Annotated in this window: 50 protein-coding genes (1 of these 50 cut by a window edge); 26 read left to right on the plus strand and 24 right to left on the minus strand. The window is 35.1% G+C overall.

Features of this window, described 5'->3' with window-relative positions; genetic code table 11:
* Positions 1-954, minus strand: the 5' portion of a protein-coding gene (gene pstS, locus M0051_RS10700; protein ID WP_306741528.1) for a phosphate ABC transporter substrate-binding protein PstS. The gene continues 117 nt to the left of window position 1, outside the view; the window shows 954 of its 1,071 coding nt (coding positions 1-954); the start codon lies at positions 952-954; its stop codon lies beyond the left edge, outside the window.
* A 293-nt stretch (positions 955-1,247) separates the two neighbouring features.
* Here pstS and M0051_RS10705 point away from each other — a divergent pair, with 293 nt between their 5' ends.
* The 6 genes from M0051_RS10705 to M0051_RS10730 all read left to right on the plus strand — a co-directional run bounded on the left by M0051_RS10705 (position 1,248) and on the right by M0051_RS10730 (position 7,824).
* A complete protein-coding gene (locus tag M0051_RS10705) occupies positions 1,248-1,985 on the plus strand; it encodes an NAD-dependent deacylase (RefSeq protein ID WP_306741529.1) in 738 nt (245 codons plus the stop codon).
* A gap of 221 nt (positions 1,986-2,206) precedes the next feature.
* Positions 2,207-2,953, plus strand: a complete 747-nt coding sequence (gene fabG, locus M0051_RS10710) for a 3-oxoacyl-[acyl-carrier-protein] reductase (RefSeq protein ID WP_306741530.1) — start codon at positions 2,207-2,209, stop codon at positions 2,951-2,953.
* Between the two features lie 396 nt (positions 2,954-3,349).
* Positions 3,350-4,792, plus strand: a complete 1,443-nt coding sequence (locus M0051_RS10715) for a hypothetical protein (protein ID WP_306741531.1) — start codon at positions 3,350-3,352, stop codon at positions 4,790-4,792.
* A gap of 145 nt (positions 4,793-4,937) precedes the next feature.
* The gene (locus M0051_RS10720) at positions 4,938-5,972 is read left to right on the plus strand and encodes a sensor histidine kinase (protein ID WP_306741532.1); all 1,035 of its coding nucleotides are present in this window, start codon (positions 4,938-4,940) and stop codon (positions 5,970-5,972) included.
* 16 nt (positions 5,973-5,988) lie between these two features.
* A complete protein-coding gene (locus M0051_RS10725; protein WP_306741533.1) occupies positions 5,989-7,026 on the plus strand; it encodes a histidine kinase in 1,038 nt (345 codons plus the stop codon).
* A gap of 27 nt (positions 7,027-7,053) precedes the next feature.
* A complete protein-coding gene (locus M0051_RS10730) occupies positions 7,054-7,824 on the plus strand; it encodes a LytTR family DNA-binding domain-containing protein (RefSeq protein WP_306741534.1) in 771 nt (256 codons plus the stop codon).
* Here the strand turns inward: M0051_RS10730 and M0051_RS10735 are convergent.
* Positions 7,821-8,219, minus strand: coding sequence for a hypothetical protein (locus M0051_RS10735; RefSeq protein WP_306741535.1), 399 nt, complete (start codon positions 8,217-8,219; stop codon positions 7,821-7,823). The two genes, M0051_RS10730 and M0051_RS10735, sit on opposite strands and share 4 nt — an antisense overlap.
* Positions 8,220-8,419: 200 nt before the next feature.
* On the opposite strand from M0051_RS10735, the gene M0051_RS10740 reads away from it, so the two are divergent.
* From M0051_RS10740 to M0051_RS10750, 3 genes are all read left to right on the plus strand, one after another.
* Positions 8,420-8,911 (plus strand): superoxide dismutase [Ni], encoded by a 492-nt coding sequence (locus M0051_RS10740; protein WP_306741536.1) that lies wholly within the window; start codon positions 8,420-8,422, stop codon positions 8,909-8,911.
* 71 nt (positions 8,912-8,982) lie between these two features.
* Positions 8,983-9,651, plus strand: coding sequence for a Crp/Fnr family transcriptional regulator (locus M0051_RS10745; protein WP_306741537.1), 669 nt, complete (start codon positions 8,983-8,985; stop codon positions 9,649-9,651).
* 106 nt (positions 9,652-9,757) lie between these two features.
* Complete coding sequence (locus tag M0051_RS10750; protein ID WP_306741538.1) at positions 9,758-11,038, plus strand: spondin domain-containing protein; 1,281 nt, start codon at positions 9,758-9,760, stop codon at positions 11,036-11,038.
* A 128-nt stretch (positions 11,039-11,166) separates the two neighbouring features.
* On the opposite strand, the gene M0051_RS10755 is transcribed toward M0051_RS10750, so the two are convergent.
* A complete protein-coding gene (locus M0051_RS10755; protein WP_306741539.1) occupies positions 11,167-12,402 on the minus strand; it encodes a hypothetical protein in 1,236 nt (411 codons plus the stop codon).
* Positions 12,403-12,723: 321 nt separating this feature from the next.
* On the opposite strand from M0051_RS10755, the gene sfsA reads away from it, so the two are divergent.
* Positions 12,724-13,434: a DNA/RNA nuclease SfsA gene (gene sfsA, locus M0051_RS10760; protein WP_306741540.1), complete on the plus strand. Its 711-nt coding sequence runs from the start codon at positions 12,724-12,726 to the stop codon at positions 13,432-13,434.
* 97 nt (positions 13,435-13,531) lie between these two features.
* Positions 13,532-14,065: a YkgJ family cysteine cluster protein gene (locus M0051_RS10765; RefSeq protein ID WP_306741541.1), complete on the plus strand. Its 534-nt coding sequence runs from the start codon at positions 13,532-13,534 to the stop codon at positions 14,063-14,065.
* Positions 14,066-14,583: 518 nt separating this feature from the next.
* Here the strand turns inward: M0051_RS10765 and M0051_RS10770 are convergent.
* Together M0051_RS10770 and M0051_RS10775 are read right to left on the minus strand one after the other, a co-directional pair.
* A complete protein-coding gene (locus tag M0051_RS10770; RefSeq protein ID WP_306741542.1) occupies positions 14,584-15,312 on the minus strand; it encodes a hypothetical protein in 729 nt (242 codons plus the stop codon).
* A 77-nt stretch (positions 15,313-15,389) separates the two neighbouring features.
* Positions 15,390-16,700: an MFS transporter gene (locus tag M0051_RS10775; RefSeq protein ID WP_306741543.1), complete on the minus strand. Its 1,311-nt coding sequence runs from the start codon at positions 16,698-16,700 to the stop codon at positions 15,390-15,392.
* A gap of 140 nt (positions 16,701-16,840) precedes the next feature.
* On the opposite strand from M0051_RS10775, the gene M0051_RS10780 reads away from it, so the two are divergent.
* The 5 genes from M0051_RS10780 to M0051_RS10800 all read left to right on the plus strand — a co-directional run bounded on the left by M0051_RS10780 (position 16,841) and on the right by M0051_RS10800 (position 26,161).
* Positions 16,841-17,239, plus strand: a complete 399-nt coding sequence (locus M0051_RS10780; protein WP_306741544.1) for a DoxX family protein — start codon at positions 16,841-16,843, stop codon at positions 17,237-17,239.
* A gap of 121 nt (positions 17,240-17,360) precedes the next feature.
* Complete coding sequence (locus M0051_RS10785) at positions 17,361-18,713, plus strand: MATE family efflux transporter (protein WP_306741545.1); 1,353 nt, start codon at positions 17,361-17,363, stop codon at positions 18,711-18,713.
* Positions 18,714-18,717: 4 nt separating this feature from the next.
* Positions 18,718-21,030 carry a bifunctional glutamate--cysteine ligase GshA/glutathione synthetase GshB gene (gshAB, locus tag M0051_RS10790; protein WP_306741546.1) on the plus strand — a complete coding sequence of 771 codons (2,313 nt, stop codon included), beginning with the start codon at positions 18,718-18,720 and terminating at the stop codon, positions 21,028-21,030.
* Positions 21,031-21,071: 41 nt separating this feature from the next.
* Positions 21,072-24,338, plus strand: coding sequence for an ABC transporter permease (locus tag M0051_RS10795; RefSeq protein ID WP_306741547.1), 3,267 nt, complete (start codon positions 21,072-21,074; stop codon positions 24,336-24,338).
* Between the two features lie 218 nt (positions 24,339-24,556).
* Positions 24,557-26,161, plus strand: coding sequence for a fumarate hydratase (locus tag M0051_RS10800; RefSeq protein ID WP_306741548.1), 1,605 nt, complete (start codon positions 24,557-24,559; stop codon positions 26,159-26,161).
* Between the two features lie 109 nt (positions 26,162-26,270).
* Here the strand turns inward: M0051_RS10800 and arfB are convergent, their stop codons facing one another.
* The gene (gene arfB, locus M0051_RS10805) at positions 26,271-26,690 is read right to left on the minus strand and encodes an alternative ribosome rescue aminoacyl-tRNA hydrolase ArfB (protein ID WP_306741549.1); all 420 of its coding nucleotides are present in this window, start codon (positions 26,688-26,690) and stop codon (positions 26,271-26,273) included.
* 81 nt (positions 26,691-26,771) lie between these two features.
* The gene (trpB, locus tag M0051_RS10810) at positions 26,772-27,983 is read right to left on the minus strand and encodes a tryptophan synthase subunit beta (RefSeq protein ID WP_306741550.1); all 1,212 of its coding nucleotides are present in this window, start codon (positions 27,981-27,983) and stop codon (positions 26,772-26,774) included.
* A 357-nt stretch (positions 27,984-28,340) separates the two neighbouring features.
* On the opposite strand from trpB, the gene M0051_RS10815 reads away from it, so the two are divergent.
* From M0051_RS10815 to M0051_RS10855, 9 genes are all read left to right on the plus strand, one after another.
* Entirely contained in the window at positions 28,341-29,105 is a 765-nt protein-coding gene (locus tag M0051_RS10815) for an SDR family oxidoreductase (protein ID WP_306741551.1), read from the plus strand.
* Between the two features lie 108 nt (positions 29,106-29,213).
* A complete protein-coding gene (locus M0051_RS10820; protein ID WP_282014110.1) occupies positions 29,214-29,618 on the plus strand; it encodes a DUF134 domain-containing protein in 405 nt (134 codons plus the stop codon).
* A 5-nt stretch (positions 29,619-29,623) separates the two neighbouring features.
* Positions 29,624-29,941 (plus strand): NifB/NifX family molybdenum-iron cluster-binding protein, encoded by a 318-nt coding sequence (locus M0051_RS10825; protein ID WP_306741552.1) that lies wholly within the window; start codon positions 29,624-29,626, stop codon positions 29,939-29,941.
* 11 nt (positions 29,942-29,952) lie between these two features.
* Complete coding sequence (locus M0051_RS10830) at positions 29,953-30,132, plus strand: DUF5320 domain-containing protein (RefSeq protein WP_306741553.1); 180 nt, start codon at positions 29,953-29,955, stop codon at positions 30,130-30,132.
* Between the two features lie 31 nt (positions 30,133-30,163).
* The gene (locus M0051_RS10835) at positions 30,164-30,502 is read left to right on the plus strand and encodes a NifB/NifX family molybdenum-iron cluster-binding protein (RefSeq protein ID WP_306741554.1); all 339 of its coding nucleotides are present in this window, start codon (positions 30,164-30,166) and stop codon (positions 30,500-30,502) included.
* A 15-nt stretch (positions 30,503-30,517) separates the two neighbouring features.
* On the plus strand, positions 30,518-31,363 hold the full coding sequence (locus M0051_RS10840; protein ID WP_306741555.1) for a DUF89 domain-containing protein: 846 nt from the start codon (positions 30,518-30,520) through the stop codon (positions 31,361-31,363).
* A gap of 4 nt (positions 31,364-31,367) precedes the next feature.
* The gene (locus M0051_RS10845; RefSeq protein ID WP_306741556.1) at positions 31,368-32,243 is read left to right on the plus strand and encodes an ATP-binding protein; all 876 of its coding nucleotides are present in this window, start codon (positions 31,368-31,370) and stop codon (positions 32,241-32,243) included.
* Positions 32,236-33,120, plus strand: coding sequence for a P-loop NTPase (locus M0051_RS10850; protein WP_306741557.1), 885 nt, complete (start codon positions 32,236-32,238; stop codon positions 33,118-33,120). Before M0051_RS10845 ends, M0051_RS10850 begins: the two co-directional genes overlap by 8 nt.
* Positions 33,117-33,539, plus strand: a complete 423-nt coding sequence (locus M0051_RS10855; protein WP_306741558.1) for a thioesterase family protein — start codon at positions 33,117-33,119, stop codon at positions 33,537-33,539. The genes M0051_RS10850 and M0051_RS10855 overlap by 4 nt, the downstream gene beginning before the upstream one ends.
* Before the next feature lie 282 nt (positions 33,540-33,821).
* Here the strand turns inward: M0051_RS10855 and M0051_RS10860 are convergent, their stop codons facing one another.
* A complete protein-coding gene (locus tag M0051_RS10860) occupies positions 33,822-35,450 on the minus strand; it encodes a SulP family inorganic anion transporter (protein WP_306741559.1) in 1,629 nt (542 codons plus the stop codon).
* Positions 35,451-35,755: 305 nt separating this feature from the next.
* Here M0051_RS10860 and M0051_RS10865 point away from each other — a divergent pair, with 305 nt between their 5' ends.
* Positions 35,756-36,976, plus strand: coding sequence for a threonine/serine exporter ThrE family protein (locus M0051_RS10865; protein WP_306741560.1), 1,221 nt, complete (start codon positions 35,756-35,758; stop codon positions 36,974-36,976).
* Positions 36,977-37,015: 39 nt separating this feature from the next.
* Here M0051_RS10865 and M0051_RS10870 read toward each other — a convergent pair whose 3' ends face one another.
* The 16 genes from M0051_RS10870 to M0051_RS10945 all read right to left on the minus strand — a co-directional run.
* A complete protein-coding gene (locus tag M0051_RS10870) occupies positions 37,016-37,477 on the minus strand; it encodes a nuclear transport factor 2 family protein (RefSeq protein WP_306741561.1) in 462 nt (153 codons plus the stop codon).
* Positions 37,478-37,617: 140 nt separating this feature from the next.
* Complete coding sequence (locus M0051_RS10875) at positions 37,618-38,184, minus strand: hypothetical protein (RefSeq protein WP_306741562.1); 567 nt, start codon at positions 38,182-38,184, stop codon at positions 37,618-37,620.
* A 106-nt stretch (positions 38,185-38,290) separates the two neighbouring features.
* On the minus strand, positions 38,291-39,010 hold the full coding sequence (locus M0051_RS10880) for a sulfite exporter TauE/SafE family protein (RefSeq protein WP_306741563.1): 720 nt from the start codon (positions 39,008-39,010) through the stop codon (positions 38,291-38,293).
* A gap of 3 nt (positions 39,011-39,013) precedes the next feature.
* Complete coding sequence (locus tag M0051_RS10885; RefSeq protein WP_306741564.1) at positions 39,014-39,973, minus strand: YeiH family protein; 960 nt, start codon at positions 39,971-39,973, stop codon at positions 39,014-39,016.
* 74 nt (positions 39,974-40,047) lie between these two features.
* Entirely contained in the window at positions 40,048-40,935 is an 888-nt protein-coding gene (locus M0051_RS10890; RefSeq protein ID WP_306741565.1) for a LysR substrate-binding domain-containing protein, read from the minus strand.
* A gap of 3 nt (positions 40,936-40,938) precedes the next feature.
* Positions 40,939-42,372 carry a serine hydrolase gene (locus tag M0051_RS10895; protein WP_306741566.1) on the minus strand — a complete coding sequence of 478 codons (1,434 nt, stop codon included), beginning with the start codon at positions 42,370-42,372 and terminating at the stop codon, positions 40,939-40,941.
* Complete coding sequence (locus M0051_RS10900; protein WP_306741567.1) at positions 42,369-42,809, minus strand: MarR family winged helix-turn-helix transcriptional regulator; 441 nt, start codon at positions 42,807-42,809, stop codon at positions 42,369-42,371. The genes M0051_RS10895 and M0051_RS10900 overlap by 4 nt, the downstream gene beginning before the upstream one ends.
* Positions 42,810-43,267: 458 nt before the next feature.
* Positions 43,268-44,293: an META domain-containing protein gene (locus M0051_RS10905; protein ID WP_306741568.1), complete on the minus strand. Its 1,026-nt coding sequence runs from the start codon at positions 44,291-44,293 to the stop codon at positions 43,268-43,270.
* A 293-nt stretch (positions 44,294-44,586) separates the two neighbouring features.
* Entirely contained in the window at positions 44,587-45,696 is a 1,110-nt protein-coding gene (locus M0051_RS10910) for an efflux RND transporter periplasmic adaptor subunit (protein WP_306741569.1), read from the minus strand.
* 7 nt (positions 45,697-45,703) lie between these two features.
* Complete coding sequence (locus M0051_RS10915) at positions 45,704-50,053, minus strand: CusA/CzcA family heavy metal efflux RND transporter (protein ID WP_306741570.1); 4,350 nt, start codon at positions 50,051-50,053, stop codon at positions 45,704-45,706.
* Positions 50,054-50,343: 290 nt separating this feature from the next.
* Positions 50,344-50,970 (minus strand): hypothetical protein, encoded by a 627-nt coding sequence (locus tag M0051_RS10920; protein WP_306741571.1) that lies wholly within the window; start codon positions 50,968-50,970, stop codon positions 50,344-50,346.
* A gap of 232 nt (positions 50,971-51,202) precedes the next feature.
* Positions 51,203-51,622: a DUF1801 domain-containing protein gene (locus tag M0051_RS10925; RefSeq protein WP_306741572.1), complete on the minus strand. Its 420-nt coding sequence runs from the start codon at positions 51,620-51,622 to the stop codon at positions 51,203-51,205.
* A 195-nt stretch (positions 51,623-51,817) separates the two neighbouring features.
* Positions 51,818-52,282, minus strand: a complete 465-nt coding sequence (locus M0051_RS10930) for a cupin domain-containing protein (RefSeq protein WP_306741573.1) — start codon at positions 52,280-52,282, stop codon at positions 51,818-51,820.
* Positions 52,283-52,553: 271 nt separating this feature from the next.
* Entirely contained in the window at positions 52,554-52,982 is a 429-nt protein-coding gene (locus M0051_RS10935; protein ID WP_306741574.1) for a hypothetical protein, read from the minus strand.
* Positions 52,983-53,163: 181 nt separating this feature from the next.
* The gene (locus M0051_RS10940) at positions 53,164-54,084 is read right to left on the minus strand and encodes a DUF6268 family outer membrane beta-barrel protein (protein WP_306741575.1); all 921 of its coding nucleotides are present in this window, start codon (positions 54,082-54,084) and stop codon (positions 53,164-53,166) included.
* Positions 54,085-55,250: fumarylacetoacetate hydrolase family protein (locus M0051_RS10945; protein ID WP_306741576.1), on the minus strand; the 1,166-nt coding region annotated here is incomplete at its 5' end.

Raw genomic sequence — 55,250 nt, forward strand, 5'->3', positions numbered from 1 at the left:
ACTTACAACCCATTCAATTAATTTGATGGTTTGAGCAGCTTGATCAGCACTTCTGTCGTTGTAGTTTTGCTCTTTGTACAGAATTAACCAAGTAAAGCTAGAGATAGGATATCCATCAGCAGCATCGGTATTGGTTAAGCTTACACGAGTATCAGCTGGCATTTCACCTTTAGCCGATGCACTTACAGACTCAACAGAAGGGAGGATAAAGTTACCAGCTTTGTTCTGGATGCTTGCTACAGGAATACCCATTGCGAAAGCGTACTCAGATCCTATGTAACCAATAGCACCTTCTGTTTGGCTAATTGTACCAGCAACACCAGGGTTTCCTTTTGCACCAATACCAACAGGCCATTTTAAAGCTTTACCAGCACCAATTTTTTCTTTCCATTCAGTGCTTACTTTGCTCATGTAATCGCTAAAGATAAAAGTAGTACCTGATCCGTCAGAACGGTAAACAACCGTGATTTCCATGTCAGGAAGTTTTACACCAGGGTTTACTGCTGCAATTTTAGCATCGTTCCATTTTTTGATTTTACCCATGAAAACACCTTCCATCAATTCTGGTGTGAATTTTAATTCTGGTTTTCCAGGCAGGTTGTACGCAGCAACTACAGCACCCAAACAAGTAGGAACGTGAAGTACTTCCGCTGGCATGTCGGCTAGCTTCTTATCATTTAAGAATGCATCACTTGCTCCAAAGTCAACGATTTTATCTTTTAAGCTTCGGATACCTCCACCAGAACCAATTCCACCATAGGTAACCAATAAACCTTTTTCTTTGGTATAACTCTTGAAAATTTTGTTGTAAAATGGTTGTGGGAAAGTAGCTCCAGCACCTGTTATTGTTTTAGCTTTTTTGTTGCTTGCAGTTTTATCTTTACCTGTATTCCCGCAACTTGCCATTAAGGCAACTGCAATAACAGCAGTAAAAAGCAATTGTAATTTTTTCATCTTGGTTTAAATTTTAGTTTAAAAAACGATTGTTCTTAGATTTATAATATTTTAAAATCTTGTTTGTTACATTTACATAGTGTAAAAAGAACTAACTTGTATCTTTTCACACTGCAATGTTAGAATACTAATGTTACAGGAATATTACAGCAATGTTAACAAATCGTTACTAGTTGTAAATGTCAGAAAATCAGCGATAAAATCTTTAAAAAATATTTAAATCAAGGAATGGTTATCTGTTTTTAAAGTGAAATTTTCCAAACATTGTTACAAGTAAAATATTGAATTAAACCATGAAAGAAGATTTACAAAAAGTTGCCGATATCATTTCCAATTCTAAATCAATGATTGCCTTTACTGGTGCGGGAGTATCTGTTGAAAGTGGAATACCACCCTTCAGAGGTCCAGATGGATTGTGGAGTAGATATGATCCACAATGTCTCGATTTGGATTATTTTCATTTGAATCCTGTTGAATCCTGGAAGGCTATTAAATCGATCTTTTATGATTTTTTTGGTGAAGCAAAGTACAATGGAGCTCACAAAGTGTTGGCACAGCTTGAGGAGAAAGGTTTACTAAAAGCAGTGGTAACCCAAAATATTGATAATCTGCACCAGGAAGCTGGATCGAAAGTGGTTTACGAATTCCATGGCAATTCACAAAAGTTGGTTTGTTTGCAATGTGGTAAAAGCTACATTCCATCTGAGGTAGACTTGGAGGAATTGCCTCCCAAATGTGTGAATGATAAGAAAATTCTGAAACCTGACTTTGTCTTTTTTGGAGAAGGGATTCCTGAAACAGCTTATCGAAAATCATTGCAGGCAGCCAGAGATGCTGATGTGGTATTGGTGGTAGGAACTACAGGGGAAGTTATGCCTGCTGCCATGATTCCTACCGAAGCCAAACGAAATGGAGCAGTGGTTATCGAAATCAATACAGGGGAGTCGAACTATACAGATGGAATTACTGATTTTTTTCTTCAAGGAAAAGCTAGCGAAATTCTAGAAGAAATTTACAGTTTGATTAAATAGAGTAAGGGTTGTAATGTGTTGGAATTGTGCTGTGTAGTAAAATCATTTTTGTAAAGGAATTTATCAAATGAGGATGTGCTTTCTTTTTAGGAGACATAAACAAAAGTAGATATCCCTGAAAATATTTTATATTTGTTAGCGATTTTGGTGTTTGGGCTCGTGTGTGAGTGGGAACATCATCCTTAATTAAGAATATATTTTTAATAAAAATAGAATTTCAAATGAAGTTATTAGAAGGAAAAACAGCGATTGTTACCGGTGCTTCTCGCGGTATTGGTAAAGCGGTTGCAATTGAATTTGCAAAACAAGGTTGTAATGTTGCTTTTACTGACTTGTTCTACAATGAGCAAGCTATCGAAACTGAAAAAGAAATTGCTTCTTACGGTGTAAAAGCAAAAGGATATGCTTCTGACGCAAGTAACTTTGCTGATACTGATAAAGTAGTTGCTGAAATCGTAAAAGAATTTGGTGCTATTGACATCTTGGTAAACAATGCTGGTATTACTCAGGATACTTTATTAATGCGTATGACTGAAGAGCAGTGGGATGCAGTAATCAATGTGAACTTGAAATCTGTTTTCAACTTTACCAAAGCAGCTCAAAGAACAATGTTGAAGCAGCGCAGTGGTTCTATCATCAACATGAGTTCTGTAGTTGGTGTTAGCGGTAATGCTGGGCAGGCAAACTATTCAGCTTCTAAAGCAGGTATCATTGGATTTACAAAATCTGTAGCTAAAGAACTAGGTTCTAGAGGTATTCGTTCTAATGCAATTGCTCCAGGTTTCATTATTACTGAAATGACTGGTAAATTACCAGAAGATGTAGTAAAAGAATGGGCTGGAAAAATTCCATTGAAACGTGGTGGTACTCCAGAAGAAATTGCTCAAACATGTGTTTACTTAGGATCTGATTTGTCTTCATACGTAACAGGTCAAACACTTCACGTTTGTGGTGGTATGAACATGTAAGAAATATCACATATGATAGATATGAGCCATCTCGTTTGAGATGGCTTTTTTTTGTTATTAGACGCAGATTTTTGGGGTTTCAGATGATTGGTTATGATGTGGTTCGTTGGGTGAGTGAAATTTGCTGAAAGTTACCTTATCCCAATCATAAATAATCATGACAATCTGCGTCTTATTGGATGTTTTCCTGAGTAACAAGTCAATCTTTCTTTTCAGACGGCATTTATGCCGTCTCTATTCAGATTATTCTCTCGTTTCCTCTTAATACGTACTTCTTACAATTCACTACATCGAAACTACAGTTGATGTCAATTTGTTTTTTTCTTGTATGCTTTATTCGGAATATTGTATCGTAGGATAAAATATAAACGTCACAAAAAAATAATATACAAGCATATGAAAACACATTTACAATTTTTACTAAGCCTAATGGCAGTCGTAATGTTGTCGACATTATCATGTAATGCTGCAAATGCAGGTAATGGCGATTGGGATATTGTGATAACCAAGAATAATAATTGGAGGGTTGAAAATATTAAAATCTCTACCAATGGTGATATTGAATTTAATGAAGACTATACCGATGTAAAAGCCATGTCGGATGATGCGTACATCAAAATAAGCATGGTGAGTTTCGGTATGAAACGCAAATTGTACATCAGATCCGATGAAGGGAGAATTAACTATCGTTACTTTGAAGGAAGCAGAGAGGTTGATTTTGAACCTAAGGGGCGTGCCTGGATGAAGAAAATGCTTCCGGATATTGTTAGAAATTCGGGCCTTGATCTTGAGAATAGAGTAAATAAAATCTATAAGAAATCTGGTGTTACAGGCTTTTTGAATGAATTGCAGGAAACGGATAGTGATTATTATCGTTCGCGCATGGTAAAATATTTATTAAAGAATAATAAACTAAATAAGAGCGAACTTCAAAATTTACTAAGAGAATTTCCATATCGAATTAGTTCGGATTATGAATTGTCTCAGATTTACAAGAAGTACAATCCAGTATTTATTCAAGATCCTGAAATTTCGGCTGAGTTTTTTAACAGTTTAGAAGAGATTTCATCCAATTATGAACTCTCCCAGGTTTTAAAATCAGTTTATAAATTAAATGAGCTTAATGAAGAAAACTTTACGCACTTTATTGATGCTATGGGAGATATCAGCTCATCTTACGAGAAATCGAACTTAATGAAGATGGCTCTTGCTGATGATAAGCTTACAAGTGCTCAAATGAATAAATTGTTGAGTGAAGTTGAAGAGCTTTCATCCAACTATGAAAAATCACAGATTATTAAGTCGATTATTAAAAATGAAGGGTTGTCATCAGGCAATGTAGGTAAAATAATAGAACTAACTGAGTCGGTATCCTCGGATTATGAGATGGGACAAATCATTAACTCCATGATTCGAGAAGAGATGGTTAGCAAATCCAATTTAAATGAATTTACTGAATTGTTAGGAAATATATCATCAGATTATACCTATAAGGGAATTCTGAATCAACTGATAGAATACGAACAGTTGGGAGAGGATCGATTTGACTTTTTATTGAAAGCTTCGGATGATATTTCATCAAACTATGAGTTAAGTAAATTTTATAAGTCTCTTTTGGTGAAAGGGAATTTGACTAAAAAGCAACAATTAACTCTTATTGCCAAATCAGAAAACATATCCTCTAATTACGAATTGGCAAGTTTTCTTTTATTAGCAATCCATGAAATGAATTTGGATGATGAAGAAATTAAAGATGCTTTAATCAAAGCAGCGCAGGGAATAAGCTCAGAGTACGAGTATGGCAAAGTAATGAAAGCCATTTATTCAAAAGAAAATTAAGGAAATAGATGTTACAAGATCGATTTATCGAGTGAAAAACTCGATAAATTGAATTCTTTTAGAAAGATTGCAATTCGACAAATTCATTGCCGTATCTTTAAATCGAACACAGGTTTAAATGTGAAATCAGAGAAAACCCATAACCGTGAATAAAAATCTCCGCTTTATTATCATTAGTCCTATTCTTGGAATGCTTTGTTACATTCTGGCATTTTATAGCTATGTAGGTGAATTGCCTGGTTTTGAATATCAGTTGACTGGATATTTACCCAGTGCTGTATTTGGTTTGTGGGCAGGTATATCTACCTTATTTGTTGGCAAATATCTTAATAAGTTGGTGAGTTGGAAACAGAGGCATGCCATACGTTTTTTTATCCAATGTACAGCTTTGTACCTCATAGGTTTGATTTTAATTGCCATTTATTCTGAAATGTTTTTGATTTCGTTAAGAGGTGATTTAAGTTATTCTCAATTTTGGTTGATTTACAATGATGAAATATTTAAAACACTATTGATTCTGTTTTTGGTGGTTCTTGTGTATTGTATCATCGACTTCATGATCTACTCATTCAATCAGATGCGCGAAGAGGAAATTAAATCGGTGGAGCTGATGAACAACCAGCTAAACTTGCAATTCGAGGCATTAAAATCTCAATTAAATCCACACTTCTTATTTAATTCTTTAAATACCATATCATCCCTGCTTTATAAGGATAAGAAAGTGGCGGAGAAATTTATTCGAATGTTTGCTGAAAGTTATCGTTTTATATTTAAGCAAAACAATAGGCCATTGATACCACTACAAAAGGAATTGGATTTTGTTCAATCATACAATTATCTGTTGCAGGTAAGATTTCAGGAAGCTTACGAATTAAAAATTAATATTCCTGAAAATGCCATGGAATCATATGTGCCTCCACTTTCGGTTCAAATGCTGGTTGAAAATGCCATTAAGCACAATTTAATTTCACAAACATCACCTTTGTCAGTAGATATTGAAATCGACAATAATTATTTGTGCGTAAAGAATAACATAAATCCACTAAGGGAGCAGCCAGAATCATTTCAAATTGGAATAGAGAATATTAAAAAGAGATATTCATATTTTACCAATGACAGTATTTTGCTGGATAAAAATGAGCATTTTAAGGTAAGTCTGCCATTAATACTTCAATCGTAAAATAATACTTTACCTTATGAAAGCCAACTATTTAAACAATAATATATACCGTTTGATTACACCTCCATGTGTTGCGATATTGGTATATCTTTTAATGCTATTAATTTTTGATCGTTTAGCAGAGATCAGCAATAACTTTAGCCCTGAAGAATTAATATTCCTGATTGCAGTAACTGCAATATTATTCGAATCCTACAGGTTCTGGCTATTGAAAACCGACAAGATTAGAATTCTAAACAGAAATAAGCTGCTAAAATTTTCAGTCATTTATACGGGAAGCTTTTTTATTACCATAGGTTTGGTTTATGCCCTATTCGCAGTTTACTTTAGATTTGTAATTGGGATTAGTGAGTTTTCTTCTGAACTTGTTTCATTCCTAATCATCTTTATTCTGGTTGGCATTCTGTTTCACCTTTTTTATTTAAGTATTCGTTTCCTGGACAGACAAAATTCCCTTTTGCTTGAAAAAGAGGAAATGAATAGAAAGAATATCGAATTTGAATTAGAAGTGTTTAAAAACAAACTGAATCCTGATTTCTTATATGAATCTTTGGAAAGTGTAATCAGTTTGATAAGAAAAGATAAGGTGGAAGGAGCAGAGGAGTATATTGATCATCTGGCACTATTCTACAGAAGAATACTGGGCAATCGATATTCTGAGATCATAACGCTGGAAGAAGAGAAATTAAAAATAGAAGAATATATAAAACTTAGAAATTACGATTACTCAGATAATTTAATTGTAAATTGGGCTCTGGATGACATAAATAATATACATGTTGTTCCAAATATGATTTTACAAACCATTCAATTGATTGAATATAGTCAACAGGTTGATTTGAATACGAAATTGGAAATCTTCATTGAAGGTTCAGACGATACAATTCTCTTTAAGTTTTTATCATCGGAGCGACTAAAACCATTGCCTAAGTTCAAAAACTTAAAGGAGGCGATACAAAAGACATTATCTTTTTATACAGATTCTCAGTTCGAATGGCAAAGAGTTAATGATTATATTCATGTATCGATTCCTAAAATTAACATAGAAGACTAACAGACACTAAATACACTACGCCTAAAAATGAATGTTATTATAATTGAAGATGAAGTATTAGCTGCGGATAAACTGGAGCGATTATTACACAAGTATGATCCAAAAATTAAAATAATTGACAGATTTGAATCCATTACAGAATCTTCAGTTTGGCTTGGAAATCCGGAAAATAAAGTTGATTTAATCTTTTTGGATATCCACTTGGTGGATGGATTAAGCTTTGAAATTTTCAATAGAGTTCAGGTTAAAACTCCTATAATATTTACCACTGCTTACAATGAATATGCATTGAATGCATTTAAGCTGAATAGTGTGGATTATCTTTTAAAACCTGTTACTTTCGATAGTCTGTATGATGCACTTAAGAAGTACGAAAGCATGAAAGAGTCTTTTGGGAATCAATCAATAAAAAGCATTGAAGAGTTAAGTGCTGCATTGGCAAACATTCAAAAAGATTACAAGACCAGGTTCATGGTAAAGGTTGGTGAGAAGTTAAAATCTTTTAGAGCAGAAAGCATAGAACTTTTTTATTCAGAAGGAAGAGATATTTTCATTTTATTGAATGAAGGAAAAAGGTACATTATCGATTACAAAATGGAAGAGCTGCAAGATCTTTTAGATCCGAAGCATTTTTACCGCATCAGTCGTTCTTTCATTGTAAATATCAACGCAATTAACGATGTATTGGTGCATTCAAACTCTCGCTTAAAGGTAATTTTAAATGCAGAGTGCGATAAAGAGTTAATTGTAAGTAGAGAAAAGGTTAGTAGTTTTAAAAATTGGTTTAGCGGAAGTTAAAATTGTCTTATTATTAATCGATTCTTTTTGTGGATGATTATTCCCAAAATCCAGCCCCACATTAAATAACAAAACAGGTAATACCCACTTCCAGAAAATTGTACTCCAGCAAAAAAGCTAATAAATAAGAGTATTAGACCAGTGATGCCACCAACTATAATGCCTTTGGTGGCATTAAAGCTATTGATTCGCAATCCCATAAGCAGAGCTGCAGCAAATGAGACGAAGAATAAACAGGTCCAATCTATCAGGAGGATTTGTTGACGAAAACCTGTCCATGGTATAGCAAGTTCTTCGGCAAGGTAACTGGTAAATACAAACCCATATAAAAGACTGGTTAGGATAGCACTAGTCACAGTACCTCCAATTATTATTCGTATTGTTTTCTGTTTCATTATTTAAAAGATTCAAATCGATAAGCCTATATTTGATATTGTTGCGAATGAAGTTACAATAGCAGAATACCATATATTGTCATTTAAACGACAATTTTTCATTTTACAACTGTGATATAATGCTAAATTGTATTTGTAATGTTCATTAAATAGATTAATTTTAAATAAGAATTTAATATCATTAAATAATATTAGTTGTTATGAGAAAATTAATTAGAACTACAGGTTTAGGGCTTGCATTTGCATTGTTTTTAATAATTGGTAATCAGAAAAATACTTTTGCACATTGCGAGGTGCCATGTGGTATTTATGCCGATTCGGTTCGCGTTGTATTGATGAGTGAGCATATCTCCACCATTGAGAAGAGTATGAAAAAAATTGTAGAATTATCAGCTGAAGAGAATGTGAATTACAATCAATTGGTTCGCTGGGTAAACAACAAAGAAGAGCATGCTAAAAAACTGCAGGAGATTGCTACTCAATACTTCATGTTTCAGCGTGTAAAACTTACCGATGATGCTGAGAAAATGAAGAAGAATCAGAAACTATTGGCAAAACTTCATGAAATTTGTGTGTATGCAATGAAAGCCAAACAGACAACCGATTTAAATGTAATTAAGAAATTGAACAATGCGGTTCATGACTTCTCGCATTTGTATTTCGGTCCAGGAAAACATCACCATCATCATTAGGATCAAAAAATATTGCAGCCCTTTCATAAGGAATGAGAGGGCTGAATTCAATTACAAAATCAATTGATAAAATGGGTAACTCAATTTGGTGTTTCGAGAATGTGAATCTGTTTCAAATTCTATGTCCACATAAATTAAAGCAATACCAAAAAGATCATTTTGAGGGATTTAAAAAAGGAGATGTGATATATTTTCCTGATGATTCTTCCAGATCCATTTTTATGGTGAGCAAAGGGAAAGTTAAAATTGTTTCCTATAGCGAAGATGGAGAAGAAATTGTGAAAGCAATATTGGGTAAAGGAGAGATTTTTGGAGAGAAAGCTTTATTGGGAGAAGAGAAAAGGGATGATTATGCGCTTGCTTGCACCGAACCAACCGAAATATGCCCAATGCAACTTCCCGATATGTATGAATTGATGCGCCAAAATGAGAATTTTGGTTTATCGATATACAAATTAATAGGTTTTCGGATAAAAAAGATGGAACGCAGGTTCGAAGCTCTTTTGCATAAAGATGTGAAGACTCGTTTGTGCGAATTTCTTAAAGAAATGGCGGATGAGAATGGGATTGAAAGTGGTTCAGAGGTTATTATAAATCATTTTCTGACACAAAAAGATTTTGCCGATTTAATCGGAACAAAAAGAGAGACGGTAACCAGGCTGTTTAATGAATTAAAACAGGATGGAATCATAAATTACACAAGAAAAGAAATTCGAATTCGGGGACTGGAAAAGTTATAAAAATTCCACTTTCTGACCTTTATGTGATGCAGCTTACATTTTTTGGATTGTGAGGAAAGTACTTTTGAATTAAAGTTTTAAAGTATTAATCCAAAAAATGTTTGTTATGAGAAATTTACTATTATTTGCAGCTGCAAGCTTATTCGTTTTATCTGCTTGCGACGATGACAACGATACATTTCTACCTCCTGTAGCTTCCGGAAACTTTACAGTTACCATAGAGAATATTCAAACCGGAAAGGCTTTCTTTAAATCTGGAACCACTGATGCAGCAGGTCCGGGAGGATCTTATTCCTATAAATTCAATGCTGGTAAAGGTGCATACTTATCATTTGCCACCATGTTTGTACAATCTAACGATTTATTTTATGGTTTTGGTGATACAGGTTTAGCACTTTATGATGCAAATGGAGATGCTGTCACAGGAGATGTAACCAGTGAAGTAATGCTTTGGGATGCAGGTACAGAGGTGAATGAAGAACCAGGAGTTGGAGTTAACCAAGCACCACGTCAGTCCGGACCAAATACAGGAACTACAGAAAATGGTACTGTGAAAGAAGTTGCTGATGGCTTTACTTATCCGGCAAATGATCAGGTGATCAAAGTAGAGTTAAGTCATGATGGTGGTACAGAATTTACTGTAACAGTTACCAACGTATCTGATATGTATGCATTCCAAACTCCAATAGCACCAGGTGTATGGGTTGTGCACAATTCAGGAATGCCAATTTTTGAGGAAAATATGGCTGCAGCCAATGGGTTGGAAGTCTTGGCCGAAGATGGAGGGAACTCCGATTTGGGAATGTATTTGGATGAAAACAGTGGATATGTTACTCCATTTGCACCAGGTGTTTTTGTGTTAAATCATGGAGGATACCCATTGTTTAAAGATGGTTCTCTAGATTTTGGAAATGGATTGGAAGCTCTTGCCGAAGATGGCAGTCCAGCGGATTTAAATGCTTCATTAGAAGGATTACAAGGTGTTAATGCACATGGAGTATTTTCAATTCCTGTTGGAGGAAGTGGTGGAGCACCTATATTCATAGGAGAATCATATGAATTTACTTTTGAGGCAAGTGAACTGGATTACTTTAATCTTGCTACAATGTTGGTACAGTCTAATGATTTGTTTGTTGCTTTTGAAGATAAAGGAATTTACCTATTCAAGAATGGGATTCCTGTTACAGGTGATGTTACAAATCAATTGATGTTATGGGATGCTGGTACCGAATTGAATGAGTATCCAGGAGCAGGAAATAATCAAGCGCCACGTCAGAGTGGACCAGATACAGGGGATGAAGAAGTGAAAGCAGTTATGGAAGTAAATGATGGATTTACATATCCAGCTATAACAGACTTAATAAGGGTTACAATTACTGCTAACTAGTTTGATTCCTTTCAGGAGCTCGATTTTCGGGCTCCTTTTTTATCAAAGTCTAAAAGGGTCAAACAGTCAAACAGTCAAACAGTCGAAGGGTCAAACGGTCGAAGGGTTAAATTGTTTAAAGGCACTGATTATTTTCTCTCCAGTAACAAATAGGCTCCAAATACCTTACTCTGATTAAAACTCACCAAAGGCAAATATCCTTCAAACCATTTGCCATCCTTCCATTTCAATGGATGATTCATTACCATTTCTTTATGGAACTGATCAAATGTAGATTTTGGTTGAAAATGCACTTTGAATATTCCTTTGGTATCAGGATGTAAATGCTCGTCAATTTTCAGGGCAAGAATACCCATATTGTATCTCAAATTGATTTCCAGACAGGGTTGAAGTTTCATTTCTCCATTTTGATCTCTGTATAGCATACAATCAATACCCAAATAGCCACAATAATTCTTAGCAACATCACAAGAATTCAAAGCTTCTTTTATGCCTTCCGATAATTGTTGCACCTTATCATCAGAAAGAAAATCTTTCACTTCTGCAGGCATTCCACCCAAAATATTACCATCGTATTGGCCATTGCTATTGGTTGCAAAAAAACCATTTCCGATATAATCCAGCGCACCTTTGGCATCAATATAATATTGAAGAGAAAAATCGTATTTCTTATCCAATAAAGGCTCAACCATTACATAGCCCTGAATACCCAAAGTGCCATTAATCCATTGAATGATGGAATCATTAAGCTGAGGTTGACGAAGTACCTGCAGGCCTCTACCCGAAGAACTCCAGGGAGCTTTAATTACAATCTGCTTCCACTTATTAATTAACTCTTCTACCTCAGAAACGGAAGTACATATTATAGCAATTTGCTCTTTTTCGATATAAGAGGGGTCGTCTGTGTGATCCAGAAAAAAGTTCAAAACTTCCAAGGCTTTTCTACGACTATATAAATCCTTGTGATTCGCCTGCCATTCAGCATTGGGGCGATTTTTAAATTCTTGCTGACAAGAAGCTTTCAGGTGTTTGAAGACATGATGAATTCTTGGACTCCATCCCCAGGGTTCCAAACTCTCTTTGGCACTGTTTACAAACTCTTTATCCTGTATCGATGATTCGAACAGTTTGAATTCTGGCAAAGAAATGCCAGCTTCTTGCATAAGCTTTATAAATTCCTGATCAGGCAACTGATTTACCAAAACCATATCTTTTTCATTGGCAAAATGCATGGGCAAAACATCCAAATCCTTCTCAAATCGCGAAAGTGTTTTATTGGGCATATAGCTTACTGTACCATTGGCAATGGCAATTTCGCATGTAGGGTTGTAGATAAATATTTTAGGAAGTATTTCGCTGCTCATGTTTAGATTCTTGGTTCTGATGAGGCAAAAGTAGCTCAAATCAACATATATTTGTCATTGATTTGAAAATTTAAATGTCAATCAAAAGTAATATAAAGTGTTTTAAGTATTTAAAGTTGAAAGTGACTAAAGTTGAAAAACAGATAAGTAAATGAGCACTGTTTTTAATATTTTTTATTCCTGATTACAGTTATAAAAATCTAATTAAACCTAGGGATTAAAAGTTGTTGGTGATTTAACTTTAAGTACTTAAGGCACTTTAAGTATTATAGGCACTAACTAATGCTTATCTCTTTGCTTCAAATTTCTAAATATTAATATATGATATTTCCTAAGCCTCTTGTACATGGCAAATTCATTCGCCGATACAAAAGATTTTTAACAGATATGGAACTGGATCATGGTGAAGTTGTAGTTGCACACACCTCAAATTCCGGCAGTATGAAATCTTGCCTGGAGGAAGGAGCAGAGGTATTCCTTACGCATGTTGATGATCCCAAACGCAAAACCAAGTATACTTGGGAGATGATCAAGATCAATGGCGATTGGGTAGGGATCAATACAGCGGTTCCCAATATATTGGTTTATGAAGCTGTGCTGAATCAGGAAATAGAAGCATTAAAGGGGTATACTACCGTAAAGCGGGAAGTAAAATTCGAGGATAGCCGCTTTGATGTATTTGCCAGCAATGAGGATGAAGATTGTTTTATAGAGGTGAAGAACGTGAGCTTAAAGGATGGAAAATATGCTCGTTTCCCCGATGCTGTAACCACTAGAGGCAAGAAACACCTGGAAACTTTAATGAGAGTAAAAGCGGAAGGCAAACGCGCCGTAATGGTGTATGTAATTCAACGCAGCGATGTAGAAATCTTCACCCCGGCCTTCGATATCGATCCTGATTATGCCGCAACACTGAAAAAAGCCTACGAGAGTGGAGTAGAGGTGTATCCCATTCGTGCTGCTGTAAGTCCTGAGAAAATTGAATTGGCAGATATTTTACCTTTTCAGTTATCAGTGAACAGTTATCAGTAATCAATAGCAAACTTGCAGCTACCAAAGTCTCCCTTTCAGGAGGGATTCAAGGAGTGTGTTAAATACTTTTTCTACATTTGCACAAAATCCAATAAAAATGAACGAAAAGGCAAGAGAAGAATTGGCAAAGTATCGCCAGCTAAGAGATGAGGTTAGTGAGTTGAGTGGAAAACTGGCAAATCTGCATAAAGATCAAATGGCATGTAAGAAAGGTTGTTCGGAGTGTTGTATGAATTTTCAGGTTTTACCAGTAGAGTATTTTGCTATACTTGATGAGTTGAAGCAGAATCCTCCTGCTCAATACCGAGAACTTGATGATGAGGCAGAGGAATGTAATTTCCTGATTGATGATTTGTGCCAGATCTACGCATCTCGTCCGTTTATTTGTCGAACTCATGGACTTCCGCTACTGTTTATGAACCAGGAAGGCGATGCCTGGGAGTTATCGGCTTGTCCGCTAAACTTTACCGATTTTGATGACTTTCATGCAGAGAATACCTATCCTCAGGATACCTACAACAGCAAAATCTTCATGATTAATAAAGAGTTTATCAAGCATTACGAGGCGGAACAATTTGGGGAGTTTGATTTGATTCCTGTTAATCGATTGGTAGCGGATTTGAAGAAATAAAGATTCATATAGAAGCGTTTTACGAAAAGAACGCAAAGGCTACATCTTCAACAGATATCCTTTGCGTTCTTTAGTTTTATTCTTTTTGTGCCCTTTGCGTGTAACCTTTCTGTTTTAGGAAAATAATGATGCCCTGTTTGCTGTTTTAATAGGCTAATTGCCCGTAATAGACAACCATCGCAAAAAATTGTATCCCTATCGTGAAAATCCGTATTCCTAATTTTAAGAAATGAAGTCTTGTAAATAATAACAGAATCTTGCAGGGAAAATAATAGTCTTGCAATAAAAATAAATGACTTGTAGAATAAAAGAAAGTCTTGCGGAAAATAACCAAGCCTTGCTGTGCAAGACATCGAAATACTATGCAAGGCTAAAATAAAAAACGCAAGATATTTAAATAAAGTGCAAGAAGGTAAATAATATCACAAGTCGGAAATTAATAATGCAAGAGAACATTTCTTACCTTTAGAAGTACTCAATTGGTAAATGGGAATAGCAATTTTCCCATAAGGAGAGGTTTATTCCTTTTGAGATGCTCTTTTTTGGATAAAATAGTTCACTTTATAGCCTTGAAGGCGTTCTTTGTTATTGGAGAACACATATTTGCCTGATAATCGAATTTCATCGAGCAATAATTTAAGGTAAGTGTACGATTTGTCTCTCAATACCTTTTGTTTGTGCTTCTTATCCTTACTGGATCTATAACCGTTGCGAACGTAGAAAAGAGTTTCAGATAAATGGAGTGCTTGCTCAAGCTTGTTAAAGTTGAAATGAATTTGTTCCAAAAGTTCCTTATTATTCTCGCCAATTTGAGCAAAAGTAGCTAGGTTTTGCACCAAACTGGCATAACCATGACTCAATTTAATCCGTTTTACTATTCCAGTTAGATTTTTATCATTTCTAAATGCAAAATTAAAATCGTGTAAGATTTCTTTATGTAGCGCATAGCCAGCTTCAGAGTCTTTTTGCCACTTGATTTTAGCATCTGAAGTGCAGCTTTTGATATTCATCCATTCAGTCTGTAGCAAACGACAAGCCTCAATTCGCTCTTTTAAATCTTCAATATGTGTAATGTTTATTCCAACCTTCGAGAGTTGATCCAAATCATCCATTGCCCATGCGGCAAGGTTTTCAGATTCTTGTAAATAGATGGCTATGGGAATTGTAGGTGTTATAATTTGCTTGTCTGGTATGGATTCAATCTTATCCAAAAGATCTTTTTGAATGTTGTTTGCTATTTCAGTCACTTCAAATAATATGTTTGGTTCAAGTGACAATAAATTTAACGAAAATCATCAGATAATGAATATAATATCAATAAAAATTAATTCAATTGAGGGTTCTTTGCTTTTCCTGATAAAAGGAGAAGAATCACCACAAGTGCCACACCAATGTATCCCGCAAGGAAATAATTACCAGTAAGCGTATAAATTCTGCTAAAGAACAAAGGAGCAATTGCGCTGGCAAAAACAATAAGCGACATGGATAATCCGCTAATGGCTCCCAAATGCTTGCGCCCGAAGAATCGAGGCCAGGTAAGCGATGCCAATACTGCAAATAATCCTCCCATAACACCATTACCCAATATTAAAATGTAATATCCAACAGCATAATTAAGAATTGCTACTCCAAGTGCTGATAACAAACAGCCAAGTAAATACACCAATAACAGTTTTTGCAATCGTGTATAATCGCTAAGAATGTTGCCTATAAAGGCTGTAATGATTGAAACGATAGATGTTGGTATAAATACGCTCAGTGCTTTTTGCTCTGAATAACCACATGAATCGAATATAGAGATCACATTAAATGTAAAACCTGTAACAAAGAAAGCACTAAAGCATAAGGCAAGGGCAAAAATCCAAAATACCCATGTGCTGCGTGCTTCGGGTAAAGTATAGTCTCTTTTGGGAGTAAAAGAAGTATTGTTCTTCGATTTTGCTTCAAGTACTTTTCCATCGGGAATTAAACCACATTCTTCAGGATTATCTCGGTAAACGATAAATGCAAAAACAACGAACAAAAGGGTTAATATTGCCAATATCTGGTAAGCTGTTCTCCAATCGAATTCACCAATTAACATGGCTATAAACAATGGAGCTACAGCAAATCCAAATGACTGTATGGCACTGGAAATGCTATTGGCCAATCCTCTGCGCTTGTCGAACCATTTCATGATAAGGTTGCGCGATGCAAGAGTTAATACACCTTGTCCCGAAAAGCGCAATAGAAAGAAGAAGATGGATACCATTGCGAATGAAACCACAGAATATTTAATGCTGAAGGCTTTTGATAATCCACTTGCTATACCTGTAGAAGCGGAAAACAGCATGAGCGTAATGGCAAGTGTTAATGCCGCGATAATGGCAGTAAATCTTGCTCCAAATTTGTCATATATTTTACCCGCATAGGTCAATATGGTGGAACTGGCTACGGTTCCGATTAAATAAGCAGTGCTTAGCACATCTCTGCTCAATTGTAATTCGTCAATTAAATAATCGGTAAAGACAGAAACTCCAATGGTTTGTCCGGGAATACTGCAAAGTACACCAATAGTGCCCGCAGCCATACTTACCCAGCCATAGAAAAATGGAAATTTTGCAGGGGCAAAAGGAAAATTCGGATTTCTTTTCATTCAAATGTTGATTGATAGTTATAGAATTAGCAAAGGTAATCGATTTTGTTTATCCCTTGATCGAAATTAAATTATAGCTAGTTAACAATTTATTAAGGAATTACTTTCTATTTTAGATTTGAAATTAATAAAACTGAAAAATGGAAAATTTAGGAAAATTACTACTTAGAGTAAGTGTTGCAGGTTTAATGTTACCGCATGGTATTCACAAATTGATACATGGCATTGGAGGAGTAAAATATGTGCTTGGACAAGCTGGTATGCCGCAGTTTTTATCGTATGGAGTTTATGTTGGTGAAATTGTAGCTCCTATATTGATGATTCTAGGATTGTATACCAGGGTTTCCGGACTATTGATTTCGTTTACCATATTGGTAGCCACAGCAGCGGCTCATGCTCACGAAATATTCAAATTTACCGAATATGGTGGTTTGGTTGTAGAACTAAACGCACTATATATATTTGGAGCATTGGCTGCAGCACTTATCGGACCTGGTAAGTTTAGATTTGGAAATCAAAGAGGTTTTTGGAAAGAATGATAACAGTTGCCATAGTACTCTTTCAGGGAAGACTAGAGGGTGATTTCATAAATTAACAATAGATTAAGAAATAGAACTCGAAATACATTGTACATTTGTACTTGTACTTCGAGTTTTTTTTATGATCAGATATATAACTCACTTTTTTCAGCGAGAACAACAATATTCAGCAGTAGGAAAAGATCTATTTAAATTGGCTATACCAATTATTGGATCTTACTTATTGCACACGGCTTATAATCTTACCGATATGATATGGGTAGGATCGTTAGGAAGTAATGCAGTAGCGGCAGTTGGGTCGGCAGGTTTTTTTCTTCACCTGGGATGGGCAATGGCTTCCATAGTAACGGTAGGAGCCAATATTAAAATATCACATTCGGTAGGAGCCAAGGATGAGGAAGGTGCTGGTAGATTTGCTACCTCGGCACTTTGGGGAATTGGAATTATTGCCACGGTATTTTCAGCTATATTCTGGGGATTCCCCGAACAGTTCATCAACTTCTTCCAAATGCAGGATCCGGAGGTGAACGAAATGGCCACCTCTTATTTGGTAATTAGCACATTTGGAGTGATATTAAGCTATGCCAATCTTCTATTCATTAGCATGTTTAATGCACATTCGGAAACCAAAATTTCTTTTAAAGCCAGTTTAATTGGAACTGCTGCCAATATTGTACTCGATCCAATCCTAATCTTTGGTTTATCGCTTGGTGTTGATGGAGCAGCATATGCAACCATTATAGGTCGTAGTTTAAGCTTGATTTATTTCTTTGTGATATACAAGAAAACTGCAAATATTAATTTCAGAGGACTATTGCCTAATCTGGAAAAGTTTAAAACCATATTTGCTGTTGGAACACCAGCAGCGGTTCAACGAATTTCATTCTCGATAATCTACATATTCTTAGCTAGAATTATTGCCGAATGGGGCCCTAATGCCATTGCCGTGCAAAAAATTGGTGTACAAATAGAATCCATTACATTCATGATTGTAGGTGGTTTTATGCAGGCGGTTACCATTATGGTGGGACAGAGCTATGGAGCTAAAAACCTAACTGAAGTTCCGAATATTTACAAGGCAGGTTGGAGAATGTCTTTTGCTGTTGGATCAGTAACTACTATCATTTTTCTATTATTACCGGAAACCTTATTCTCGATATTTGTTCCAGAACAGGAAAGTATTTTAATGGGTAAGGAATATTTAATGATTTTAGCAGTTTCTCAGCTGTTTATGTGTCTGGAGATGATTAATGCCGGCGTGTTTAATGGTTTGGGAAAAACAAATATATCGGCAACTGTAAGTGTTATTTTTACATCCTTGCGTTTGCCGGGAGCATACTTCTTGGGCTTTTATACATTTTTAAGTTTAAACGGTGTATGGTGGAGTATCACAGGAAGTAGTATCTTAAAGGGAATTGTAATGTATTTGCTACTTAGAGCATATATAAAGAAAAATACTTTTGGAAAAATTTAATAAGATGGATCATTTAATCAATAATATTGCAGAAACATTGACTTGCAAGGCTATTAAAGCAAGTATCACGGATGGTTTATTTGGTATTGAAAAAGAAAATGTTCGTGTTGATGAAATGGGAAAAATGGCCAATACGCCACATCCGGGAATTTTAGGCGATAAGTTTCGTCATCCATTCATTACTACCGATTTTTCCGAGAGTCAGGTGGAAATGATTACACCGCCTTTAAAGAGTATTGCTGAGGTTCACGGTTTCTTGGAAACATTAAATGACGTGATTTCGGAAAATTTGGGAGAGGAGTTATTATGGCCACAAAGTTTACCTCCTTTATTGCCGGAAGAGGAAGAAATTCCGATTGCAAAGTTTGGAGAAGAAGGAGTACATAAGGAAAAATACAGAGAAGAACTGGCCATTAGATATGGTAAGGAAAGACAGATGTTGTCTGGAATTCATTTCAATTTTTCATTATCAGATCGATTGGAACGAAAGCTTTGTAAAGCCATTAAATGGAAAGGGAATCAGGTTGATTTTCGCGAAGCTGTTTACTTGAAAATGGTTCGCAACTTTATGCGTTACCGTTGGCTTTTGGTTTGGTTGTTTGGAGAAAGCCCTGAGGCTGATCCATCGTTAAAGATGAAGTCATTACGTACTGGGGAAAAAATGAGAATGGGCTGTAGAAAAGCGGTTTCTATTCGAACCAGTTCTGCAGGCTATAGAAACGCCGAAGAATATTTTGTCGATTTCAACAGTTTTGCTTCTTATAAAGATTCAGTGAAAAATTTGGTGGATTCAGGTAAGTTGCTTCTTGATGAAGAGTTGTATCTGCCAATCCGTTTAAAATATGCTGATGACGGTAAGAGCATATCGCATCTTGAAGTTCGAATTCTGGATTTGGATCCTTTCGAAAAGTCGGGTGTATCGAAAAATAGGTTGTATTTTATTCACCTGTTTATGCTGTATTGTTTGTTCAAAGAGGAAGAAAATACATATAGCGAAACAGAGCAAAAGATTGCTGCAAAGAATCACGATTGGGTGGCTTGTAGTGGTATGAATCCTGATCTTTTATTGAAAAATTTCGATGGAAATATGCTGAAGATTGATGAAATGCTTCAAAATATTCTGTCTGATATCAAAAAATTCGCAAATTCATCAGGAATTACTGATAATGAATGTTATCGATTGGCTTTGGAAGAAACCGAAGGATTAATCCTTAATCCAGACACACGTTCTTCGCTAAAAGTAAAGCAGCAAATAGAAGAGGAAGGCTTTATCAACTTCCATTTAAAGCTTGCAAAAAAATACAAAACCGAAAGTGAAATGAGTGGCTTTCGTTTTCACGGATTTGAAGACCTGGAATTGTCTTCTCAGTTGTTAATGAAAGCAGCATTGCGCCGTGGTGTGGAATTTAAAATTTTAGATAGAAGCGAGAACTTTATTAGCCTGCACAGAGGTGATAAAACCGAATATGTAATGCAGGCCACACGAACATCATTAGACAATTATTCGAGTGTTTTGATGATGGAAAACAAATTGGTTACAAAGAAGATTCTGGAAAAAGCTGGAATCAGAGTTCCTTCTGGTTTGGATTATCGCGATGTAAAAGAAGCTCAATCAGATTTTGATTTGTTCGAAGGAAAAGGAATTGTAATCAAGCCCAAATCAACCAATTTTGGCTTGGGAATTACAATTCTAAAAGAAAATAATAGCGAAGAGGTATACAAGCGTGCTGTAGAAATTGCATTTGAGCACGACAATAGCATTTTGATAGAGGAATTTGTTTCCGGAAAGGAATATCGATTCTTTGTAATTAACGAACATGTTACCGGAATTCTTCACCGTGTACCAGCCAATGTTAGAGGCGATGGGAGTAGTTCAATAAAACAATTGGTTGAGGAAAAGAACAAGGATTCATTGCGTGGTAGAGGATACCGAACACCTCTGGAAAAAATCAGGTTAGAAGAAGCGGAGGCAATGTTTTTACAGGATCAGAACTTGGATTTTGATAGCATTCCTGCAAAAGATGAAATTGTATACCTGAGAGAAAATTCCAATATCAGCACAGGAGGCGATAGCATCGATTTTACGGATGATATTCATCCTTCTTATAAGGAAATTGCTGCAAAATCAGCAGAGGCTTTAGGAGTGAGAATTACAGGCTTGGACATGATGATTGAAGACATCACAAAACCTGCAACAAAAGACAATTATGCCATTATTGAAATGAATTTCAATCCGGCAATACATATTCATTGTTATCCATACCAAGGGAAGAATCGCAAGTTGAACGAAAAAATATTGGATGCATTGGGTTTTTAAGTAAATTCAGGCAATAAATCTCAATTTGAACCCTTCTCTGCATGAATAAAACGAAATACATCCTTAAAAGTTTATGGTATTATCGCAAGCAGCACTTGGCTGTTTTGCTAGGAACAATTGTAAGTACAGCAGTATTAACTGGAGCTTTAATTGTAGGCGATTCTGTAAGAAATAGCTTGCATGAACTGGTGAACCTGCGATTAGGCAAAGTAGAATATGCCATGACAACTGGCGATCGTTTTGTTCGGGCCGAACTAGCAAATGAAATTGCAACTGATCTGGATGCATATGTGGTTCCTCTTATACAGACTGATGGCATAGCTGTTCAGCCAGAGAGTAACACGAGAATCAATAACATTCAGGTTTATGGTGTTGATGCTTCTTTCAACAATTTATCCAATACGCATCTTTACAATTTAAAAGCAGATGAAGCCTGTTTGAGTACAAATCTTGCTGACCGAATGAATGTAAAGCAAGGTGATACTTTTTTGTTGCGATTGAAGAAAGCTAGTGTAATTCCAGCCAATACACCTTTTGTTTCCGATGAAGACCAGAATATTGCTTTAAGACTGAAGGTAAAGGCCATTTGTGATGATTCACAATTGGGTAGATTTAGCTTGAAAAGCAATCAGGTTGCACCATACAATGTATTTCTGTCAAGAGAGTTTTTAGCGAAAGAGTTGGAGTTAAAATCGGTGGCCAATTTGATTTTACTTGCTTCCAAAGGTTCAAAAGAGCTGGATTTACAACAATTGCAGGAAAGCTTAACTGCCAATTGGAAATTGGAAGATGCCAGCTTGAAAATTCAAGATGTAAAAGGAAGTTCTCAAATTGAATTGATATCCGATCGTGTATTTATTGATACTCCAATAACCGATTTGCTTCATGAAATTTCGGGTGAAAAAGAGTATGTGCTAAGTTATTTTGTGAATAACTTAGGTGTAAATGAGAAGGAAACACCATATTCTTTTATCACTTCAGTTGATTCTTATGAAATCAAAGAAAATGAAATCATTATCAACTCTTGGTTGGCCGATGATTTAAACGCTAAGCTTGGCGATACACTTCAAATTAAATATTACACGATTGGTGCTTTAAGGCAATTGGTTGAAGAGTCAAGAGTGTTTACCATTAAAGAAATTCTGCCAATTACTGATTCGCATTGGGATCAATCTATGATGCCATCATTCCCTGGTTTAACCGATGCTGGTTCATGTAGTGAATGGGAGGCAGGTGTTCCGGTTGATTTTTCAAAAATCAGACCCAAGGATGAAGATTATTGGAAGAAGTACAAGGGTACACCAAAGGCCTATATATCATCGAATACTGCCATTGACTTATGGAGTAACAAATACGGGACTTATACTGCTGTAAGGTTTGAAACAAAAGATGATATCAGATCGAAAGTACAGGAGCTGGTTACACCAGATGTATTGAATGTTGGATTTGAAGATGTTAGAAATGAAGGAAAAAGGGCAGCCAATAATATGGTTGACTTTGGTGGTCTGTTTTTAAGCTTAAGTTTCTTTATTATCGCAGCTGCAATTCTGCTAACTGTTTTAATCTATTCTTTGAATCTGGATAATAGGAATGAGGAAACAGGTATTCTTCTTGGCTTAGGTTTTAACAAGTCGAAAATCATTGCCATTCGAATTTACGAATCTATTATTACAATAATCCTTGGTGGTATTTTAGGTGTATTGTTGGGTATCATTTACAACAAGCTCATCTTATCCGCATTGAATTCCGTTTGGCAAGATGTGGTACGAACCAATATGCTGGGAGTTCATTTGGATATGAATACATTGATTATTGGCTTTGCTTCGGGAGTGATTATTGCTATCATATGCATTGTATTTGTAACCCGAAAAAAGGTGAAGCAATCGGTTGTTGAGCTGATTAAAGATGTTAAGCATGAGAATACCGCAGGCAAGAAATCGACTTACTCTATTTGGATCGCATTGTTCTCACTTCTTGTGAGTATTGCCATTATAGCATATGCATTCTCATCTTCTTTAGAGCAGAATGCTGAGTTATTGTTATCAGCAGGAGGTTTGTTTTTGCTAGCTTTTTCTGCATTTGTGCATTATTATTTGAATGGGATCAGTTCAAAATTCAGCAATCAAACTCCAAGTATAAAAGGCTTATCGGTTAAGAATGCTGCAAGAAATGTAAAGCGAAGTCTGGCAATTGTTGTTTTGTTGGCATTGGGAACATTTTCAGTTTTAATAACCGGAGCGAATCGAAAAACATTTCAGGATTCGGAAAACTCCAATCAATCGGGATCAGGTGGATATGAATATTGGATAGAAGCAACTCTTCCAATATTAAATGATTTAAATACAAGCGAGGGCCAGGAAAAAGTCGGTTTTTGGGAAGGAGATTTGGATAAATCCGTACGTTTTGTGCAGTTCAGAGCATTGGAAGGAGATGATGCGAGTTGCTTGAATTTGAATCAGGTAAGTAAGCCAAGAATATTGGGATTTAATACTACGGATTTTGAAGATCGAAAGTCCTTTAGCTTTGCAAAAATGCTTCCAGAAGTTGATAAAGAGAATCCTTGGAGTGCATTAAATCAAAACTTTGGCGAGGATGTGATACCTGCCATTGCAGATCAGACTGTGATATTGTGGGGCTTGAAAAAAGCAATTGGTGATACTTTGGTTTATCAGAACGAATATGGAAGGGATGTAAAGCTATTACTTGTAGGAGGTCTGGCAAATTCCATCTTCCAAGGCAATATATTGATATCTGATAGCTTGTTCCAAAAGAACTTCCCATCGGTTAGTGGTTCTAAAATTATTTTGGCAGAATGTCCAAAAAAGGATTCTTTGTTTATGAAGAATTTTGAAGATAATCTACAGGATTTTGGAGTAAGAGGAAGTAAAACCTCGGAACGAATGGCTGCTTTCTATTCTGTTGAAAATACTTACTTAAGTATGTTCATGATACTGGGAGGTTTGGGTGTAATTATCGGAACAATTGGTTTGGGAATCGTTTTGTTACGAAATGTATGGGAACGCAAAAAGGAGTTGGCTGTGCTAAGAGCTATCGGTTATACCGAGAGCAATATCTTTAAACTCTTGTTTAGTGAGAATCTGTTTTTATTGGTACTTGGTTTAGCGGGTGGAATCTTATCAGCATTAATTGGCGTACTGCCCTCTTTGTTTACAAATGCTTTCCAGATGCCATACCTATATGTGTTATTGCTTATATTGGCCATTGCCATTAGTGGCTTGGCATGGATTTATATCCCTTTAAAGGTAATTCGCAAACAAAATATCATTGAGTCCTTACAAAACGATTAATTTGTAAAGCCAAAAGCTAATAGCTTTTCTAACAAGAGGCTTAGTTTTAAATTATAGTCTGGTTGGATGAGCAGCAAAGATGAAACAGACTTAATCGTATGTTTAAGGGCAATGTTTTAGAATAGCCTTTTTAATAGATTGAGGAATTCATTTTGTTTTATCTTTGTCTGTATACTTCATTAAATAGAAATAACACACAAAATTTAAATTATCATATCATGTCCGAATTTAAATATCAGAAACCATTTCCGATAACAAAGGATACCACAGAATATCGTTTGTTGTCTAAGGATTATGTATCAACAATTGATGTTGACGGAAGAAAAATACTTAAGGTGGATCCTAAGGGGTTAGAGATGTTATCAAAAGAAGCTTTCTCTGATGTTTCTTTCTATTTACGTCCTGCTCACCTTGCAAAATTGCAAAGCATTTTAAAAGATGATGAAGCCTCGGATAACGATAAATTCGTTGCTCATACCATGTTGATGAACCAGGTAGTTTCGGCTGATGGTCAGTTGCCAACTTGCCAGGATACTGGTACTGCTATTGTGGTAGCAAAGAAAGGTGAAGATGTTTACACTGGAGCAAATGATGCTGAGCATCTTTCAAGAGGCGTATACGAAACTTACCAGGAAAGAAACTTAAGATATTCTCAAGTTGTTCCTTTCAGCATGTTCGAAGAAAAGAACACTGGAAATAACTTGCCAGCACAAATCGATATCTATGCAAATCAAGGAAGCGAATATGAATTCTTGTTCTTAACCAAAGGTGGTGGATCAGGAAACAAAACTTTCTTGTATCAGCAAACTAAGGCTCTTTTGAACGAAGAGAACTTAACCAAGTTTATCAAAGAAAAAATTAAAGACCTAGGTACTTCTGCATGTCCTCCATACCATTTGGCTTTGGTAATTGGTGGTACTTCTGCTGAAGCAAACCTTGCTACAGTTAAAAAAGCATCTACTGGTTATTTCGATCATTTGCCAACAGAAGGTAATGAAGGTGGTCAGGCTTTCCGCGATTTGGAATGGGAAAAGAAAGTAGAGCAAATTTGTCGTGAAAGTGAAATTGGAGCTCAGTTTGGTGGTAAATATTTCGTTCACGATGTGAAGGTAATTCGTTTGCCTCGTCACGCTGCTTCTTGTCCGGTTGGTATAGGCGTGAGCTGTAGTGCAGATAGAAATATCAAAGCTAAAATCAACGAGGATGGTATCTTCCTGGAGCAATTGGAGAAAGATCCTGTAAAATATTTGCCAGAAGAAGCCCCAGCGATGAAGGAAGCTGTTGATATCGATTTGGATCAGCCAATGGAAAATATCTTGAAAGAGTTAACCAAGTATCCAATCAAAACTCGTTTGAATCTTTCAGGAACTATGATTGTTGCCAGAGACATGGCGCATATGAAAATTCAGGAAATGTTGGATGAAGGTAAAGAGATGCCTGAATACTTCAAGAATCACCCGGTATATTATGCAGGGCCAGCTAAAACTCCGGAAGGAATGGCTTCAGGTAGTTTCGGACCTACTACGGCAGGTCGTATGGATCCATATGTTGGCGTATTCCAGAAAGTTGGCGGTTCAATGGTTATGGTGGCAAAAGGTAACCGATACCAATCAGTAACGGATGCTTGTAAAGCAAATGGTGGTTTCTATTTGGGATCAATTGGAGGACCTGCTGCTGTATTGGCGAAGAATAGCATTAAATCTATCGAGGTGATTGATTTCCCTGAATTGGGAATGGAAGCAGTTCGTAAGATTCGTGTAGAAAACTTCCCGGCATTTATTATTGTTGACGATAAAGGAAATGACTTCTTTGCAGATATGTAAAACCAGAATTAATATAAAAAATGAAAGCTTGCATTTTATGCAAGCTTTTTTTATGAATGTCTATAGCTTATTGCTAACTGTTCATTGCTAATTGTTAACTGATCACTGTTCACTGTAAATCTGGTTTTTTTCTGCCTTCCTTCTTTTTTGAAAGCTGTTGTTTATCAGTTTTTCGCTTTTCAATAGAAGCCCTTGTTGGACGAGTTTTCTTTCGTGGTTTTACAGGTTTTAAAGCCAATTCGATCCATTGATAAAATTTCTGAATCGCAATTTCTTTATTTAAGATTTGCGAACGTTCCGTTTGAGCAGTTACCGATAATATTCCTTGACTATTGATGTGGTGATAAAGCTTTTTGAAAATAGTTTCTTTTTCTTCCTGCGAAAGGATATTTGAATCAAAAACGGAAAAACGCAATTCTACTTTCGAATTCACCTTGTTTACATTTTGTCCTCCTGGACCACTACTCCTGGATGTGATGAACTCAAATTCTTTGCTTAAATCTTTTGAAAATTTATATACTTCTGCCATTCTATAAAGATAGTGTCAATATTCGATTTGGAAGGATGATATATAAAAAAAAGCTACCCATTTGAGCAGCATTTTGACATATTAATGTACTTTTTCAGGTAACCCATATTTTTCAACTACAAAGTCAAGATCTTTATCGCCACGACCACTTAAATTCAATAGGATGGATTGACGAGGATTCGCCTGTGCAAGTTTCAATGCATAGGCAACAGCATGTGAGCTCTCTAAAGCTGGAATAATTCCTTCCGAACGGCTTAGCTCATAGAATGCATCAATACACTCTTTGTCTGAAACGGAGTGATATTCCACCTTATTCCAATCCTTAAGCATCGAGTGTTCCGGTCCAACTCCAGGATAATCTAATCCACTTGCAACAGAGTATACAGGATCAGGTTGCCCTTCTTCATCTTGCAAAAGGTAACATTTAAAACCATGAATAATACCAGGTTTTCCAAATGTTAAAGTTGCAGCATGTTCTCCTTTATCGAATGATCTACCAGCAGGTTCAACACCATGCAATTTACATTCCTTATCTTCTAAAAATGCAGAGAAAATTCCCATTGCATTACTACCACCGCCAACACAGGCAACAACATTATCTGGCAGTTCACCTGTCATTTCCTGAAATTGATCTCTTGCTTCAATCCCAACAACTCTTTGAAATTCTCGAACCATCATAGGAAATGGGTGAGGCCCAACAACAGAACCAATACAATAAATTGTATTAACAGGATCTTTTAAGTAGGACTGAAATGCAGAATCAACAGCCTCTTTTAGCGTTTTTAAGCCATGTGTAACAGGGATTACAGTGGCACCCAAGATTTTCATTCGCATCACATTTGGATGCTCTTTGGCGATATCCACTTCACCCATATGAATTTCACACTCTAAACCAAAATAAGCAGCTGCTGTTGCCAAAGCAACTCCATGCTGACCAGCACCAGTTTCTGCAATCAATTTCTTCTTGCCCATGTATTTAGCAAGTAGAGCTTCTCCCATACAGTGGTTTAACTTATGGGCACCAGAGTGATTTAAATCTTCTCTTTTCAGATAGATTCTTCCTCCATATTTGTTGGATAATCTATTACAGTAGTATACAGGTGTTGGTCTACCTTGAAAATGCTTGCGAATACTTCTTAACTCAGAAATGAATTCATGAGATTTACTGATGGAATAATAGGCATCATTAATTTTCTGCATTTCTGCGTTTAACTCTTCCGGAATATAACTTCCTCCATACTCCCCAAAATATCCTTTCTCGTCAGGATATGTCTTAAAATAATTGCTCGACATGTATTAAAATTTGGTTAATAATCTTTTGTGGTTTTTAATTATCAGCTCAAATATAGCAATCGGAATTGGTTTTGTCGATAGTTGCTGATTGTTGTATAACAAAAATGCAATGTCTCTTAAAAACTTCCAGCCCGGAATGCCATTGGAAAAGATTATAGACTACTCGCACCCGGATAAGAAATCGCAGAAACATTGCATTGTCGACAAAGGTAAAAAAATAACGATTCATCGCATTTATCTCGCATGCTTGATTTTTACTGAATTTTCTAAATAATCTATAAATGCTTATTTACATTGCAATTGGGTATCGATATTTGTAATTTGTATAGATTCAATTTAAATAAAACGGAGGTTGCGATGAATGAATTAAAAGTATCCCCCAAAGGGAGAGTTGCTTTTGTAAGTGGGGCAAATAGAGGAATTGGAAGGGCAATAACCATTGAATTGTTAGAAGCCGGAGCAAAAAAAGTTTATGCAGGTGTTAGAAATATTAAGTCTCTCGATGATTTAAAACCAGAATATGGAGAGAGATTGGTACCAATTTTATTAGATCTGAAAAACGACAAGACAATTATTAGAGCCACCAGGCAAGTAAAAGATGTTGAAATTTTAATTAATAATGCAGGAGTGTATGAAGCAGGAGGTTTTTTTTCGGATGATACATTAGATAGTTTATCTGATAATTTTGAAGTGAATGTTTGGGGCTTGGTAAAACTTAGTACGTCATTCATTGATCATTTGTTGAGTAAACCATTTGCGGCAATAGTAAATGTTGCTTCGGTTTTAGGTTTGGCAAGTATGCCCATAGCTGGCACTTATTCTGCTTCAAAAGCGGCAGTTCATAGTATTACCCAAGGAATGCGAGGAGAGCTTTTAAATTCGAATGTTCTTGTAATGGGTGTATATCCAGGTCCGATTGACACGGATATGACCCGAGATTTGGATATGGATAAAGATTCTCCCCAGAATGTTGCAAAAAATATCATAACTGGATTAAAAAAGGGACAGGAGTATGTATTCCCAGATATGATGTCGAAACAGGTTGGTGAATTGTACCTTACTGAACCAATTACAGTAGAAAAGCAGTTTGCTCACTTTGTTTCAGAAGAGCAAGAAGCCTAAGCAAGAATATAAGATGTTAACGGAGAGATCAGTATTGATCTCTTTTTTTGTGTTAAAAAATTTGCGAAATGAGAATATTCTCAATAAATTTGTTTTAAAATTACTGATATGCCACGACGTACAAGATTAAGAAAGGTTGTAGAACCTCCACGATTTAAAGGATATAGACCTTATGGTGTAAATTCTAAAAGACGAGAATCTATAGAATTGCTTTATGAAGAATATGAAGCCATTAAGTTAGCGGATTACGATTTGATGAATCATAAGGAAGCAGCAGAAATAATGGGAATTTCACGTCCTACTTTTGCCAGAATTTATGAAGCGGCAAGAAGAAAAATTGCTCAGGCTTTAGTGGAAACTAAAAATATCAAAACAGTATACGGCAATGCCATCATGGATAAGGATTGGTTTGTATGTAACAAATGTCACGCTCGTTTTAATATCCCTAAAACAATGACAAGTGACAAATGCCCTGCATGCAATTCCAATGATATAGAATCTTTAAACAAATAATATTGATGAAAACAATAATAACAGCAACAGGAAAAGGAGAAGAGAAACTATTTGATTTACGTTTTGGACGTGCAGCTTGGTTCTGCATTTACGACGACGCAACAGACAATATGGAATTCTTCGAAAACAAACATGTAGATGCTCCATCTGGAGCAGGAGGCAAAGTAGTGGAAGAAGTTGTAGAGTTGGGAGTATCAAGAGTAATTTCAGGTGATTTTGGACCTAAAGCAAAAGATTTATTGGAAAAGTTCGATATACAAATGGTGATCCTGAAAGATGATCGTAAAACCATTAAAGAGATCGTAGAGAATTTTAAATCATAAAACAATTTGTTATGCCACGAATGGATAGAACCGGCCCCGAAGGAAAAGGTTGTAGAACGGGTCGCGGATTAGGAAAATGCCAAAGTAAGGATGACGGAACATTACTAGATAAGCTTGGCACTGGTTTAGGCTTAAAAAGAAAGAGTGGCGGAGGAGTAGGAAAGCAAAGAAGGAATAAAAGCGGAGAATAGATAATCTCTAAAAGAACTAAAATCATAAACAATGAAGAAGAAAATCGCAATACCGGTAAAGGAAGGCGTATTAGATTCGCATTTTGGACATTGTAGCCATTTTGCATTAATTGATGTTGAAGGAAAAGAAATAATTGCAGAGGAATTGGTGGAAGCACCCCCACATGTACCAGGAAAATTGCCTCCATTTTTGGCTAATCTTGGAGTAACTGATGTTCTTGCAGGGGGAATGGGAGCAAGAGCCATTGAAATATTTAACGCCAATAGAGTAAATGTTTTTGTAGGAGCACCAGTATTGCAAGCTAAAGAGTTGGTTACTGGTTTTTTAAATGAAAGCATTGAATTTAATGCTAACTGTTGCAATCACTAATTACCTTAGTTAAATATGAATTCAGAATGTTTAGCTTGTCAGGCTAAAACAATAAATCATATTGCAAATAAATTCGGATCAGATAAGAAAGCGACTGCTAAATTTAAAGAGGAAGCAAATTACATTGTTGCCAATAGTCAGTCGCTTCCTACTCCTTATTCTGGTTTGTTACTGCATCGTCTGGCAAAGAGAATTTTTAAGACTGAGAATTTATATGCCGACGAAAAGCTAAAGGCAAATAAACTTCTTCAACTGAATTATTCGCATTGGAAATCTCTTGTTTCAAAATCTAAAAACCCTTTGTATGTAGCAGCTAAGTTAGCTGTAATTGGCAATATTATTGATTATGGAGCTCATTCGGTTCCCGATAATATTGATTCAGAAATTAAGCATCTTTTAAAAAAGGAATTCGCATTTAATGAGAGCGAAGAAATGTTTGAGGCAATAAAAAATGCCAAAACTGTTCTTTACTTAGGCGATAACGCAGGAGAAATTGTTTTTGATAAACTTTTTATTGAGACTTTAAATCATCCCAACTTAATCTTTGTGGTAAGAGGTGAACCAATTATCAATGATGTTACTTTCGAAGATTCTCAGTTTGTAAAAATGGAGGAGGTGTGCAAGGTGATCTCCAATGGTCATGATGCCCCTTCAACGCTGTTGGAAAATTGTTCAAGCGAACTCCAAAACTTATACAAAAATGCGGATGTGGTGATATCCAAAGGACAAGGAAATTTGGAAGGTCTTCTGGATGAAAAAAGGGACAAGTTGTTTTTCATGCTAATGGCAAAATGTGATTCAATAGCAGCTAAGCTTGGAGTTAAGAAAAGAGATTTAGTGATTAAGCAAAACAAGAAATAGAATTATGAGCTATAAAATAGCCGTATGCAGTGGCAAAGGAGGAACGGGTAAAACAACCGTTGCGGTAAATCTTTTTTCAACGATACAAACGAAGTGGACAAAAAATGTACAGTTAATCGATTGTGATGTGGAAGAGCCTAACGATTTGCTATTCTTTAAGGATGCGAAAGTAATTAATCGCTCAATAGTAAATCAGCTTGTTCCTGTAATTGATGAATCGCAATGTACCTTTTGCGGCAAGTGTGAAGAGTATTGTGAATTCAATGCCATATCAATCATTCCATCGGTAAAATATGCATCAGTTGATCCCAATATGTGCCATTCTTGCGGTGCCTGTTTGCATGCTTGTAAGTTTGGAGCAATTCAGGAGCATCAGCATCCGATTGGAGAGTTAACTAGCTTTTCCAGAGGAAATCAAATGGATATTCTTGAGGGAAGTCTGAAAATTGGCTCCCCGATGCAGACAAAAATCATAAAGGATTTAAAGGCAAATGCATGTGATGAATCGGATATTTTAATTTACGATGCACCTCCTGGAACAAGTTGTCCGGTAGTAGAAACCGTTTCAGCTGCAGACTTTGTCATTTTGGTAACTGAGCCTACACCTTTTGGACTATACGATTTGCGTTTGACTGTTGATCTGATGAAGGAAATGCAGAAAGATTTTGGAATTGTTGTAAACAAAGCAGGAATGGGCGATAGAGAGGTGTATGCTTACATTAAAGAGGAAGATATTGAATTGCTGGCAGAAATTCCATTTAATCGTGAGTATGCAGGTCAATATGCACAAGGTAAACTTCTTTCTGATGTTCCACCTCTGATTGAACAGGAATATCTGAAACTGGCAATTTATCTGAAAAACAGAATGAGTCATGATTGAAATAACAATACTAAGTGGGAAAGGCGGAACGGGTAAAACTGGCATTACAGCGGCTTTTGCAAGTTTGGCAAAGAATACTGTTTTTGCTGATATCGATGTTGATGCACCAGATTTACATCTGATTTTGAAGCCGGAAATTAAGGAAGAGAATCAATTTTTGGGCGCAAGAATTGCCACAATCGATAGACAAGTTTGTACCAATTGTGGTTTGTGTAAAAAGGAATGTAGATTCGATGCAATTCACTATAGAGCAGAAGGAGGCTTGGAGGTTAATCCTTTCGAATGTGAGGGATGTCGTCTTTGTGAAAGGATCTGTCCTGTTCAGGCAATCAGTTCAGAACACAGTACCAACAATCATTGGTTCGTTTCCAATACTCGATTTGGAAGCATGTTACATGCTAAAATGGGGCCGGGAGAGGAGAACTCAGGAAAGTTGGTGACCACGGTGAGAAAAAATGCCAAGGAAAAAGCACGTGAAGAAAATGCTGATTTTCTTTTAAATGATGGCCCGCCTGGAGTTGGTTGCTCTGCAATTGCTTCGCTTACCGGCGTAGATAAGGTGATATTGGTAACTGAGCCTAGTAAATCTGGTTTTCATGATGCCGTAAGATTAATTGAATTGGTTCAGAAGTTTAATATCCCATTGTATGCCGTGATAAACAAATATGATATTAATACGGAGATAGCGAAGCAAATGGAAAGCTTCTTTCTTACACAAGGCATTCAACTTTTAGGGAAAATTCCATTTGACGAAGATATGGTGAATGCCATTGTAAATCAGAAATCAATCATTGAATATCGACCCGATTCGGAAATTGCAAGGAAGATTAAGGAAATGTGGAACAAAGTAACTGAACCAATTGAAGAAATAAAATGATAGAAGGAGAGTGTCGAATAAGACCACGATATGGAGAGGTTGATCAGATGGGATATGTGTATCATGCCAATTATGTAGATTATTGTCATTTTGCGCGAACCGAGTTGATGCGATCATTTGGGATAAATGATAAGGTGTTGGAAGAGAATGGAATTATGATGCCGGTAATCGAAATGAATCTGAAGTATAAAAAGCCGGTGGGTTACGATGATGAAGTTAGAATAATTACCAGTATTCACAACATGCCAGATACCAGAATGAAATTTGATTTTAGATTCGAGAACTCGAAAGGTGAGACAGTCTGTTTGGCTAAGACTACAGTTGTTTTTGTGGATAGTAAAAACCGAAAACCTAAAAGAGTTCCTGCCATGATAAGTGAAGCTTTACAGTCTCGAATCCTGCAAGGTCAAGACTTTTAATTGAAGAGATCAAGACCTTTTTCTAAAAACATACAGACTTGTCGAAAAAAAAGTCAAGACTTTATTTTTTTAGGTCAAGACTTTTTTAAAAAACATCTAGACTTTATTTTAAAATGTCTTGATATTATTTCTTAATAACTTGAATTCAATTAAAATATCCTTCAAAGAATTTGAAAATAGAAGTGTAGTAGCGTGATCATGTCCTTAATATTTGGCTTATTGGCATGATTAAAAAAAGCAGGATCAACTGATCCTGCTTTTTACATTAAACACCAATTGGTATTATATTTTTTCTTTAGCTCTTTTTAGTGCTTCTTCAAAGTTGTCACAAATGTCCTTCTCAGAAATATAGTCGGCAATTTCACATCTTTCCAGCTCAAGTCTTACTTCTTTATTTACGCCAGACAAAATGACCTTTGTTTTACGATCAGATAGGTTTTTAATTATTTCTGAAAAATTTCTAATCCCTGTAGCATCAATAAAAGGAACGTGTCGCATTCTGATGATTAAAACTGAGGTGGAATGCTTTAGTTCTCGTAAAGTTTCCTGATATCTTTTGGCTGCAGCAAAAAAGAAAGGACCACTAATTTCATAAATTTCTATCTCTTTTGGGATAAGGTTGTAATTCTGAATTTCATCGGTTTCTGTCTCAACAGGCATTACACCATTAATTTTTGACATGCGATACATGAAAATTAGAGCAGCCAAAACAATTCCAAATTCAATTGCTACAGTAAGGTCAACCAATACGGTTAGGAAGAATGTAGTTAGCAAAACGATGATGTCGAAGCGCGATCCTTTTAATATAGATCGGAACGAACGCCATTCGCTCATATTGTAGGAAACAACAATCAGAATACCTGCTAAACACGACATCGGAATCAATTTTGCCCACTTTCCAAATACCAACATGATTAACAGAAGTGTTAGTGCATGAATAATTCCAGCTATAGGAGTTCGTCCGCCATTTTTTACGTTGGTAGCAGTTCTCGCAATTGCACCGGTTGCAGGAATCCCACCAAAAATAGGAGAGAAGATATTGGCAATACCTTGAGCAATTAATTCGGTGTTGGAGCGATGATTTCCACCAATCATTCCATCGGCTACTACAGCTGAAAGCAAAGACTCAATTGCACCCAAAATGGCAATGGTTAAAGCAGGTTGAAAATAGTTGTGCACCAAACTCCAATCGATGTTGGGCATATCAAATGAAATGGAGTTAGGTATTTCACCATATATCGATTCTATTGTACTTACAGGCAATTCTAAAACTTGAACCAATACAGTCATTGTGATAATGGCAATAAACGATCCTGGTATTTTAGGTATCAGTTTTCCAGCATACAGACTTATTAAAATAGTTCCAATACTGATGGCAATGGCATAAACATTAAGACTATCCAAATTCGAGAAATAACACATCCATTTTTCAATAAATTCTGAAGGAACAGAATCAATCTCTAAGCCGAATGCAGCCTTAATTTGAGTAGAAAAAATTACCAAGGCAATACCAGATGTAAAACCAACAATTAAAGGATGTGGAATAAATTTTAGAACTGCACCCAAGCGAAGTAAACCAAATAGAACCAGCATAATACCTGCTAGGAATGTAGATATCATTAAGCCATCTAATCCATACTGACTTACGATACCATATACAATAACGATAAAGGCTCCTGTAGGTCCTCCAATTTGAACCCTGCTACCGCCCAAAAAAGAAATTAAAAATCCGGCAATAATTGCGGTAATCAATCCTTTTTCGGGTGAAACCCCCGAAGCAACAGCGAAAGCAATTGCCAAAGGAAGTGCAACAATACCTACAATTATACCTGCGAATAAATCTTTTTGAAAAGATTGAGAATTATAGCCTTTTAAAACTGAAAATAGTTTAGGCTTGAAGATCGATTTCATTGAAAATTGATATTAATTAAGCTGCAAAAGTAATGCTAAACAGCTCTCGTTGTTCTCTGTTATTGATAAATTTTCAGATTCGTACTTAAATTTTATTTAAGGATAAAAATATCTGTAATTATGTGGTTATTAGGTGTGATTTCTAGCCTTTTGATCTATTGTAAATTAGAAAGGGAAAAAGAGGGGCTTGTATAAATAAAAGCAAGAGTAAAATAATATGTCCATGTGAGATATATAAATAGTACTTTTGTGCGATTTTAGGTTCCAATAGCTGTAATGGTTGTTTTTAAGATTGTAAGAGAATAATGCAAATACCTCAGAAATATAAATTTATTGTGCAACTTGGGAAAGCACTACATACTTATGGCGTTCCATCGTATAAATCGCAGATATATTTAAGCGAAATTTCCGAAAAGAAGGGGATCAAAGGCAGTTTCATGGATACGCCTACCTGGATTAACTACGTATTTTACGAGGAAGATGACCATACCTACAACTATGTGGAGTGTGTACCACCAGGAGAATTAAATTTGGGAGCATTATCTAAAATCGTGGAGATCACCAATAATGTATTGTCCAATAAAATAAGCTTCGCAGAAGCCAAGCAGGCCATTGAAGATATAAAGACAGCTCCTCTGGGCTATGGTAAACTAACAGAGTTGTTTGCTTTTATGACATCTGCTGGAGCTTTTAGCATTATTCTGGATACAAGTTGGACTTCTGCACTTCTTGCATTTTTACTTGGAGCAGTGGTATATGGAATTACCTTATTTGCACAAAAATCAAGTTATGTGCGCAGTACATTAGAATCGCTTGTAGCATTTACTGTTACCATTATTACGGGTTTATTGGCCTTAAAATTCGAGCAGATTAATATCTCTATGACAATTTTGGCGTCAATTATTGTTTTTATCCCAGGATTATCGATCACAACGGCATTAGAGGAGATTACTTCCCGTAGTTTGGTTTCTGGAACCGCAAAACTCTTTGATGCATTGGTATCTTTATTCAAGCAATTTTTTGGTGTTGTTCTTGGACTTGCAGTGCTATCCAGCTTTGTGGATTTGAGTCCTAATGATGTGGTAAACGATGTTCCCAATTGGATTGATTATTTTGCAATTATCTTACTTGCTTCAAGTTTATTGCCCGTTTTTAAAGTACGTCCAAAAGACTTGTTGTTTTGTGTGATAGCAGGATTTGCAAGTTACTACACCACAACATTATTCGACTTTACAGGTATTCTGATTAGTATTTTTATCGGAACAATTGTAGCTGTAAGCTGCAGCAAACTTTTTAGCAAGATTACAAAATCACCAGAATTGGTTTATTTGGTTCCGGGTATAGTTATGCTAGTGCCAGGAAGTAAGGCGTTTATAGGATTGAGCAGTGTGTTTTTAGATGCAGGAAATACCTACAGCAATATGGGGGAACAAATCCTGTATATATTTATGGGAATTATTGGAGGCCTTATTTTCTCTGGTAGTTTTATTGATAGAAAAAACTCGTCAGTGTCGAATCAAAAATAAAAAAGGAGAAAGTTTGCGCCTTTCTCCTTCATATCAGCTTTATTCCTTTTCCGGAATCTTGTAGTAGATTTTATTTACCATCTTCCAACCATTAGGGAATTTATACAAAGAAATATAATCTACGTAAGTAAGTTTTGTGCCAACAAAAAACTGGATTTTAGCTACTGCGGCATTGCCTGTAATGTCGATGTTCTCGAATTTTACACTTACCTTTTTGTCGCCTGTTCGAGGAAATTTGCCATCAGCTTTTTTCTTTTTGGTTTTCTCTTTCCATTTATCAATTGGTAAACTCCACATGCTATTTTCTTTACCAATTCCAATTAAACGGAAGTCAGGATGGATTCCTGAATCAATCTTATCTAAATCACCTTCATTTTGAAGACCATCAACATAAGCGGTTTGAATTACATTTTTAATTGCCTCTTTTTCTTTTTTAAGATCCTGGGAAAACAATCCGGAACTTAACATTACAGCTACCAATAGAAACAAAATCTTTTTCATTTTTTTTGACGTTTTAGGATGAGTAAAATAATTGGTGAAGTTTGAATGATGGTAAATAGCAGAATCATTTTGGATTCTTAAATATAAGACAATTCAGGATTTGTTACAAAGAATTTTTTCTTAACGGTTGGCGGTAGTATTTATTTAAATTCTATCAACTGGCCATTTATTTTTGCAGTTTCAAGCTTCATTGTTTCAAAGGAAGAACCAAAACATTCCTGACATGTCTGTTGAATGAATCCAATTCTAGGTGCTAACCAAATTGTAGAACCATAATCAATTAAATCCTTATTGTGGAAATTAAATTGTAAACAGCTATCGATTTGTGTATCACCAATAGTTATTGTTGCACTTCTATTTACAAGAGTAACATAACCTGCCCCATATTTCCATGTCTCATCAATATTCGCACCTAAATCAAACTTCATTTCGTCCCTATTTTCTTTAGAAAGGGATTTCACATAGATTCGGTCATCTTGTTTTCGATAATAGGAAGTTGTTCCATAATCATTAACAAATTCATAATAATCAATTCCATTAATCTTATTTATGGCAATTATAGAGTCTTTTCCTGCTAATTCAAAATTCCATTGGTTTCCAATTTCAAGAGGAAAATAGTCTTTATCTAATTTTATTCTCGAAATATCGTCCTTTTCACAAGACATCAATACTGTAATTACCAAACTAATCACTAATAATTTTTTCATATATATTGTCTTTTATAGTTTATCTAATAGATGTTTTCAATGTGTAATGGTTGCGTTATATTACCGCCAACACTGAAATATGTACAAGAAACAGCAGAAGGATTAATTAACGAATTAACAAAAGCAAGCAAGAAATCAAAGTAAGCAGAATATTGATGGTACGAAAACTCTTGATTGGAATGATACCATTAAAATATTTGCCAACTATGGTTCCTGCTAACAGAATGGGAGAGAAGAGCAAAGATAATTTTAAGACTTGCGGAGTAAGCCAGCCAACCTGGTAGTAGCTTGCAATTGCAATTACTGCTGTTACAACACTAAACCATGCAAAGATCTCTCTAAACTGTTTGTTGTCTACATTTGCCCTGTTCAGAAAAAGGGCCAATGGGGGACCACTAATGGAGATAATTCCGGTTATTGTTCCAATAATAGCCCCAACAACTGGATACACATATGCAGGCAAAACAGCATGTCTTTTATTGCTTTTAATGAAAGACAAGAAGGTAATCACCAAAAATACCACTCCCGAAAAATGAACCAAACAATTGGTATCAACATACTTTAAAACAAGTACCCCTATAAGTGTGAAAGCCCCTCCTGATACGATTAAGGATATGGATGTTTTGTCAATTAATTGCTGGTTTTTCTTCTGTAAAATGATAAATACCGAGGCAACAAGATTACAAATCATGAGAACCGGGATGATTTCTTTTGGTTCGTACCATGTCAATAGAATGGGTAAAGAAATTAGAGCAAAACCAAAGCCACTTACTCCTTTAATTAAACTGGAAATTATTATCGTAAGAAAGATATAGATATTTGGCATGACTTAATGAATTAAAAGGAACAATGAACCTGCTGCTATCACAACCCAAAGAATAATTCCAAGAGCAAAACTTTTGACACCCGACTTTCTAATTTCACCAATACTGATATTTGAACCGATCAGGAACAAAGCAATCAACATTCCCCGTTTGCCCAACCAGCTAAAGTGTTCGTAACTTGTATGGTAGGTTGGAAATGAATTGGCGAAAACAATAGCAAGAACAAATAGCAGTATGAACCATGGAAAATGGATGGATTTCTTTTCGCCATTTCGATTCATAAATGCAACAAGTAGCGATAAAGGAATTATCCACAAAGCACGAATAAGTTTAACAGTGGTAGCAACTTGCAAGGCTTTTTCGCCATAAATAGCTCCTGCACCAACAACCGAACTGGTATCGTGAATGGCTATTGCAGCCCAATTGCCAAAGGTTTCCTGGCTAAGCCCTAACTGGTGTCCAATAATTGGAAACAGAAGCAAGGCTAAGGCATTCAGTACAAATACTACAATAAGAGCAAAGGAATTTTCGTAGTTTTTACTATTAAGAATTGGGGCAACGGCCGCTATGGCACTTCCTCCGCATATGGCTGTTCCACTGGCAATAAGCAGACTAATGTTTTTCTCCACTTTAAACAGTTTTCCCAGCAATATGCCTAGTAACATTACAACAGTTACCGAAATTGCCGTTTCAAGAAAACCATCTTTCGATGATGAGATCACGGCAGACAAACTCATACCAAAACCCATTAAAACGATAGATGCTTGTAATATTTTTGATGTGTAATGGTGTATGCTTTTATGCTTTATTCCCAGAAAGGAAAACACCAGGCCAACACAGAGTGCTATAGCCGGAGACATAAAGGGCATAAAGCACAAACAAACAATAGTTAAATAAGGCCAATTGAAATTCTTTAATTGATTTCCAATACCAATGGTACTTTTTACAGCTTTAATCGCATTCATACTAATACTTTTTTGTTTACAAAAGTATTATCGAACTATAATCAAAGCAAATATCAATTAGTTATTAAGTATAACTACAGGTTATATCCAAATAGGAAGTTTTCAAACAATTCAACTTGTCTGCTTTTGTGACCCATTTTATATGCAATTCGAAATTGACGAGGAATATGCAAGCCTGTTACCTTTATTTCCACAAGTGATTTCAGATACAATTCGGTTTTAACTGCTTGTTCTGAAACAATTGCCAGTCCATCAAAATCCAGTAAGAAGTTCTTAATCGATTCGGTACTTCCCAAGTGAATAGGCACATTAAGATCCTCAAAATCCAGATTTTGTTTCAACAAGGCTTCTCTGATTACTTCGAGTGTTCCAGATCCTTTTTCTCTCAGTACGATAGGAAACTGAAGTAAATCATTTTTGCTAATGGTTTTGCGTTTTGAATAGATGCTATTTCCACCAGTCACCAAAATCAGTTCATCATCAAGAAAGCTTTTATAACGTATTCCTGACTGAGAGGAATGATTCTCAACCAAAGCAATATCAGCCTTATTATTTAGCAAAAGCTGCTCCATGTCAAAAGAATTGCCATTGATAAGGTGAATATTCACTTTAGGATAACGCTTGTGAAAAGAGGCAATGGTTTTGGGAATAAGATATTGCGATATGGTTGAACTGGCCCCAATGATAAAATCACCCGAGATATCATGATTCAATTGACTGATTTCAAATTCAAGTTCCCGATATTGCTGTTCAATCTGCTTATACGAATTGTAAACAATCTTTCCCTTTCGGGTAAGGAAAATTCGATTCCCCTTACGCTCAAATAAATTCGTGTTAAATTTGATCTCTAATTCCTTGATATGTTTGGTTACTGCTGGCTGACTAATGTTTAAATCATTAGCAGCTTTAGAAAAACTTAGGTTTTCAGCTACAGCAATAAACACAGTATCGCGATAATCCATTTTTTAATTTTTAAGTAATTCGGTTAATTTTTCTTTTGCATTTTGATTTCCTGGGTTCAACTCTAAACTTTTTCGATAATTTTCTATGGCCATTTTTATTTGACCATCTTTCATATAGGCCTCTCCTAAAGAATCATAAGCATCATAAGATTCAGGAAAGGATAGTGTCTCAAGAGTAAATAAATCTATTGCTTTTTGATAAAAACCTCTTTTTATCATTTCATATCCTTTTGTGTTCAAATGAATTTCAGAAATTTTATATTTGGAATCTTCTATCAATATTTTGGCTTGCTCAAGATTATCATCCAAACAGATTTCAACAACCTCTTTAGTGAAAAAATAATTATCCAATTTCTGACTTGTGCCAGAAAGGGTTTTCTCTATAAAAAAACGAGCATCAAAAAAACCTTGGTCTAAATCCTTATTGGTTAAAAGCACCACGATATAATTTTGTTTTTCAAACACTCTCCATTCGGCTCCTACGCCATAATGTCCGCCACTGTGCCCATAAATGCCTGAACCTTTTGCACCAGCAAATTGCATTCCGTATCCGTACCAACCACTTTTGGGCTCCTTTTTCATTAAGTTTGTAAAGCGAGAGCTTAAAAGTTTATTGTTCTTGAATGCAATTGCAAATTTATACAAATCATCAATGGTTGAATACCCACCACCAGCCGGACCACCTTTTGCAGCACCCATAAAGATTGTTTTTTGAAGCCGATTAGGATAGATGTCTGATAATGTATAGTTTTCAGCTGCGTTTTCAATGTTGAGATCAATATCAAAATCGCCTGTATTTTCCATGGCAGCAGCTGAGAAAATATGCTTCTTAATATAATCTTCATAAGACATTTTACTAACCACTTCTATAATTCTGCCGAGCACAATATAATTGGTGTTTCTGTAGGCAAATTGCTCATTGGGTTTAAATTCTAAGGGTTCATTTTCGTATAGTTGTTCAAGGCTCTCCAAGCTTCGAAATTGGCTTTTTGAAGAATTTAAGTATTTCTTTGAGTGGAAATAATTGGGCAATCCACTTTTGTGTTTAAGCAATAGCTCAACGGTTATCGAATCCCTTGCTGTTTTATTAGCATAGTCCGGAAGAAATTTTCCGATAGGATCTTGCAATGATAATTTTCCTTCTTGAATTAGCTGAAATATGGCAACTGCTGTGAATGATTTACCAATAGAAGCATAAGAAAACTTGGTTTCTGTATTGTTTTGGACTTTAAGACCTAAATGTGAAAAGCCGTAAGCTTTTTTGAACAGAATACTGTCATTTTTGGCAATTAAAACTACACCACTTAATCCTTCTAAGGCATCTAAATAGTTGGCAATTTGATTTATTTTAGTGTCTTTTATCAAAAGTGAATTAGATTTCTCTTTTTTACAAGAACAGAATACCATTAGTATTAATAAATAGATAAGATTTTTCATTTATTAGATTTACAGTTTTGAGTAATTTTATTTAATGTCTTATACATTTGTTCCAATTCTTCATGCGAAACATTGTTTAATGCAACTTCTCGATTCCTTTGAATCATTGGCTTTAGCTTTTTTAAAATAGTTTTCCCCTTCTTAGTGATTTCCAATTTTGCTTTTCTTTTATCTTGACTATCTACAGTTTTAATCAAATAGTCTTTGCTGACCATTAATTTTACTATGCGAGTCATAGATGCATAATCTTTAAAAACCATATCAGCTACTTCGGTTTGCGTTTTATCATTGTTTTCCAGTATTAGTAGAATCAATGCTTGATCAACAGTAATATTACGCACGATTTGAGAAATATTGTGCTGACTTAATTTGCGATATGCCTTTATAGCTTCCTCAATAGAATAGAGAGCTGTGTTGGTGGGTGTTTTAAAATTCATAATTACTTGATATATCAAACAAATATATGAAAATATTTGATATATCAAGTAATTGTTGAAAAATAAACTTCAAATAAGTTTGAGAAGTAAGTTCAAAAGGGGAAGTTTGTTATTAAATTACATACCCTATAGATGAAAATACAAGAGAATAAGCTTTATAAAGAGAAGTTATTTTCAAGTTTTTCAACTCTCGAATTGAGTCCTGGATGATAACTTCTAGCATCAATCAAAAGAGTAGAAAGTAAATTCAGAAGGTCAGTGAGTGGCAAGAAAAAAAACATCGGATAAGCTGGTTTTGAGAATTATAACGCAACTTATGGAACTATAAAAATAATTATCAATAAAATTAATTAGGCCTACAAAAAAATAAAACCTTAAAAACATGTGAGCTCACATATTTTTAAGGCTTGTATCTTATTTTTTTGAACAACGATCATACCTGTTCATAACCGTCTATTTTAATCTCCTTTCAAAAAAGCCAATACTTCTTTATTTTCCTTATTAAATAAAATCAAGTTCAATCCATCTAATTTGTAATAAGTAACTTGATTAAGTGCCTTATTAAAAGATTGAGCTGTCTCCATTTTTCGACACATTTTATTTGTTGAAGCAATATTGCCTATTTTTAATTGTTTCGTAGAGACTTCTTCTATTTCTCCTGTATAGTCATTGCAACCATCATTTCCCATAATTTTCATTTCAGATAAATTAATTTCCAATCTTGGCACCGGAGCCATCCGATTGATAGGATTTTGGTTTATTCTTGTAGCTATCCATATGTCATGAAGTCTTGAATTTGGTTTATTGCGTTGTCCTCTTATAAAATCAAGAATTTTATTTCCACTTTCATCATAAAAAGCGAGTGTTTCACCTTTTATTTGATATGTTGCAATAGAATTTAAGGCTTCTATAAACTCGGGTTCTATGTTTTTGTTAATACAAGCTCTTTTTGTTCCAGCAACTGCCCCCAAGGATATTTTTGAGCTAGTCAGGAATTGTATTCGACCTCTAAAATTATTACATCCACCATTGGCAGAGACTAAATTATTGGAAAGATTAATAGTCATTGTTGGAATGGCCACCATTCTGTTTAGAGGAGTATCATGAAGTTTTATTAAAGTCCATTGACCATACAATTCTGTGCGAATATCTTTTTGTTTATCCAATACCTTTACAAGTTCATACTCTAGCGCAGAAGCATCAGCTGGAACTTTATTTTCTTTTAATTCTGTTTCTTTTACTTTTATTTTCTGGAGATAGCCTTCTTCAAACTCGAAATTTTTAATATTGGCATAGAAATTCTCCCAATTAGAATTGTCCAAATTTTCTGTCCTATTTATATTTAGACATTGCATTTTCCCTGCACCTGCAGAACATTCAGTTTTAAAGCCACCAACCCAAAATACTTTGTTCACATTTATTGAACAAGATTGTAGCACTAATGCAAATAATATTAGTGCTGAAAATAATATTCTTTGATTCATTTTTTATTGATTTTATTCGATTGAATGATGAAGAAATGTGGAATAGGTTGCGTGTATACATTCTCAAGATTTGTATTATCATGAATTCTGACCAAATGTTGATTATAGTAATACTAAGCATTAATTTTAGTTTCGCTCGTTGTCCATCTTATGGATAACGTTTCAAAAATATGGCGTCGTGTCACCCATTTCTCAGATCTTCAGTTTGTAGTTTGATCCTTTAAAATATGCCTCCAATATTTCAAAGAGTCGAAATAGGGCAGGGCATTTGCATGTTAGGCGCTACCATTTCTTCATTCTATATTAATGTTGTAGGTCCCCTTCATCAATATTTCTTCTTCAATAATTTCTAAAATTTCAATATAATCATCTGAGGTTTTTCCGGTGTTTATTTTCTTTTTCTCAAACTGATAGTTGGTTTTGCCTTCTGATTTTTTGATTAAAACGTACTGATTATCTCCAATAGTATAAACAGCGGCTTGAGAAACTACTAGCACAGAATCGGAGGATACAATAATTTCTCCATTTACCATTTGGTTGATAGCAAAAGCACTTGCTTCATCAGATATTGAAGCAAAGCAATCAATTGTATTTGAGTTTGGATTTAGCTTACCACCAATTCGTATTATCTTTGCAAGCGATTTAGATGTATTTTTATCTATTCCCCAAAATTCCACTTTTTGTCCGATTTTTATTTTCTGGTAATCTTTCTCAAATAAAGTGAGATGCAATTCGGTTTTGGTATTATCTGTGATTTCAATAATTTCAGTTTCGGTGTTTACATTTTGTCCGCTGACAACGTTTATTTCGCTTATTTGACCTGCAATAGGAGATTTAATGCTATACTCTGAAGCATATTTTCCGTTTATAATGTTTGCTGGGTTTAATCCAATATTTTGAAGCTTTGCATTTAAAGCATTGTAATTTGCCAGTTCAACTTTGTAGTTACTTTCGGCAAGTAGATATTCAGTTTCTGTTTTAATGTTTTCATCAAAAAGTTTTATTGCTTTATCGTAGTTTGATTTTAACTGTTTTATTTTAGCTGATGATGAAGCAAAAGCCTGCTGTAAATCAATCAATTCGTTTCCTCCAATCTCAAGCAAACTTTCATTTGCATTTACATATTGCCCGTCTCTTATCTGAACCGATATAATTTTCCCTGGTACAGGTACACTTATTTTAGCAATCCCATTTATTTTTGGAACAATCTTGCCTGAAAAAGCCACCTGCTCACTTATTTCAGCTTTTTCTAATTTGCCTAATACCATGTTTTCTTCCTGAAACTGAGCTTTAGAAATTTCAACAAGGTTTTCATCAGCTTGCTTTTCGTTTTTAACTTCATGTTTACATGAAACTACTGCTAAAAGGAAGAGTACATTTAAAATGATGTATAAATTTTTCATGCTACTATCAATTTGTAAAATACTTTAATTCTAAATAATTTTTATTGTAATTGAACAAGACATCGCAATAGTCCGATTCAATTTTTAATGCTGATTCTAAACTACTTGCAAAATGGAAAAAATCAATTTCTCTTAATTCATAAGCTTTTAAAGCAGTGCGTTTTATCTCAGAGGCAAGGGGTAATTCGTTTTTTTCGTATCGTTCAATCAGATTTTTACTTTGAACTAATAAAGCATGTAATTCATAAAACTTAGCTTTTACTTGTTTAGTAATACTGATTTTTTTATTCTGTTCAGCTTCAAGGTTTATTTTTGCCGACTGCAACATGCTTTTTTGACTTCCATAAAACACAGGTATTGCAATTCCTACTTCAAACCCGTGGTAAGTCTTTGCCTGATCGTAAGAGTTCGACCCCAGAAAATAATTGAATTTAAGATTAGGTAATAATTTGTTTTTTTCAACCTTAACAAGCGAAGTTGCTTTTTCTGTTTGCAAGTTATAATAGTTGAAAATCTCAAGAGAATCTGCATTGAATGTACCGTATGGGTGCAGCTCACAGCATTTTGGCAAGCTAAATTCATTGGGTGAATTCACAAGGGTTTTCAGTTTCTGAAAAGTAATATCAAGTTGATTCTGAAACTTTTCAAGCAAAACACCAATTTCATTCTGCTTCGATTTCATATTCAGGTATTCTAAATTGCTAACATCTTTCAGGTCAAGTCTTTTTTTGTATTGTAGCAATAACTTGTTGTAAATACTGTCAAGTTCACTATAAATATCAATTTTCTTTGAGATTAATGCATATTCAAAGTATCCCACAGACAGCACTTTTAGCAGTTTATTTTTTTCGAGAATGTATTGCGATTCGGCGATTAACTGTTCGGTTCGTTTTACTTTTTTTTCAGCAGAATAGAGTGTAGGGAATGCCAATTCTTGCTCAATACTCCATACTTTAAGAGGATGACCGTTTTCGGCAATGTTATTTTCGTCAGTTCCATAACTTATATACGTTTTGGGAATTGTATAAGCAGATCTTGTGAGCACTTTTGCTTGTTTTACATGCAGAGCATAGGCTTTAATTTGCTCATTGTTTTCTAAGGCAATTTGCGATAATTGCTCAAGGTTCATTACCTCCGGTGTTTGTCCAATTCCGGTAATAGAGGGTACAAATAGTAAAAATGTGATAATTGGTAAAGTTTTCGATCTTATAAATCGCAATGGAAAAAATTTAACGCCTGTAACATTATAAAATATCTCAAATAGTAATGGCAATGCAATAAGAGTAAGCATGGTGGATGTTACCAAACCACCAATTACCACAGTAGCCAATGGGCGTTGCACTTCGGCACCTGCACCTGTTGACACTGCCATTGGCAGAAAACCCATGGCTGCGGCACCAGCTGTTAACAATACTGGGCGCAACCTGTTTTTTGTTCCTGAAATAATAAGTTCACGCATCGTTTTTACGCCTTCTTTTTGTAATTCTTTAAAATGTTCGATTAATACAATTCCGTTTAACACAGCAATACCAAATAAAGCGATAAAACCAACCCCAGCCGATACGCTAAAGGGCATTCCACGAATCCATAACAACACCACGCCACCAACTGTTGCAAGCGGAATAGCAGTAAATATCATAATGGCATCTTTTAAGGATTGAAATGCAAAATGAAGGAAAATAAATATTAATAACAGGGCTACAGGAACAGCAATTACCAGTCGTCTAGAAGCATTTTTAAGATTCTCGAACTGACCTCCATATTCGATATAATTGCCAGGGATTAATTTTAGATTTGCGTTAATTTTTTGCTGAATTTCTTCGACTACAGATTGTAAATCGCGATTTCTTACATTCACACTCACAACAACCCTGCGCTGCGTATTGTCACGCGATATTTTGGCGGGTCCTTTGGTGTATTCTATTTCGGCAAATTCCGAAAGAGGGATTTGAATACCTAATGGAGTTTCTACCATTAGGTTACGAATGTCACTTATGTTCTTTCTGTTTTTATTTTGCAGGCGTACAACCAAGTCAAATCGTCTTTCGCCTTCGAAAATAACGCCTGCCGTTTTACCTCCAAAAGCTGCCGACAGGTATGTGTTTAGGGTATTGACATCCATATTGTACCGGGCAAGTTTTTGCCGGTTATAAGCAACTTTTATTTGCGGAAGTCCAGTTGTTTTTTCCAGGATTACATCACTGGCACCAGGAATATCGTCAACAATGCTTTTAATCTCATTTGCTTTTTGATTGATATATTCAAGGTTTTCGCCATAAAGTTTAATGGCAATATCAGCACGCACACCGGTAATCAGTTCATTAAAACGCATCTCAATGGGTTGTGTGAATTCATATTCAATACCTGGAATAATTTCCAAGGCCTCTTTAAATTCCCCGGCAAGTTGTTCCTTCGAGCTTGCTTTTTTCCATTGTTTCTTGGGTTTAAGTTTTATAATCATATCAATTTCTTCCATCGACATAGGGTCGGTGGGAACTTCGGCAGCCCCAATTCGGCAAACAATCTGTTCAACTTCATCCGGAAATTGATCAATCAGGATGTTTTCCATCCTTGTAGTCATATTTATGGTTTCAGAGAGTGATGTCCCGGTTTTTAAAGCTGGTTGTATCACAAAATCACCTTCGTCCAGAGTAGGAACAAACTCTCCACCAATTTTTGTAAACAGAACCCCTGTAATTATTAAAGAAATCAATGCTAGCCCAAGTACAATCCGTTTATGTCCGCACGACCATTTAATGGTTGGATAATAGAGCTCGTAAATTTTATCTAATAACCATTTCGACAAATTATTTTTAGTCATGTCCTTGGGCTTTAGGAATAATGAACAAGCCACAGGCAGCCATGTTAAACCCATAATCATGGCGCCGATAATGGCAAATGAGAATGCCAAAGCCATAGGTTGAAACATTTTTCCTTCAACCCCTTGTAAGGATAAAATTGGAATGAAAACAATAAGGATAATGATTTGACCGAAAATTGCTGATTTCATCATTTTGGATGCACCTGTTATCGAAATTTCATCTACCATATGCTTTCGTTTATCATCGGGAGCGGATCTCAATTCTTTGCTCATCAGGCTCATCCGTAATACTATAAATTCGACAATAATTACAGCTCCGTCGATGATAATTCCAAAATCCAATGCGCCAAGACTCATCAGATTGGCATCGATGCCAAAAATGTACATCATTGAAATGGTGAAAAACAATGCCAATGGAATCATCGAGGAAATTACCAATGCAGAGCGAATATTTCCTAACAGGAGAAGTACGGTGAGAAATACGATAACTGCACCCAAAACAAGATTTTCAACAACCGTTTCTGATGTTTTTGCGATTAATTCGCCGCGTTCGAGTATTGGGTTTATAAAAATGCCTTCTGGCAGGTTATTCTGAATTTCATTAACTCGTTCTTTTACTGCCTTTATTACTTCTTTAGAGTTGGCATCTTTAAGCATCATTACCTGACCAAGAATTGTTTCGCCTTTTCCGTTGGCTGTTATTGCTCCAAAACGGTTGGCATGACCAAATTGAACCGCAGCAACATCGCGGATGTAAACAGGAACGCCATCATTGATTTTTATTACAATGTTTTGGATATCTTCTATACTTTTGGCCAATCCATCGCCCCTGATAAAATAGCTTTGCTTGTTTTTTTCAATATAGGCTCCGCCACTAATATTGTTATTATTCTCCAAAGCGTTATAAACTTCCACTAAGTTTACATTCGTACTTTTTAACCATGCTGGGTTAATCGAAATTTCGTATTGCTTAAGATATCCGCCCCAACTATTGACTTCCACTACGCCATTGATTCCAGATAACCTGCGTTTTACAATCCAATCTTGAATAGTTCGAAGTTCCATAGGACTGTAATTGTCTTCATATCCTGGTTTTACATCTAAAATATATTGGTATATTTCTCCAAGTCCTGTTGAAATTGGTCCCATTTCGGGTGTGCCATAGTTTTCGGGTATTTGCCCAGCGGCACTTTTAATTTTTTCGGCAATTAATTGCCTGGGTAGGTAAGTGCCCATACTTTCATCAAAAACCACGGTTACCATTGAAATCCCGAATTTCGAGATAGAACGTATTTCCAATACGCCAGGAAGGTTTGCCATTTCCATTTCGACCGGAGCGGTTATAAATTGTTCAATTTCCTGTGTGGATAGGTTACCCGAAGTGGTGATAACCTGAACCTGGTTATTTGTAACATCCGGGACAGAACCAACGGAGATATGATAAATTGAAAATAAGCCAAACCCCGTCAGTGTTAATGTAAACAATATTACAATTAACTTATTTCTGATACTAAAATTGATAATTTTTTCGAGCATCTCTAAAATAAATTTTTATAATGAAATGTATCAATCCGATAATCAATATCTTGTCTTGCTTTTTTGCTCCTAGCAATCTTGCTATGTTTTGAGGACGCTTTATAACTGCCGCCTTATCAACTTGCACTAAAGTAAGTAGGTTAAATTTACATATTATTTTATTGTTTTGACTATTTTTTATTAAAATAAAGATAAAATGATATGGGAGAGGAGGTGCGTTAGGTTTGCTAACGGAATATTATATGTGCAGTGACGGGTTGAGAAGGTAGTTTCATGGTAAACGGTATATGTTAATTTTTCTGTCTTAACCGTTTTTTGTTTCTTTTGGAGTCAGTTTTTTTATCAACTATTACAATCATGTCAATAACCAATTTATCAGGTATTGATTCAGGAGTTATTTCTCCGTAATCAATCTGCACATGCTCTTCTCCCGAAAGTGAATTTGTATGCAAGCGCAAACCATAATTCGTATTTTCAGGATATACATATAACACATTATCAAAAAAATAATTGACTTTAAGCTTTTTGTATTTTTCTTTTACATCTTTTAAGGTACAGCCAATTCTTAAACCCTTATTCGATGTATATGATTCGCAATAAAGCTCGATGCAATTAATTGTATTTAATGTTTCTGATCGTGTAAACTTAAATACGACCTTGTTGTTTTGGTCTTTTGCAATATAAATCTGCTCGTATTTGCCATTGTTAAAGAGCCCAACAGGGATACTATCAACTTCTATAACAAAATAGTTCTGTAAGCTGGTAATTGTAGTTTCTAAATCATCACCTAACCGTACAAATCCGACTCCTTTTTTCGAAAATGTTTTCTTCCAGGAGCTATTATTCTGCTGGCCAAAAGCACAATAGGATATAATGCTGAAAATTAAAGGAACAAGTACTTTATAAAAATGTTTCATGAAGTTTTCGTGTTGATTGATGCAATTGATGAATTAATTCCAGCTTATTTTCCTGTCTAACCGTCATGCCGTTTGGCACGCCTTAATATTAATCACTTTGCCTGTTATTAATTATTCGCACTACTGGTTGATGTACTTCTATTATCAAGATTCAGAGCAAAAACTTCACCTGGCAATCCTTCAAAATATTTAAACTCTTTAAAGTTAAATCCATTATTCAAATCAATAAATTTTAAATCCCCAATGTTTCCAAATGTTTTACTCTATGGTATAGAAGAGATGCTCTTATACAATCTTTTAACTCATCTACCGGAATCTGCTGATTTAATTGAAAGACAATGGCTCGTTTTCCCTCATATTGGAATGTATGATCAAATACCAACCTAAATGTATCAACTAATCTACTGGTGCATTGAAAGTACATCTCATATTGGTTCGGAGCTCTTTCTTTCCAATCTATTCTTAGGGTGCTACCTTCTTTTGTTACAAAACTTGGTTCTCCCCATTTTAATGTTTCTTCTAGTATAGAAATTCCTGCTGTTGCCTTAGCAGTTTCAATGACTAATTCTCGAAGTGCTTGCATTTTATCCCGAACAAATTCAGGATAATTCGTAAATACAGTATCAACATCCGGACTTGTTTTGACCTTCATTTTTTCCCTAATTATCATTAACACAACATAAAAAATCCAATTCTGCATCGGGTGAATTTCCGGCTTTGTCTCCTAAAATTTCAAAATATACCTGGCATTTTCATACATGGATTGTATTAGCCTAGCAGAGTCTATTTTAACATTCTCAAAATAATGATTTTATATATCCATAATAATCAATGCACTATTTGATTTCTATAATAAATCTTTGAATTTTGATTCATGATCAACCCGCTCTCCATCATCCGTAGTGTGTTCCCCTAATGAATCCATTGTCGATTGTATACACATGTACACCATCTCTTTGTCAGAAGTATTACATAGGCTTCTAACACCTTTAGGAGCAACTCTGATAATGCTTCCTTCCTGAATAGGAAAACAATCATCATCTACTTGATAATAACCAGATCCTTTGATTATAATATAAGTTTCTTCACCTTTATAATGAATGTGGAAATATCCTAATTCTTGCTTCGGAGGTATTGTTGTAAAAGAAATTTCAGTTCCTGTTGCATTTGTTAATTCCTTTAGAAATAATTTACCTTTAATTTCTTTATTCAGTTTAGGATGAATGATTGAATAGGATTTTACATCTTCTAAACTGCCAATGTTTATTGCAGTGTAATTTTTGCTTTCTGCGATTTTCTCTGTTTTTTTCATATTCTCATTTTTTTTTAAAGCTTTCACTTGTCACAGGAGTCTGAAGTATCTATTATATAGTTTATGCGTTCTTTTCTTAATTGGATCTTCGCATTACACAAAATGGTTGATTAAAAATTGCGAGTACTGTTAAGTTACCGTCTGCTCAAAGCCGCATGTCTTATTATTTTGTTGACAGTATCAAGCTGGATATTATCTCCTATAAACTTTAACATTCTTTCAATAACGAAGCATTCTTTTGGCATGAATACTCAACAGGAACATATTGCTGTTAGGCGTAGTTTTTTATTTCACTTGTAGGTAATAATCTGGAATCTTCTAATGCCGCAGTTCGGTGCCCTACATTTTTTAGATATTCTTTATTTTGGGCAAATTCCATAAATTTCGAAACAGATTCGTGTTCAATCAATATGACAGCATCCCATGTTTCCGAGTCAGGTCCAATCAAAAATCCTTTGCTTTTTCCAAAATAAATAATCCGGCTTCCTACTCTTTCTAATTCACTTAAAGTACTTTCCATATATAATTGATAAGCGACTTCACCACTGATTTCCTTAGAGGGTTTTATCTCTTCCAGGTCGGTATAATCCGCAATTACTTTAAATTTTAGTAAGTTTAACATTACAACCCTTCCATTATTGTGAAAATTTTGATAAAACTCTTTACCTGCTTCAGGACTTACATCAATATATTTACTCATATCTAATTATATATCAAAGGTTATTTAAATTACGTCAAACCAAGGCACTATGTGGTGACTAGAATTTTATGCTTCAATTAATCAAACCATTACAATTTAAGATAAATATACAAAACTTTTAATAACAGACATTATTCAGCTTACACATATTGCTTACCAATTATTGTGATTACTTTTTTGTCTAATGTGGAATTTTAATGCTAATTCCAATTCCAATTGTTGGTGATATTTTTACCGCATTATAAACTGATTTTTCAATTTCATTAAAATGTTTATCGGTTAAAGCCTGTTCAGACATTATATTAAAACCTAATCTAGCATAAATATTAAAATGTTTCTTTATGTAATAACTTATTTGTGGTGTGAAAGTAAGATTTGTCATTGTCTGGTATGCTGGCTTAATATCCATATTGGCAATTGCTTTATCATTAAAATCTACATCAAATGCACCAATATCATAATTAACTATAAAACCAATCTCAATTTTAGCAAAGGGTTTATAAAAGACATTCAATCTGGGATACATTAGATCAATTAACCACTTGTTATTTTTAAAATAAAGAAAACCAACAGGAACTATCATCGCATCTCCCATTTCCTTAGAATATGCGGCACCAAGTCCAAATCTCAAATTATCTTCACCATTTACGTGGAATCCAATGCTTAAAGCATTTATACTTTTATAAGCGTTTGAAAAATTAAAATTTTTAAAGTCAGTTTTTATGGTCGAAAAATTCACATAGTTTATGGCCAATTGTGAATTCACTTTATAATTAAAAATAGTAGTTAATCTAATATCATGGATGTTGTCTGAAAATAAAGGAGATTCGGCATTTCTACTTTTAAAATTATTTTGATACCACTTGTGTTCTGCATTGTATATAATCCTTAAATGCTTTAATGCAATTGGTGGACCTGCCATATAAAATTTTGAAACATTCATCCTATTACTTTTAATGGCGCTCTCAGAATTACTATTATCAATTTCAATAAAATTACTGTAGCTGGCATTAAAAATATCGTCGAATGATTGAGCATAGCCCATATCTGTTACTATAACTAATATGAGTATAATAATTAATTTATAGGTTATTGTGTGCATTTAGAATTCTTTTTGCGATTGAATAGTACTATATATATGTCCCAAATTGGATATGCTTGCATCAATTGATTCACCATTTTGTAAATACTGCTCTTGTTTATATAGTTTTTTTACGTATTGATCGCGGACATACTCATTGGCATTCCACTTAACAAATTGGAAAAACACTACATATTTAATAATACTTTTTATTATAAAACCAGTCGTTGGTGGTTTAAATACTACTCCTCCAGGTGTACCAGTTAATGTTATGGTGCCTTTTTCGATGTACCCTTTAGGAAGCAACGATACCTTGCTATTGTTATATGTCCATAGCTCTTTTTTACCAAGTTGTAATGCTTCTTCAGTAATCTTAGACACATCCCATATCAAACTTTTTAGGCTATCACTCTGTGTAAGGATATGATTACGATAAAGTTGAATTACTAAATTCTTATAATAACTTTTCCAGTTTCTCGGTATAACAACAATAGAACCTACGGGGAAATATCCTTTATGACTTTTACTATCGGTAAAACCTGCTGCTAATTCGGGCTTTCCATTGTCATAAGCCCTTAGCATGCTAGCACGTTCTGAATAATCAATTGCAACCATAAACCCAAGTAGCTGACTCTTCAATTCATCGATGCTATGAGTGTCTTTAGAATACACAATAGCCATTTCCACTTCATAATCTAATAACTCATTGTCTTCGCAAGTGTTAATCATACTTACATATGAAGATAATTCAGTTATTTTGGGAAATAAGACCGGATCAATTTCAATGTTTGTTTCGTCTTTATGATCAGGGTAATTGGTTGCTACTGCAATTGTGTTAGCTACCACATCAACGGGTGGCAAAACATCTTTTGCTTTAAAAAACAGTTTCTTAATCTTGGGTAGTTCAGAAACGATATTGTCATATCCAACACTTTCAATGAATTCAAATACATCATTTGTATAATAATTAAAATGCTCACTTAAATTCAATCCTTTAATCCCTGATTTATCAATGTTAATCACCTGAATAATATGTGTTTTATTGATCTTTATTACCCTTGCTAACGAGAGAGCTATTTTGGGGTCTTTTTCTTGTGCCAACCTACAAGAAAGGCGAACGAGGTAAGTATCAATTGGTGGTATCCGAAAAGAGTTGGAAAAATCTGAAACAAAAGCTAAAAACCATC

The organism is Marinifilum sp. D714, from assembly GCF_030851345.1.
GTDB lineage: Bacteria > Bacteroidota > Bacteroidia > Bacteroidales > Marinifilaceae > Marinifilum.

Coding starts and splice junctions, on each gene's coding strand:
- M0051_RS10910 (WP_306741569.1), bottom strand. CDS start 45,696: ATGAAAAATTTATACATCATTTTAAATGTACTCTTCCTTTTAGCAGTA.
- M0051_RS10885 (WP_306741564.1), bottom strand. CDS start 39,973: ATGAATGCGATTAAAGCTGTAAAAAGTACCATTGGTATTGGAAATCAA.
- M0051_RS10850 (WP_306741557.1), top strand. CDS start 32,236: ATGATTGAAATAACAATACTAAGTGGGAAAGGCGGAACGGGTAAAACT.
- M0051_RS10835 (WP_306741554.1), top strand. CDS start 30,164: ATGAAGAAGAAAATCGCAATACCGGTAAAGGAAGGCGTATTAGATTCG.
- M0051_RS10715 (WP_306741531.1), top strand. CDS start 3,350: ATGAAAACACATTTACAATTTTTACTAAGCCTAATGGCAGTCGTAATG.
- M0051_RS10785 (WP_306741545.1), top strand. CDS start 17,361: ATGATCAGATATATAACTCACTTTTTTCAGCGAGAACAACAATATTCA.
- sfsA (WP_306741540.1), top strand. CDS start 12,724: ATGATATTTCCTAAGCCTCTTGTACATGGCAAATTCATTCGCCGATAC.
- M0051_RS10925 (WP_306741572.1), bottom strand. CDS start 51,622: ATGAAGGTCAAAACAAGTCCGGATGTTGATACTGTATTTACGAATTAT.
- M0051_RS10900 (WP_306741567.1), bottom strand. CDS start 42,809: ATGAATTTTAAAACACCCACCAACACAGCTCTCTATTCTATTGAGGAA.
- M0051_RS10740 (WP_306741536.1), top strand. CDS start 8,420: ATGAGAAAATTAATTAGAACTACAGGTTTAGGGCTTGCATTTGCATTG.
- M0051_RS10735 (WP_306741535.1), bottom strand. CDS start 8,219: ATGAAACAGAAAACAATACGAATAATAATTGGAGGTACTGTGACTAGT.
- M0051_RS10780 (WP_306741544.1), top strand. CDS start 16,841: ATGGAAAATTTAGGAAAATTACTACTTAGAGTAAGTGTTGCAGGTTTA.
- M0051_RS10775 (WP_306741543.1), bottom strand. CDS start 16,700: ATGAAAAGAAATCCGAATTTTCCTTTTGCCCCTGCAAAATTTCCATTT.
- M0051_RS10905 (WP_306741568.1), bottom strand. CDS start 44,293: ATGAATCAAAGAATATTATTTTCAGCACTAATATTATTTGCATTAGTG.
- M0051_RS10890 (WP_306741565.1), bottom strand. CDS start 40,935: ATGGATTATCGCGATACTGTGTTTATTGCTGTAGCTGAAAACCTAAGT.
- M0051_RS10745 (WP_306741537.1), top strand. CDS start 8,983: ATGGGTAACTCAATTTGGTGTTTCGAGAATGTGAATCTGTTTCAAATT.
- M0051_RS10880 (WP_306741563.1), bottom strand. CDS start 39,010: ATGCCAAATATCTATATCTTTCTTACGATAATAATTTCCAGTTTAATT.
- M0051_RS10705 (WP_306741529.1), top strand. CDS start 1,248: ATGAAAGAAGATTTACAAAAAGTTGCCGATATCATTTCCAATTCTAAA.
- M0051_RS10875 (WP_306741562.1), bottom strand. CDS start 38,184: ATGAAAAAATTATTAGTGATTAGTTTGGTAATTACAGTATTGATGTCT.
- M0051_RS10765 (WP_306741541.1), top strand. CDS start 13,532: ATGAACGAAAAGGCAAGAGAAGAATTGGCAAAGTATCGCCAGCTAAGA.
- gshAB (WP_306741546.1), top strand. CDS start 18,718: ATGGATCATTTAATCAATAATATTGCAGAAACATTGACTTGCAAGGCT.
- M0051_RS10915 (WP_306741570.1), bottom strand. CDS start 50,053: ATGCTCGAAAAAATTATCAATTTTAGTATCAGAAATAAGTTAATTGTA.
- M0051_RS10930 (WP_306741573.1), bottom strand. CDS start 52,282: ATGAAAAAAACAGAGAAAATCGCAGAAAGCAAAAATTACACTGCAATA.
- arfB (WP_306741549.1), bottom strand. CDS start 26,690: ATGGCAGAAGTATATAAATTTTCAAAAGATTTAAGCAAAGAATTTGAG.
- M0051_RS10940 (WP_306741575.1), bottom strand. CDS start 54,084: ATGCACACAATAACCTATAAATTAATTATTATACTCATATTAGTTATA.
- M0051_RS10870 (WP_306741561.1), bottom strand. CDS start 37,477: ATGAAAAAGATTTTGTTTCTATTGGTAGCTGTAATGTTAAGTTCCGGA.
- M0051_RS10820 (WP_282014110.1), top strand. CDS start 29,214: ATGCCACGACGTACAAGATTAAGAAAGGTTGTAGAACCTCCACGATTT.
- trpB (WP_306741550.1), bottom strand. CDS start 27,983: ATGTCGAGCAATTATTTTAAGACATATCCTGACGAGAAAGGATATTTT.
- M0051_RS10920 (WP_306741571.1), bottom strand. CDS start 50,970: ATGAAACATTTTTATAAAGTACTTGTTCCTTTAATTTTCAGCATTATA.
- M0051_RS10845 (WP_306741556.1), top strand. CDS start 31,368: ATGAGCTATAAAATAGCCGTATGCAGTGGCAAAGGAGGAACGGGTAAA.
- M0051_RS10795 (WP_306741547.1), top strand. CDS start 21,072: ATGAATAAAACGAAATACATCCTTAAAAGTTTATGGTATTATCGCAAG.
- M0051_RS10860 (WP_306741559.1), bottom strand. CDS start 35,450: ATGAAATCGATCTTCAAGCCTAAACTATTTTCAGTTTTAAAAGGCTAT.
- M0051_RS10935 (WP_306741574.1), bottom strand. CDS start 52,982: ATGAGTAAATATATTGATGTAAGTCCTGAAGCAGGTAAAGAGTTTTAT.
- M0051_RS10830 (WP_306741553.1), top strand. CDS start 29,953: ATGCCACGAATGGATAGAACCGGCCCCGAAGGAAAAGGTTGTAGAACG.
- M0051_RS10800 (WP_306741548.1), top strand. CDS start 24,557: ATGTCCGAATTTAAATATCAGAAACCATTTCCGATAACAAAGGATACC.
- M0051_RS10895 (WP_306741566.1), bottom strand. CDS start 42,372: ATGAAAAATCTTATCTATTTATTAATACTAATGGTATTCTGTTCTTGT.
- M0051_RS10755 (WP_306741539.1), bottom strand. CDS start 12,402: ATGAGCAGCGAAATACTTCCTAAAATATTTATCTACAACCCTACATGC.
- M0051_RS10855 (WP_306741558.1), top strand. CDS start 33,117: ATGATAGAAGGAGAGTGTCGAATAAGACCACGATATGGAGAGGTTGAT.
- M0051_RS10725 (WP_306741533.1), top strand. CDS start 5,989: ATGAAAGCCAACTATTTAAACAATAATATATACCGTTTGATTACACCT.
- fabG (WP_306741530.1), top strand. CDS start 2,207: ATGAAGTTATTAGAAGGAAAAACAGCGATTGTTACCGGTGCTTCTCGC.
- M0051_RS10730 (WP_306741534.1), top strand. CDS start 7,054: ATGAATGTTATTATAATTGAAGATGAAGTATTAGCTGCGGATAAACTG.
- M0051_RS10815 (WP_306741551.1), top strand. CDS start 28,341: ATGAATGAATTAAAAGTATCCCCCAAAGGGAGAGTTGCTTTTGTAAGT.
- M0051_RS10825 (WP_306741552.1), top strand. CDS start 29,624: ATGAAAACAATAATAACAGCAACAGGAAAAGGAGAAGAGAAACTATTT.
- M0051_RS10750 (WP_306741538.1), top strand. CDS start 9,758: ATGAGAAATTTACTATTATTTGCAGCTGCAAGCTTATTCGTTTTATCT.
- M0051_RS10865 (WP_306741560.1), top strand. CDS start 35,756: ATGCAAATACCTCAGAAATATAAATTTATTGTGCAACTTGGGAAAGCA.
- M0051_RS10840 (WP_306741555.1), top strand. CDS start 30,518: ATGAATTCAGAATGTTTAGCTTGTCAGGCTAAAACAATAAATCATATT.